Genomic DNA, 56,443 nt, shown 5'->3' on the forward strand with positions numbered 1-56,443 from the left:
TTCAGCCATGGCCGCTCAGAGCACTCTGGTTGCAGATCGCAGAGTGATGGAAAATGCGATCGCCGTGCTGCTGAATACAGCGCCTGCGGGTTTTCATATTGCGCCAGTTCGCGACGTGAAAATGCGGTTTGGTGTCGTGAAGGTAAATCCGGGCTTCCCGTCGTCCCTGCTGGAGCGGCGTCCGGATATTGCATCAGCTGAACGACATATGGCCGCAGCCTCCCGGGCAATAGGCATATCACGCGCAGCGTTCTATCCGCATATTACGTTGAGCGCGGATGGGGGCTTTGAGGATGGCGGGTTTGATCTTGCCAGTGTCTCCCGGGCATTCTGGAAAATTGCAGTTCAAGCTGTGGAGCCAGCATTTACGGGTGGATTAAGGCGTGCGGCCTTGCAGCGGGCCTGGTCTCAATATCGGGCTTCGGTTGATGACTATCGCGGCGTTGTCCTGTCTGCGTTTCAGGACGTGGAAAACGGTCTGACCCAGAGCGGGCAATACAAAATTGCTCAGGACCAGCAGCAGAAAGCTGTTGAGGCCGCACTGCGGACGCAGAGCATGACCATGGCGCTCTACACCGGTGGATTGTCGAATTACCTGGATGCTCTCGTAGCGCAGCAGGATGCGCTTCAGGCGCGGCTGGGGCTGGTTCAGACGCAGACTTCACAGATACAGGCGACAGTCCGTCTTGTGCGCTCTCTGGGCGGCGGATGGGATGCCAGTGAGCTTCCAGGCGTGAAGCAGATCGATCCGTTTGGTGCGTTCCAGTATGAAGGATTGCACAAGCCGGCACCTGTGGCGGGAATTGATGCCCATGAGTCTGCAGCTGACAACGATCTGAGCGGCGACAAAGGGACGAAAAATGTCGGCGGAGGGTTGACGCACTAGGCTAAACCAGTCTAGGGGACCGCCTCACTTCGAACGCGGGAGGGGGCGGCTGTGTCCGACTCCGTTGTCACCGCGGTTCGGGAACGACAAACAGGGGAGTCCCGGATATGGCCAAAAAAGTTGTTGGCTACATCAAGCTTCAGATCCCGGCTGGTAAAGCCAACCCGTCTCCGCCGGTAGGTCCGGCACTGGGTCAGCGCGGCCTGAACATCATGCAGTTCTGCAAAGAGTTCAACGCGAAGACGCAGCAGCTTGAACCAGGTATGCCGATCCCGGTGGTCATCACCGCGTATGCAGACCGTACGTTCTCCTTCATCACGAAGACCCCGCCGAACACGTACTTCCTTCTCAAGGCCGCCAAGATTTCTAAGGGCAGCCAGACGGTTGGTAAGGCTGCGGCTGTTGGTTCCGTGACGACGTCTCAGCTTCGCGAGATTGCTGAAACGAAGTTCAAGGACATGAACGCCAACGATCTCGATGGCGCTGTGCGTATGCTCGCAGGCTCCGCGAAGTCGATGGGCCTGAACGTGGTGGAGGGCTGATATCATGGCCAAGAACAAGCGTCTGAATGCTGCGCAGGCAACTGTCGAGCGCAACAAGCCATATGCCCTTTCCGAGGCTGTTGCTCTGGTGAAGAGCAACGCCAAGGCAAAGTTCGATGAGACCATCGAAATCTCCCTGAACCTTGGCATTGACCCGCGTCATGCTGATCAGATGGTTCGTGGTCTGATCTCCCTGCCGAACGGCACGGGCAAGACACTTCGCGTTGGCGTGTTCGCACGTGGTGCCAAGGCTGAAGAAGCTCTGGCAGCTGGTGCAGAAGTTGTTGGTGCAGAAGACCTGGCTGAAAAGATCCAGGCTGGCGAAATCGCTTTCGACCGCTGCATTGCAACGCCTGACATGATGGCTCTCGTTGGTCGTCTCGGTAAGGTTCTTGGTCCGCGTGGCCTGATGCCGAACCCGCGTCTCGGCACGGTAACGATGGACGTCAAGGGTGCGATCACGGCTGCCAAGTCCGGTCAGGTTGAGTATCGCGCTGAAAAAGCCGGTATCATCCATGCTGGCGTTGGTAAGGCTTCTTTCGATGAAGCCAAGCTGGTCGAGAACATCAAGGCTCTGGTCGATGCCGTTCAGAAGGCTCGTCCGTCTGGCGCCAAGGGTACCTACATGAAGAAGGCAGCGCTGTCTTCCACGATGGGTCCGGGCGTCCGCGTTGACGTATCCTCCTTCGAGGCTTGATTGAATTGAGGGCTTTCTGTAGAAAGCCCTCAACAAGGAATGACGCCATGTTTCGGCATGGTGGCGTAGGGGTAATTCGCTCGCGAATTGCTTCCAAACCTGTCCAAGACCGCACGTAGCGCCTCTGGTGCTTTAAATGCTCCTCTCATGGGGCGGCGAGCGTCAGGCGGGGCGCCAGTGTTTCAGTGGCTTTGCCAAGATGCACTGGGTTCGCTCACTTCTGTGGACAGGCGAGCGGGATATTTTCCGGAAACGGAGGTATCCCATGGGTAACTTGGTCCGGATCGTTCCGGACTGACGAGGAGACAGGTTTTGGACCGTACGGAAAAGCGGGCCTTTGTCGAGTTCCTCGCCGATGTGTTCAACAGCACGTCCATGGTTGTCGTCACCCAGAACAAGGGTCTGACGGTTGCTGATGTGACGGAGCTGCGTCGACGCATTCGTGCGGCAGGTGCGACATATAAGGTTGCGAAGAACCGGCTGGCCAGCCGCGCTCTGGATGGGACCCAATTCGACGGCATCGCGCCGCTGCTCAAGGGGCCAACGGCCCTGGCTTGGTCTGAAGACCCGGTTGCAGTTGCAAAGGTGATCGTCGAGTTCGCCAAGACGAATGACAAGCTTGTAGTGCTCGGTGGCTCTCTTGGTTCCCAGACGCTTGACGTCGCTGGAATCAAGACACTTGCCGAGCTGCCGTCTCTGGATGAACTGCGTGCGAAGCTGGTGGGTATGATTCAGACCCCCGCTACGCGTATCGCAGGTGTTGTTCAGGCTCCGGCAGGCCAGCTTGCTCGCGTCTTCGGCGCCTATGCCAAGACCGGCGAAGCCGCCTAAGAGTAAAATCAACGCTGCGGCGTAGATTTGAACCCAATCAAACAGTGCATCACGTAGGATAAGACCATGGCCGATCTGGCAAAGATTGTTGAAGAGCTATCCGCTCTTACCGTTCTCGAAGCTGCTGAGCTTTCCAAGCTTCTCGAAGAGAAGTGGGGCGTTTCCGCTGCTGCTCCAGTAGCTGTTGCTGCTGGCCCGGCTGCTGCTGCAGCTCCTGCTGAAGAGCAGACCGAATTTACCGTTGTTCTGGCCGCTGCTGGCGACAAGAAGATCAACGTGATTAAGGAAATCCGTGGCATCACGGGCCTGGGTCTGAAGGAAGCTAAGGATCTGGTTGAAGGCGCACCGAAGACCGTCAAGGAAGGCGTGTCCAAGGACGAAGCCGAGAAGATCAAGAAGACCCTGGAAGACAACGGCGCCAAGGTCGAAATCAAGTAATCAACTTGATCGGGTCGTTTCCTCTCTGAGGAGGCGGCCTCTGCGAAAGCAGACGGATAGGGCGGGGATCGCATGCGGTTCCCGCCCGATTTGCCGTTGGTGGAAATAAGAGTATAATACGCGGCTCGCTACGTATTGAAATTACTGAAAGCCGGTCGTTCCGGTCGTCCGTGTCGTGTCAGACGTTCGTCTGACAATGAAATCCCGGGCGACTCGAAGGTCTGGTGCAGAGGGCAAGATAGATGAACGCGATCACCAAATCGTTCACGGGACGCAAGAGGATCCGCAAAAGCTTCGGGCGCATTCCCGAAATTGCGCCGATGCCCAATCTGATCGATGTGCAGCGCGCGTCCTACGAAGCGTTCCTGCAAATGAACGTGAGTCCTGACAGTCGTCAGAGCTCCGGTCTGCAGGAAGTCTTCCGTTCGGTTTTTCCAATCAATGACTTTGCTGGTCGCGGTCGTCTGGACTTCGTGTCTTACGAGTTCGAAGAGCCGAAGTATGACGTTGAAGAGTGCATTCAGCGCGGTCTGACATTTGCAGCTCCGCTGAAGGTTATCCTCCGTCTTACGACATGGGATATCGATGAAGACACAGGTTCACGCTCCATTCATGATCTGAAGGAACAGCCGGTTTACATGGGCGACATGCCGCTCATGACCAATAACGGCACCTTTATTATCAATGGTACCGAGCGTGTCATCGTTTCTCAGATGCATCGTAGCCCGGGCGTCTTCTTCGATCATGATAAGGGCAAGACGCATTCTTCGGGCAAGTATCTTTTTGCTGCCCGTGTGATTCCGTATCGTGGTTCGTGGCTGGACTTCGAATTCGATGCAAAGGACCTGATTTACGTCCGCATCGATCGCAAGCGTAAGCTTCCAGTTACGACGCTGCTTTATGCTCTTGAGGGCGCGAACTATATCGCCCAGCGCGAAGAGAAGATTGCAGAAGGCGGCGATGTCGAAGGTCTAGACATCCGGGGTATGGATCAGGATGAAATCCTGTCCTACTTCTACGACATGGTCACCTTTACCCGCATGGGTGATGGCTGGGCACGTCCGTTCGAGCCTGATGCGTTCCGCGGCCAGAAGCTGCTGAGCCCGTTGGTTGACGCTGATACCGGTGAAGTCGTTGCTGAAGCCGATGCCAAGCTGACAGCGCGCATGGTTCGCAAGATTGCTGAAAAGACCCGTGTAGTTCAGGTCGGCCGTCTTGACGTTCTTGGCTGCTATCTTGCCCATGATCTCATCAATGAGAACACTGGCGAGATCTACGGTGAAGCTGGTGAAGAGCTGACGGAAGACCGTCTGGCAGCACTTGAAGAGCTGGGAATTACAGAGCTTCCAACGCTTTCCATCGATGGTTCGCACGGTCCTTGGATCCGCAACACGCTCTCAGTTGATAAGAACACGAGCCGTGACGAAGCACTGATCGATATCTATCGTATCATGCGTCCGGGCGAGCCGCCGACCAAGGAAACCGCTGAAGCGATGTTCCGCGGTCTGTTCTTTGACCAGGATCGCTACGACCTTTCGTCTGTTGGTCGTGTCAAGATGAACATGCGTCTTGATGTAGACGCTCCGGACACCCTGCGCGTTCTGCGCAAGGAAGATATCCTGCGTACCATCAAGATCATGTGCGATCTGAAGGATGGTCGTGGCCAGATCGACGATATCGATAACCTTGGTAACCGTCGCGTTCGCTCTGTCGGCGAGCTGATGGAAAACCAGTATCGCGTTGGCTTGCTTCGTATGGAGCGTGCCATCCGCGAACGCATGGGCTCCGTCGATATCGATACGGTCATGCCGCATGATCTGATTAACGCCAAGCCTGCGGCTGCGGCCGTACGTGAGTTCTTCGGGTCGTCGCAGCTGAGCCAGTTCATGGATCAGACAAACCCGCTTTCCGAAGTGACGCACAAGCGTCGTCTCTCGGCGCTTGGCCCGGGCGGTCTGACCCGTGAGCGCGCAGGCTTCGAAGTTCGTGACGTCCATCCGACGCATTACGGTCGTATCTGCCCAATTGAGACGCCTGAAGGCCCGAACATTGGTCTGATCAACTCGCTTTCGACCTATGCCAAGGTTAACAAGTACGGCTTCATTGAGACACCGTATCGCCTTGTGAAGGACGGCATTCTTCAGGATGGCTGGAAATATCTTTCCGCCATGGAAGAAGAGAAGCTTGTTGTTGCCCAGGCCGATGCGAAGCAGAGCGCCGATGGCCATCTGACGGACGAACTGGTCTCGGTTCGTAAGTCTGGTGACTTCCGAGTTGTTCCGCCTGAGCAGGTTACGGCTTGCGACGTATCACCGAAGCAGCTTGTGTCTGTTGCTGCGGCTCTCATTCCGTTCCTTGAGAACGATGACGCGAACCGCGCCCTGATGGGTGCGAACATGCAGCGTCAGGCCGTTCCGCTGGTGAAGGCTGATGCCCCACTGGTTGGTACGGGTATGGAAGCAGCCGTTGCACGTGACTCTGGCGCGACAATCGTTGCCAAGCGTGACGGTATTATCGACCAGATCGATGGTGCCCGTATCGTTGTCCGCGCGACCGACGATGCCGGTGCAACTCAGGGCGTCGATATTTATCGCCTTCGCAAGTACATGCGTTCGAACCAGTCGACCTGTATCAACCAGCGCCCGCTGGTGAAAGTTGGTGATACGGTTCATGCTGGCGACATCATTGCTGATGGTCCGTCCACGGAGCTGGGTGAACTGGCTCTGGGTCGTAACGTGCTCGTCGCGTTCATGCCTTGGAACGGTTACAACTTCGAAGACTCCATCCTGATTTCTGAGCGTATTGCTCGTGATGACGTGTTCACCTCGATTCATATCGAGGAATTCGAAGTCATGGCTCGTGATACGAAGCTGGGTCAGGAAGAAATTACGCGCGACATTCCTAATGTCGGCGAAGAAGCTCTTCGTAACCTTGACGAGGCTGGCATTGTTTATGTCGGTGCAGAGGTTAATCCGGGCGACATTCTTGTTGGTAAGGTGACACCAAAGGGCGAAAGCCCGATGACGCCAGAAGAGAAGCTTCTGCGTGCCATCTTTGGTGAAAAGGCTTCTGACGTTCGTGACACGTCTCTGAAGCTTCCACCCGGAACGACCGGAACGATCGTTGATGTTCGTGTCTTCTCGCGCCGGGGCGTGGACAAGGACGAACGCGCCATGGCCATCGAACGCGCTGAAATCGAACGTCTAACGAAGGACCGTGATGACGAGCGTTCCATTCAGGAGCGTAGCTTCCACAACCGTCTGCGCGAGCGTCTGGTTGGTGAAGTGGCAGGAGCAGGCTTCAAGGGAATCCGTGCAGGAACGCCGATCACAGTAGAGGTGCTTGATGAGCATCCTCGCGCTGCATGGCGGAACGTCACGGTTGCTTCTGACGAAGTCACCGCCGAGCTTGAGACCCTGCGTTCAGAGTTCGACGAAGCTGTTCGCCTCATTAACTCTCGCTTTGAGAACAAGGTCGAGAAGCTTCAGCGTGGTGATGAACTGCCGCCTGGCGTGATGAAGATGGTCAAGGTCTTTGTCGCTGTGAAGCGTAAGCTTCAGCCTGGTGATAAGATGGCCGGTCGTCATGGTAACAAGGGTGTTGTCTCCCGCGTTGTGCCAGTCGAGGACATGCCATTCCTGGAGAACGGTCAGGCGGTTGATATCGTTCTGAACCCGCTGGGTGTGCCGTCTCGTATGAACATCGGTCAGATCCTTGAAACCCATCTGGGTTGGGCATGTGCCAATATTGGCGCAAGCATCGGGGAAATGGTCGACGAGTATCAGCGGTCTGGCGAGCGTAAGCAGGAACTGCTTGATCGCCTGCGCGATGTCTATGGCGACGAAGTGTTCGAGACAGATGTGGCAACGCTTCCTAACGAGCAGCTTGTTGAGCTGGCCAATAACCTCCGCAAGGGCCTGCCAATTGCTACGCCTGTTTTCGATGGGGCTTCCATCCCTGATATCGAAAACATGCTGGAGAAGGCTGGCGTTGATAAGTCTGGCCAGTCCCAGCTGATCGATGGTCGTACAGGCGAGCTGTTCGAGCGTAAGACGACAGTTGGCTACATCTACATGCTGAAGCTGCATCACCTTGTCGACGACAAGATCCATGCACGTTCGATCGGTCCTTACTCGCTTGTTACGCAGCAGCCGCTGGGTGGTAAGGCGCAGTTTGGTGGTCAGCGCTTTGGTGAGATGGAAGTGTGGGCACTTGAGGCGTATGGCGCAGCATATACGCTGCAGGAAATGCTGACGGTGAAGTCGGATGACGTGTCCGGCCGTACCAAGGTTTATGAGGCGATCGTGCGTGAGCAGGATGACTTCGAGGCCGGTATTCCTGAGAGCTTCAACGTTCTGATCAAGGAACTGAAGTCGCTCGGTCTGAATGTCGAACTTGAGCAGGGCGCCGCTTAATTGGCGTCTCTGCTGCTCGCTTTACGGTTCAATTTTGACGCGCCCGCAGGACGCTGCGGCGCGCATTGGGGTTTCGGCGCATGAACGAACTCATGAAGATCCTGGGTCAGGCTGGCCAGTCGGTAGCCTTCGATCAGATCAAGATCCAGCTTGCTTCCAGCGAGCAGATCCGTTCCTGGTCTTACGGTGAAATCAAAAAGCCGGAGACCATTAATTACCGGACGTTCAAGCCTGAGCGTGACGGCCTTTTCTGTGCGCGTATTTTTGGTCCGATCAAGGACTACGAATGCCTGTGCGGAAAATACAAGCGGATGAAGTTCCGCGGCATCGTCTGTGAAAAATGCGGTGTTGAAGTTACGCTGGCGAAGGTTCGCCGTGAGCGTATGGGCCATATCGAGCTCGCTTCACCTGTTGCACATATCTGGTTCCTGAAGTCGCTTCCTAGCCGTATTGCTACGATGATGGATATGGCTCTCAAGGATGTTGAGCCAGTTCTGTACTTCGAAAAGTTCCTAGTGCTCGACAAGGGAGTCTGTGACTCCGATCAGATCGAGTCTTACAAGAACGGCAAGAAGCGCGACCAGTACCTTCTGGACGAAGTACGTTGTGAAGATCTTCTGGATGAATATCCGGATGCAGGCATCGACGTCGGTATCGGCGCTGAAGCCATCAAGCGTGCACTTTCCACGTATGACTGGGGTATTCCCAACGCTCAGGAGCGTGAACTGAGTCTTGCCGCTAAGGCAAAGGGCTTGGCGGATCCGTTTGACTATGACGCTGAAGTCATGGAAGGCGATTCCGAAAAGACGATGATGCGCAAGAAGCTGCGCAAGGCAACGTCCGAGGCTGCCCGTAAGAAGCTGGTCAAGCGCCTGAAGCTCGTTGAGGCATTCGTTGAGAGTGGTTCACGTCCGGACTGGATGATCATGGACATTATTCCGGTGATCCCACCGGAACTGCGTCCGCTGGTCCCGCTGGATGGCGGTCGTTTTGCCACGTCCGATTTGAATGATCTGTATCGTCGCGTTATCAACCGTAATAACCGTCTGAAGCGTCTGATCGAACTTCGTGCGCCGGACATTATTGTTCGCAACGAAAAGCGTATGCTTCAGGAATCTGTCGATGCGCTGTTCGATAACGGTCGTCGTGGACGTGCCATCACGGGTGCCAACAAGCGTCCGCTGAAGTCTCTGTCCGACATGCTCAAGGGCAAGCAGGGCCGTTTCCGTCAGAACCTTCTTGGTAAGCGCGTTGACTACTCTGGCCGTTCGGTCATCGTGGTTGGCCCGGAGCTGAAGCTGCACCAGTGTGGTCTTCCGAAGAAGATGGCGCTCGAGCTTTTCAAGCCGTTCATCTACTCGAAGCTTGAGAAATACGGTCACGCTACCACCATTAAAGCTGCAAAGCGCATGGTGGAGAAAGAGCGTCCGGAAGTTTGGGATATCCTCGAAGAGGTTATCCGCGAGCATCCTGTGATGCTGAACCGTGCGCCGACGCTTCACCGTCTTGGTATTCAGGCATTTGAGCCAACGCTGATCGAAGGGAAGGCTATCCAGCTTCACCCTCTGGTCTGCACCGCGTTCAATGCTGACTTTGACGGCGATCAGATGGCCGTGCACGTTCCGTTGTCGCTCGAGGCGCAGCTGGAAGCTCGCGTGCTGATGATGTCCACAAACAACATCCTCAGCCCGGCTAACGGTAAGCCGATTATCGTGCCGTCTCAGGATATTGTTCTGGGTCTTTATTACCTGAGCCTTGAAGTTCCTGAGTATCGCGCAACGCCAGACGAAGCTGTCATTGAAGGCGACAAGGTCGTTAAGGCCGCGCCGCCGGCTTACTCGGATGTTGCAGAAATCGAGAGCGCAATGCTGTCGGGTACTCTGCAACTGCACGACAAGATTCGTCTGCGTCTGCCGACCGTTGATGAGAACGGTAAGCCGATCCGCCAGATGATTGTGACGACGCCAGGGCGCGCGCTTATTGCGCAAATCCTGCCGAAGCACCCAGCGATTCCGTTCAGCCTGATCAATAAGCAGCTGACGAAGAAGAACGTGTCTGACGTGATTGACACGGTCTACCGTCACTGTGGTCAGAAGGAAGCAGTGATTTTCTGTGACCGTCTGATGGGTCTTGGCTTCCGTCATGCTGCCCGTGCCGGCATCTCCTTCGGTAAGGATGACATGATCATCCCGGCGGAGAAGGCGCCGCTGGTTGCCAAGACGTCGGAAGAGGTCAAGGAATTCGAACAGCAGTATCAGGATGGTCTGATCACCGCTGGCGAGCGCTATAACAAGGTGGTTGACGCATGGTCACGTTGCACGGACGAAGTCCAGGCAGCCATGCTGAAGGAAATCTCCAAGCAGGTTATCGGTAAGCCGACCAATTCTGTCTGGATGATGAGCCACTCCGGTGCTCGTGGGTCGCCAGCCCAGATGAAGCAGCTCGCTGGTATGCGCGGTCTGATGGTGAAGCCTTCGGGCGAAATTATCGAACAGCCGATTATCGCGAACTTCAAAGAAGGCCTGTCGGTTCTCGACTACTTCACGTCCAGCCATGGTGCTCGTAAGGGGCTCGCGGATACGGCTCTGAAGACTGCAAACTCGGGTTATCTGACGCGTCGTCTCGTTGACGTTGCCCAGGATTGCATCATCGTTGAGCCGGATTGCGGTACCGAACGCGGCCTGACGGTTCGTGCGGTTATGGATAGTGGTGAAGTCGTCGCTTCGCTGTCTGAGCGTATTCTGGGACGTACGACGTCCAAGGATGTGCTGCATCCGGTGACGCATGAAGTTCTGCTTCCGCGCAACACCCTGATCGAGGAGCCCGAAGCAGAGCTCATCGAGAAGGCCGGCGTCGAGAGCATGGAGATCCGCTCGGTTCTGACATGCGATAGCCGCGTTGGTATCTGTGCGCATTGCTATGGCCGTGATCTGGCTCGTGGTACGCCGGTGAACATCGGTGAAGCTGTTGGCGTTATTGCCGCTCAGTCCATCGGTGAGCCTGGTACACAGCTGACGATGCGTACCTTCCATATTGGTGGTGCAGCAACGCGTGGTGCTGAGCAGTCGATGGTCGAAGCCTCCCGTGATGGGCGTGTGACGATCAAGAACCGCAACGTCGTTGAGAATTCTCAGAAGGTTCTGGTGGTGATGTCGCGTAACTGCGAAATCCTGCTGACCGATGAGAACGGTGTCGAGCGTGCTCGTTACCGTGTTCCATACGGTGCACGCTTGATGGTGGGCGAGGGTGAGGCAGTCGCACGTGGTCAGAAGATGGCCGAGTGGGACCCATACACCCTTCCAATCATCACCGAGCAGGCTGGTACGGTTGAATACCTTGACCTGATCGACAGCATCACGCTTGTCGAACGTATGGATGAGGTCACCGGCCTTAGCTCCAAGGTTGTGGTTGACTACAAGCAGGCTTCCAAGGGCGTTGATCTTCGTCCACGTCTGCAGCTCAAGGATGCTGCGGGCAATGTGGTCAAGCTCGCCAATGGCAATGATGCTCGCTACTTCCTCTCACCAGACAGTATTCTGTCGATTGAGAATGGTGCCGAAGTTCATGCTGGTGACGTGCTGGCGCGTATTCCGCGTGAAGGTTCCAAGACCCGTGACATTACCGGTGGTCTGCCGCGTGTTGCCGAACTGTTCGAAGCCCGCCGTCCGAAAGATCATGCGATCATTGCCGAAGGCGATGGCCGTATTGAGTTCGGGAAGGATTACAAGTCGAAGCGTTGCGTGATCGTGAAAAACGACGAGACCAGCGAAGAGACGCAGTATCTTATCCCGAAGGGCAAGCACGTTTCCGTTCAGGAAGGTGACTTTGTTCAGAAGGGTGATCCGCTGGTCGATGGTCCGCGTGTGCCGCATGACATCCTGAAAGTTATGGGTGTCGAGGCGCTCTCGGATTATCTGGTCAACGAAATTCAGGACGTTTATCGACTGCAGGGCGTGAAGATCAATGACAAGCACATCGAGGTCATTGTTCGTCAGATGCTGCAGAAGGTTGAAATTCTGGAGCCAGGGGATTCTACCTATCTGATCGGCGAGACCGTGGATCGGATTGAGTACGAGATCGAGAACCAGCGTCTTCAGGAAAATGGTGATACCCCAGCAGTGGCTATGCCGGTGCTACAGGGCATTACGAAGGCTTCCCTGCAGACGCAGTCCTTTATCTCGGCCGCATCCTTCCAAGAGACGACGCGCGTACTTACGGACGCTGCGACGTCTGGTAAGGTCGACACACTGAACGGTCTCAAGGAGAACGTGATTGTGGGTCGTCTGATCCCGGCCGGTACGGGTAGCGTTATGAACCGTCTGCGCGGCATTGCTGCCAGCCAGGATCGTCATCGCGTTGGCCGTTCAGCGGCTGAAGTGAAAGACGCGGCAGAATAATGAGAAACCTCTCTGTTCCTCTTTTAGAAGAAGAGCAGGGGGGAAATTGCGGCGATTCTAAAAACTCTCTCTTTAGAATCGCCGCAATTTTAGCCGAAACACTTGACTCAACGCGGAACCCTTCGTAGGTTCCGCGCCCTCGGCTACTCCCGTCTAATTAGGCGAAAAAAAGCCGTCGAAGACAAAGAATCGCATGTGGTGCCGCTACCCCGGATTCGGGGGATGCCAAGGCCGCACGCTACAAAAGGAGGGAAATGGCTTTTGCTGTTTCTCTTTCCAAATGTGGGATAGGCAGGCGGTTCAGCCGCATGTCGATTTGAATAAAATGTCATGGCAGAAAGTCTGGTGCTTTCTGTCCGGAATAGGACAAGGATTGGGAAGGGCGCATGCCGACCATCAACCAGTTGATCGCGAACGGCCGTGAGCCGGCCGCAAAGCGGAATAAGGTCCCTGCACTACAGGGATGCCCCCAGAAGCGTGGCGTATGCACGCGCGTGTACACGGTAACGCCAAAGAAGCCGAACTCCGCTCTGCGTAAGGTCGCCAAGGTGCGTCTGACCAACGGGTACGAGGTCGTAAGCTACATTCCGGGTGAAGGTCATAACCTTCAGGAACACAGTGTTGTTCTTATCCGTGGTGGGCGAGTGAAGGATCTTCCTGGTGTGCGTTATCACATCCTGCGAGGCGTGCTTGACACGCAGGGCATCGCTAAGCGTCGTCAGCGTCGTTCGCTGTATGGCGCGAAGCGTCCGAAGTAAGAGGTATTTGGAATGAGTCGCCGTCACCGCGCTGTAAAGCGTGAGATCCTTCCCGATCCAAAATTCGGAGACATCGTCATTACGCGCTTCATGAATGCGCTGATGTACGATGGAAAGAAATCCACCGCCGAAGGCATCGTTTACGGTGCTCTCGAGGTTCTGCGTCACCGTGGTGGTGCAACTGCTGACCCGGTGGCTATGTTCCACTCGGCTCTGGACAACGTGAAGCCGGCTGTTGAAGTCCGTTCACGTCGTGTCGGTGGTGCTACCTATCAGGTGCCTGTCGAAGTGCGCACTGAGCGCCGTCAGGCTCTGGCGATCCGGTGGTTGATCGATGCCTCCCGCAAGCGCGGTGAGAACACGATGCAGGAGCGCTTGTCCAACGAACTGATGGACGCGGTTAACAATCGTGGCGCTGCTGTAAAGAAGCGCGAAGACACCCACCGTATGGCTGAAGCCAACAAGGCATTCAGTCACTATCGCTGGTAATCAGAACCCGCTAAAGGGCTTCCGGCAGTATCTGGGAATCTAACAGGTACTGACTGGATGAACTTTCAGTCTTATCTCTGCCTCGTGGAAGGCAGGGTTTTGGAGAAAGACGATGGCAAAGGCTAAATTCGAGCGGAACAAGCCGCACTGCAACATTGGTACGATCGGTCACGTCGATCACGGCAAGACCTCGCTGACTGCTGCAATCACCAAGGTGCTGGCAAAGACCGGTGGCGCAACGTTCAGTGCATATGACCAGATCGACAAGGCTCCTGAAGAGCGCGCTCGTGGTATCACCATCTCCACGGCTCACGTTGAGTATGAGACGAAGAACCGTCACTACGCTCACGTCGATTGCCCTGGCCATGCTGACTACGTCAAGAACATGATCACCGGTGCCGCTCAGATGGATGGCGCAATCCTGGTTGTGTCCGCTGCTGACGGCCCGATGCCACAGACGCGTGAGCACATCCTGCTTGCCCGTCAGGTCGGTGTTCCTGCTCTGGTCGTGTTCCTGAACAAGGTCGATCAGGTTGATGACGAAGAGCTGCTCGAGCTCGTGGAAATGGAAGTTCGTGAGCTTCTGTCTTCCTACCAGTTCCCAGGCGACGATATCCCCATCGTCAAGGGTTCTGCTCTTGTGACTCTTGAAGATGGTGATGCCACCATCGGTGAAGATCGCGTTCTTGAGCTGATGGAAGCTGTAGACACCTACATTCCGCAGCCTGAGCGTCCGGTCGATCGTCCGTTCCTGATGCCGATCGAAGACGTGTTCTCGATCTCTGGTCGTGGTACGGTTGTTACCGGCCGTGTCGAGCGTGGCGTTGTGAACGTTGGCGATGAAGTTGAAATCATCGGCCTGAAGGACACCATCAAGACAACCGTTACCGGTGTTGAGATGTTCCGCAAGCTGCTCGATCGCGGTGAAGCCGGTGACAACATCGGTGCACTGGTTCGTGGCACGAAGCGTGAAGACGTTGAGCGTGGTCAGGTTCTTGCAAAGCCAGGTTCCATTACGCCGCATAAGACGTTCAAGGCTGAGGCTTACATCCTCACGAAGGAAGAAGGTGGCCGTCATACGCCGTTCTTCACGAACTACCGCCCGCAGTTCTATTTCCGTACGACCGACGTCACTGGCGTCGTGACGCTGCCAGAAGGCACGGAAATGGTCATGCCGGGTGATAACGTAGCCATGGATGTCGAGCTGATTGCTCCGATCGCCATGGACGAAGGCCTCCGCTTCGCAATTCGCGAAGGTGGCCGCACCGTGGGTGCAGGCGTGGTTTCTTCAATCAGCGCCTAAGTCCTGCGTTTCGCCGTTGATATGGAAGCCCCGGCCAGATTTATTTCTGGCCGGGGTTCCCTTTCAGATGCAATGGCAGTAGGACGAGACCCGAATTTTTGAGTTGGACGAATTAAGACTATGGACAACCAGAACATCCGCATTCGCCTTAAGGCGTACGATCATCGAGTGCTGGACAACAGCACCAAAGAGATCGTAAACACGGCGAAGCGTACGGGTGCGCGGGTTCGGGGTCCGATCCCGCTGCCGACGCATATCGAACGTTTCACGGTGAACCGTTCGCCACACGTGGATAAGAAAAGCCGCGAGCAGTTCGAAATTCGGACTCACCGCCGGCTGCTCGACATTGTCGAGCCGACACCGCAGACCGTGGACGCCCTCATGAAGCTCGACCTCGCCGCTGGCGTTGATGTCGAGATCAAACTCTAAGGTCCAGACGATGCGTACCGGATTGATTGCAAAAAAGCTGGGGATGACCCGGCTGTTTAAAGAAGACGGCACTCATGTGCCTGTGACGGTCCTGCACCTTGACGAAGTTCAGGTTGTAGATACCCGCACGAATGAGCGTGATGGCTATACAGCCGTTCAGCTCGGTCTTGGTAATGCCAAGGTGAAGAATGTCACCAAGGCAAATCGTGGCCACTTTGCCCGTACCAAGGTTGAGCCGAAGAAGCACCTCGTAGAGTTCCGCGTTGCGGAAGATGCTCTGCTTGAGGCCGGCGCAAAGCTCTCCGCTAACCATTTCGTGGTTGGGCAGAAAGTTGATGTCACGGGCCAGAGTAAGGGTAAAGGTTTTGCGGGTGTTATGAAGCGTCATAACTTCGCTGGCCTTGAAGCCTCTCACGGCGTTTCCATTAGCCACCGTTCTCATGGTTCTACGGGCCAGCGCCAGGATCCTGGCAAGGTCTTCAAGGGCAAGAAGATGGCAGGTCATATGGGTGACGAGCGTGTTACAACGCTGAACCTGGAAGTGGCAGCCGTGGATGAAGAGCGTAACCTGATCATGGTCAGGGGTGCGATTCCTGGTGCGAAGAATAGCCTTGTGCTGATTCGCGATGCAATCAAGAAGGCTCGCCACGCCGATGCGCCGTACCCGGCTGCAGTCGTAGCGGCCGCCGGTTGAGGACGAGGGGCATGGAATACGATATCAAGACCCTCGATAATGGCAGCGCTGGCTCAGTCGCGCTTCCAGAAGAGATTTTCGCGGTTTCTCCGCGTGCCGACATCATGGCGCGAGTTGTTCACTGGCAGCTGGCTAAGCGCCGCGCTGGCACGCATCGCACCAAAGGCATGGGTGAAGTTTCTGGCACGACGAAGAAGCCGTTCCGCCAGAAGGGCACCGGTTCTGCACGTCAGGGCTCGCTGCGTGCGCCGCAGTTCCGTACGGGTGGCGTTGTTCATGGTCCGGTTGTCCGTGACCACGGATACGATCTGCCAAAGAAGGTTCGTCGTCTCGGCCTGATTTCTGCGCTGTCGCAGAAGGCTGCTGCTGGCAAGCTGGTTGTGCTCGATACCGCCAATGGCGTGAGCAAGACCCGTGAAGCTGCTGCTAAGCTCAAGGTTCTCGGCTGGTCCTCCGCGTTGATCGTGGATGGTGCGGTTGATGAGCAGTTTGCTCGTGCGGTTGCGAACCTGCCGAAGATTGACGTCCTGCCGACCATCGGCGCGAACGTCTATGACATCCTCAACCACGATGTACTGGTTATTACCCGTGCGGGTCTTGAGGGTCTTAAGGAGCGTCTGGCATGACCATCTCTATCGTCATGAACGCACGTAAGACAGCTGAGAACATGTCTCAGGAAGCTCTTTACGATGTGGTCCGTTCGCCGCTGATCACGGAAAAGGCTACGCTTCTTTCGGAGCGTAATCAGGTTGTTTTCAAGGTCTCCACGACTGCAACCAAGCCGCAGATCAAGGCCGCTGTCGAGAAGCTCTTCAACGTTAAGGTTTCTGGCGTGAACACGCTGGTCCAGAAGGGTAAGACGAAGCGCGTCAAGGGTCGTCCTGGTCGCCGCTCTGACATCAAGAAGGCGTATGTACAGCTTGCAGAAGGTCAGTCCATTGACCTTACAGCGAAGCTGGGCTGACGCGGGGTAATAACCATGGCACTAAAGCACTTTAATCCCACGACGCCGAGCACACGCGGCACCGTGCTGATTGATCGTAGCGAGCTCTGGAAGGGCAAGCCGGTCAAGCAGCTGACGGAAGGTAAGAACAAGTCTGGCGGTCGTAATAACCACGGCCGTACGACAGTTCGGTTCCGTGGCGGCGGGCACAAGCAGTCCTATCGTTACGTCGATTTCAAGCGTCGTAAGTTCGATGTGGGTGCAACAATTGAACGCCTTGAGTACGATCCAAATCGTACGGCGTTTATCGCACTCATCAAGTACGATGACGGCGAGCTTGCTTACATTCTGGCTCCGCAGCGCATCAAGGTTGGCGATCGCGTCATCTCTGGCGCCCATACGGACGTGAAGCCGGGCAATGCGATGTCTCTCGGTGCTATGCCGGTTGGTACGATTGTTCACAATATTGAACTGAAGCCAGGTGCTGGCGGCAAGATGGCACGTTCCGCTGGAACGTATGCTCAGCTCGTCGGTAAAGACGCGGGCTACGCCCAGATCAAGCTTCAGTCTGGTGAACTACGTCTTGTTCGCGGCGAATGCATGGCAACGGTTGGTGCTGTCTCTAACCCAGACAACATGAACCAGCACATGGGTAAAGCTGGACGTTCCCGTTGGCTCGGACGTCGTCCGCACAACCGTGGCGTTGTCATGAACCCGGTCGATCACCCACATGGTGGTGGTGAAGGTCGTACCTCGGGTGGCCGTCATCCGGTTACGCCGTGGGGCGTTCCGACGAAGGGTTACAAGACGCGTGTTAACAAAAAGACGGATAGCTTGATCATCCGTCGCCGTAAGTCCGGCAAGTAAGAGGGGGCAAACAGAGATGGCACGTTCCGTCTGGAAGGGCCCGTTCGTTGACGGGTATCTGTTCGGCAAAGCAGAAGCAGCTCGTGCTTCTGGTCGTAACGAAGTGATCAAGATCTGGTCACGTCGTTCCACGATTCTGCCGCAGTTCGTCGGGCTTACGTTCGGCGTCTATAATGGTCACAAGTTCCTGCCTGTGCAGGTCACGGAGAACATGGTCGGTCACAAGTTTGGTGAATTCTCACCGACACGGACCTACACCGGTCATGGCTCTGACAAGAAGTCGAAGCGGGGCTGAAAATGAGCAAGCCGAAGCACATCCGCACGCTTGCTGATACGGAAGCGCAAGCAATTACGCGTAACATCCGTGTTAGCCCGCGTAAGCTGAACCTGGTTGCGGCAATGATCCGTAACCAGCCAGCTGACAAGGCTATTGCCGCTCTGACCTTCTCGCGTCGTCGTATCGCGCAGCAGGTTAAGAAGACTCTTGAGAGCGCCGTGGCCAACGCTGAGAACAATCATCAGCTGGACGTTGATCGTCTGGTTGTGAAGACGGCTGAAGTCGGCAAGTCCATTGTCATGAAGCGTTTTCACGCTCGTGGCCGTGGTCGCTCGGCTCGCGTTGAAAAGTTCTTCAGCCACCTGAAGATTGTTGTGGCCGAAGCTGCAGAAGCGTCGGAAACCAGCGAAGAGCAGAAGGCAGCTTGATCCATGGGACATAAGGTCAATCCAATCGGGCTTCGGCTCGGTGTTAACCGTACCTGGGATAGCCGCTGGTACGCAGGTGCAGACTATGCACGTCTTCTTCATGAAGACCTTAAGCTGCGTGCATTCCTGCGTCGCAAGCTGTCTGGTGCTGGCGTCTCTCGTGTTGTTATCGAGCGTCCGGCAAAGAAGCCCCGCGTAACGATCTACGCTGCCCGTCCGGGTGTCGTGATTGGTAAGAAGGGTCAGGACATCGATGCACTGCGTAAGGAATTGAGCCGTATGGCGAAGACCGACGTGGCGCTTAACATCGTTGAGATCCGTAAGCCGGAAATCGACGCAACTCTGGTTGCTGAAAACATTGCTCAGCAGCTTGAGCGTCGCGTTGCTTTCCGCCGCGCCATGAAGCGCGCAATCCAGTCTGCAATGCGTCTGGGCGCCCAGGGCATCCGTATTACTTGCAGCGGACGTCTGGGTGGTGCCGAAATCGCACGTGACGAGAAGTATCGTGAGGGACGTGTGCCGTTGCATACGCTCCGCGCTGATATCGACTATGGCACGGCGACGGCCAAGACGACTTATGGAACCTGCGGTGTGAAGGTCTGGATCTTCAAGGGTGAGATCCTGGCTCATGACCCCCTGGCACAAGACCGTCGTGCCGCGGAGCAGGCTCCGCAACGTTGAATTGTAGGCGAAAGCCTACAGTTCCATTGCTGGTGCTGATTGAGGATTTAACAACATGCTTTCCCCAAAGCGGACAAAGTTTCGTAAAGCTCACAAAGGCCGTATCCACGGTCTTGCGAAAAGCGGAACGCAGCTGAACTTCGGTGCATATGGTCTGAAGGCTCTTGAGCCAGAGCGGATCACGGCCCGTCAGATCGAAGCGTCCCGTCGTGCTATTACTCGTGCGATGAAGCGTGCCGGTCGCGTCTGGATTCGTATTTTTCCTGACCTTCCGGTCTCGACAAAGCCTGCAGAAGTGCGTATGGGCTCGGGCAAGGGTTCCCCAGAGTACTGGGCAGCTCGTGTCAAGCCAGGTCGCATCCTGTTTGAGATCGAAGGCGTTCCGCCGGAAGTCGCTCGCTTGGCACTGAGCCTGGGAGCTGCAAAGCTTCCGATCAAGACCAAGTTCGTTCAGCGTATCGGAGACGCGTAAGATGGCCGACACGTACAAGCCTGCAGATCTGCGCGCGAAGAGCGAGGACGAGCTGAACGCTCTGCTCATCGATCTGAAGCGCGAACAGATCAATCACCGTTTTGCGGCTGCCACCGGGCAGTCGGAAAACACAAGCCGTGTTAAGGTCGTGCGTCGTGCTGTCGCGCGCATCAAGACACTGGCTCATCAATCGAAGAACCGTGCGGGCGCCCAAACGTCCGCCGCAAAGTCCTGAGAGGAGACGGACGATGCCAAGGCGCGTCCTGACAGGGCGAGTAACGAGCGACAAGATGGACAAGACGGTTACCGTTCTTGTTGATCGTCGTATCATGCACCCGCTCTATAAGAAATTCATCCGCCGCTCCAAAAAGTATGCGGCTCATGATGAAGCCAATGTCTGCCAAATTGGCGATCTGGTTCGCATTGAAGAATGTGCACCGATTTCCAAGCGCAAGACTTGGTCTGTCGTCGCACGCAACGGAGAGGACATGGCTTCGGCTTCCTCTTCCGTCAGCGCATAAGGGGGTAGGCACATGATTCATCCCGAGACCAACCTTGACGTCGCCGATAATTCCGGTGCGCGTCGGGTGCAGTGCATCAAGGTGCTGGGCGGCTCCAAGCGGAAGACTGCCTCGGTCGGCGACATCATTGTCGTATCCGTTAAGGAAGCCATTCCCCGCGGTAAGGTGAAGAAGGGTGACGTCCATCAGGCCGTTATCGTTCGTACATCTTATCCGGTACGTCGTGCAGACGGATCTGCGATCCGTTTTGACAAGAATGCTGCTGTACTGATTAACAAGCAGCAGGAGCCGATTGGCACGCGTATCTTTGGCCCGGTCGTTCGTGAACTGCGTGCTCGCAAGTTCATGAAGATTATCTCCCTGGCGCCGGAGGTGCTGTAATGGCTGCACGTATTAAAAAAGGCGATCAGGTCCTCGTTCTTTCCGGCAAGTCCCGGGGCGTTCGTGGCGAAGTCCTTTCAGTGATGCCGAAGGCTGAGAAAGCTGTCGTTCGCGGCGTAGCTATCGCTAAGCGTCACACGAAGCCCAACCGGGCAGGTGGAGAAGGTGGTATCATCGAGCAGGAAATGCCGATCCATCTGTCAAACCTGAAGCTGGTTGATCCCAAGAGCGGTAAGCCCACACGCGTTGGCTTTCGGGTTCTTGAAGACGGTCGCAAAGTGCGTGTTGCCAAGGCAACCGGCGAAGTGATCGAAGGCTGAGGAACGCAAAAATGAGCGATAACAACACCGCTTTGCCGCGTATGCAGCAGCGCTACGAAGAAATTCTTCGTAAGCAGCTTCTCGAGCAGTTCGGCTACGCAAACCCGATGCAGGTTCCTAAGCTCGAGAAGATCGTGCTGAACATGGGCGTCGGTGAAGCAGCTGGCGACCAGAAGAAGTTGGATGCAGCAGTTGCTGAAATGGCAGCGATCTCCGGTCAAAAGCCGGTTAAGACGCTGGCACGCAAGGCTATTGCTGGCTTTAAGATCCGTGAAGGTCTTCCGATCGGTTGTAAGGTTACTCTGCGTCGTCAGCGTATGTATGAGTTCCTCGACCGTCTCGTGACGATCGCAATGCCTCGCATTCGTGATTTCCGTGGTCTTCCGGCAAACAAGGGCTTTGATGGTCGTGGCAACTTCGCCATGGGCATCAAGGAACAGATTGTTTTCCCGGAAATCGAATATGACAAGATCGATGCCGTTCGCGGTATGGACATCATCTTCGTGACCACTGCAAAGACCGATGCCGAAGCAAAGGCTCTGCTGAAGGCCTTCGATCTGCCGTTCGCAGGTTGATCAGGTAATTTTTCAGACCGATCGCGACTAAAAATAAGGATTCGGCCTTCCATTGGAAGGCCGCTTTCCTTTATAGACACGCAGATTGGAAAACCGTCGGGATAGGCCTGACAGGTTCCGGGAGAAAATTCGAGATGGCGAAGATCTCAGCGGTTAACCGTAATAACCATCGCGCAGCTCTTGCGAAGCGCGATAAGGAAAAGCGGACCGCTCTTAAAAACATCATCAAGGATCGTTCCCTTTCGGTTGAAGACCGATTTGAAGCGACTCTTAAGCTGGCACAGATGCCACGTAACGGATCCGCAACGCGCGTCCGTCTTCGTTGCAAGCTGACCGGTCGTCCCCGTGCTAACTACCGTAAGTTCGAGCTTTGCCGTATCGCTCTGCGTGATCTTGCGTCCGCCGGCCAGATTCCTGGCATGGTCAAGTCGAGCTGGTAAGGGATAGATCGAATGTCGTTGTCTGATCCACTGGGTGATATGCTTACCCGGATCCGTAATGCTCAGCGTGCTCGTCATGCTGCCTGCGTTGCGCCCGCTTCCAAGCTTCGCACGAACGTGCTTGAGGCTCTGAAGCGTGAAGGTTACATCCGTGGTTTTTCCACGGAAGAAGTCCGTAAGGGCGTATCGCAGCTCCGTATTGAGCTGAAGTACGTTGAAGGGCAGCCGGTCATTAAGGAAATCCATAGGGTCTCCAAGCCTGGCCGTCGTGTCTATTCGAAGATCAAGGAACTTCCGCGCGTTTATGCCGGCCTTGGTGTGTCGATCCTGTCCACCCCGCGTGGCGTCCTTTCGGACGTCGAGGCCCGCGCTGCCAATGTTGGCGGCGAGGTTCTCTGCCGCGTCTTCTGAGGAGGGTCGCATGTCTCGCGTAGGTAAATATCCCGTAGAAGTTCCGGCAGGTGTGCAGGTCGCAGTTGCCAACGGTGTCTTCACGGCCAAAGGCAAGCTTGGTGAACTGAGCTTCCCGGTTTCTCGTCACGTGGACGTGAAAATCGAAGACAACTCAGTTGCAGTTGCTCCGATTGGTCGTCGCTCCCGTGAAAACTGGACGATGTGGGGAACGACGCGCGCTCTGATCGCAAATATGGTCAAGGGTGTGTCTGTTGGTTTCACCAAGGGTCTTGAAATTCAGGGTACGGGTTTCCGTGCTGCTGTTCAGGGATCCAATCTGGTGATGAACCTCGGCTTCTCGCACGATGTCGTTTATCCGATTCCGGCCGGTATCAAGATCACCACGCCGCGTCCGACCGCTATTGTTGTTGAAGGCAACGACAAGCAGCGCGTTGGTCAGGTCGCTCTCGATATTCGCAGCTTCCGCAAGCCTGAGCCATACAAGGGCAAGGGCGTTCGTTATGACACGGAAGTTCTGCGTCGCAAGGAAGGTAAGAAGAAGTAATGGCATCGCAGCAAGGATTGCAGGAACGTCGCCGTCAGCGGCTGCGTTTCCAGCTTCGTCGCAAGAGCGGCGGCCGGCCGCGTTTGTCGGTCTTCCGTTCCAGCAAGCACATTCACGCCCAGATCATCGACGATGCACAGGGTCGTACTCTTGCCAGCGCATCTACGCTGGAAAAAGAGCTCCGCGACAATGGCAACACCGGTGCTAACGTGGACGCAGCTTCGGCGATCGGCAAGCTGATCGCGGAACGTGGCTTGGCAGCTGGCGTGACGGCCGTCGTGTTTGATCGCGGCGCTTATGTCTATCATGGCCGGGTCAAGGCCCTGGCAGAGGCTGCCCGTGAGGGCGGACTCTCGTTCTAAGGAGGATCACACATGGCACGTGAGCCAAGAGAAGGCGGCCGTGGTGGTCGTGAGCGCGAGCAGGGCGACGATCTGGTCGACAAGCTCGTAACCATCAATCGTGTTGCCAAGGTTGTTAAGGGTGGCCGTCGCTTTGCTTTCGCAGCGCTGGTTGTCGTTGGCGATCAGAAGGGACGCGTTGGTTACGGTGCGGGTAAAGCTCGTGAAGTGCCCGAAGCTATCCGTAAGGCTACCGAGCGCGCCAAGCGTACGATGATCCGTGTACCAATGAAGGAGGGTCGTACCCTTCATCATGATACGTCAGGTCACTACGGCGCTGGTAAGGTTGTTGTTCGTGCGGCTGAGGCCGGTACGGGTATCATCGCCGGTGGTCCGATGCGTGCGGTTTTCGAGAGCCTGGGTGTTAACGACGTTGTCGCTAAGAGCCTCGGAACGCGTAACCCGCACAACATGATCAAGGCTACGTTCGCTGCCCTTGAAAAGGCAAGCAGCCCTCGCAACGTCGCTTCGCGTCGTGGCAAGAAGGCCGCTGAACTTTTCGGTAAGCGCGAGCAGGCTCAGACCGAGGAGACTGCAAATGTCTGAAAACGGTAAGACCGTTCAGGTAAAGCAGATCGCTTCTGTCATTGGTCGTAAACCGGGCCAGGCTGAGACCCTTGTTGGTCTTGGTCTGCGCGGTATCGGTTCCACCCGTACGCTGGAAGATACTCCGGCTGTGCGTGGGATGATCCGCAAGGTTGCCCACCTCATCCAGGTGGAGGGTTGAAATGAACCTCAACGAATTGCGCGATAACGAGGGCTCTCGTTATCGCAAGAAGCGCCTAGGACGTGGCATTGGTTCCGGTAAGGGTAAGACCTCCGGACGCGGTGTTAAGGGTCAGAAGGCTCGTGAAGGCGTCTCGCTGAATGGCTTTGAAGGTGGTCAGCTTCCGCTGTATCGCCGTATGCCTAAGCGTGGCTTCGTGAACATCTTCCGCAAGGAATATGCTCCGGTGAACCTTGGCGCGATTTCGAAGGCTATCGAAGCAGGCAAGCTGGATAAGTCGGCTCCTGTTACTGAAGCAACACTTCGCGCTGCTGGGCTTGTCAATGGCAAGACCCATGGTGTTCGTCTTCTTGCGAAGGGTGAACTTTCGCATGGCGTAACCATCGAAGTCGACGGCGCTTCCGCAGCAGCTCTTGCTGCTGTTGAGAAGGCTGGTGGCTCCGTTAAGGTGCTTGCACCGAAGAAGGAAGTTCAGGCTGAAGCCTGAGTTCTCCTCTCCCAGATTTATCTGGGGTATGGTTAGATAGTGAACAGCGTCCCGTGCAGATGTGCGGCGACGCTGTTTTCATGAAAGGACAGGTGGATGGCTTCCGCAGCAGAGCAGCTCGCCGCCAATCTCAATATGAGTTCCTTTGCCAAGGCGACTGAACTCAAGAAGCGTATCTGGTTTACGCTTTTGGCCCTTATCGTTTATCGCCTCGGAACATACATTCCTGTTCCTGGTGTTGATGCGACAGTCATGGGTCAGCTGCTGGCACAGCATCAGGGTGGCATTCTGGGCATGTTCGACATGTTCACGGGTGGTGCTCTCGGACGCATGACTGTGTTCGCCCTGAACATCATGCCGTACATCAGTGCATCGATTATCATTCAGCTTCTTTCAACTGCTCTTCCGTCTATGGAAGCAATGAAGAAAGAGGGTGAGGCGGGGCGCAAAAAGCTTAACCAGTATACCCGCTACCTCACTGTTTTCATCGCACTCTTCCAAGCATACGGCATCGCTGTTGGGCTGGAGAACATGACGTCTCATGGCGCAAGCGCGGTGGTGATGCCGGGTGTCTTCTTCCTCGCGTCGTGTGTCGTGACGCTGGTTGGTGGCACGATGTTCCTGATGTGGCTTGGCGAGCAGATCACATCACGGGGTGTCGGTAACGGTATTTCGCTGATTATCTTTGCAGGTATTGTCGCCAATCTTCCCCATGCGCTGGCTAGTTTGTTTGAACTGGGTCGCACTGGAGCTTTGTCGCCAATCTTCGTGATGATCTTTCTGGTTATGGCGATTGCCGTCATTGCCTTTATCGTCTTCATGGAGCAGGCGCAGCGTCGTGTTGTGATCCAGTATCCGAAGCGTCAGATTGGCAATCGCATGTTTGGTGGTGACTCCACTCACATGCCGCTGAAGGTGAATACGGCAGGTGTAATCCCTCCCATTTTTGCTTCTTCCGTGTTGCTGATTCCTGTGACGATTTCAGGGTTCATGAACGGGCATAATATGCCGGGTTGGCTTTCCGTTCTCGGGCAGCAGCTTGGTCAGGGACAGCCTCTCTACATGCTGTTCTATGCCGCAATGATCCTGTTTTTCTCATATTTCTACGCGGCTGTGACATTCAATCCTGAAGAAACGGCTGAGAACCTGCGGAAGCAGGGGGGCTTTATTCCGGGTATCCGTCCGGGGGCAAGCACGGCGGCGTATTTTGATCGCATCCTGTCGAGACTGACCACAATCGGTGCTCTGTATCTGGTTGTCGTTTGTCTTCTGCCGCAGATTTTGATCAGCAAGTACAACGTGCCATTTTATTTTGGCGGTACGAGCCTCATCATTATCGTTTCCGTAACGATCGATACCGTGACGCAGGTTCAGTCCCATCTTGTTGCACATCAGTATCAGGGGCTGATCCGCAAGCAGCGTAGCCGTGGTTCCAGGAATGGTGTTTCGGGAGGAAACAAGCGTCGATGAATATTATTCTTCTTGGCCCTCCTGGGGCAGGTAAGGGGACGCAGGCGAAGCGTCTTGAGCAGCTTTATGGTCTTAAGCAAATCTCCACTGGAGATATGCTGCGCGCTGAAGTTGCTGCTGGCACGCCTATCGGACAGGAGGCTAAGGCCATTATGGAAAGGGGAGAATTCCTTCCTGACCCTATCATGGTAAAGATGATTCAAGGGCGTATAGCGCAGCCCGACTGTGCTCAGGGGTTTATTCTGGACGGCTTCCCAAGAACGGAAAGCCAGGCGGAAGCACTTGATGCCATGTTGGGCACTGATGAGTTGAAGATTGACGCCGTCATTCTTCTGGACGTTGCCGAAGATCAGCTTGTCGAGCGTATTGCCAGTCGTACTGCGGAAGATGGTACACGGCGGCCAGATGACAATCCTGAGGTGGTGAGATCTCGTCTTGATATCTATCGCCGTCAGACTGCACCAATCCTTCCTTATTATGAGAAGGCTGGTCGTTTGAAGCATGTTGATGGAATGCTGGGCGTTGACGAAGTGGGTGCAGAGATTGATGCACTCATTGGAAAGACCGTAAAAAATTGAAGAAATGAGAATGATCACGGAGAAGTGATCATTCTCATTTGACTCAAGGGGGGTGCCCGGTATATTGCGCGCCCTCGACATATCTGTGGCGTGAAGGTGGCCCCGGGTTCCGGAATCGGACTGGGAGCTGACATGCCTGCGATGCAAACGATCCGGTTTCGACCGGACATGAAACAGGCTGACGCGGTCAATTGATCGCGTCGATGGGAGAATTGGCGTGGCACGTATTGCCGGCGTAAACATTCCGACCAACAAGCGGGTGGTCATCAGCCTGCGCTATGTCTACGGCATTGGCCCGTCGACCGCGCAGGCAATCTGCAGCAAGCTCGGTATCCCCGATGCGAAGCGCGTCAACGAACTGTCTGATGACGAGATCGTAAAGATCCGTGAACTGATCGACGGTGAGCACCGCGTTGAAGGCGACCTGCGTCGCGAAACCGCTATGAACATCAAGCGTCTGATGGATCTGGGCTGCTACCGCGGTCTGCGTCATCGTCGCGGCCTTCCGGTCCGCGGTCAGCGTACGCACACGAATGCACGTACCCGTAAGGGTAAGGCAGTGGCGATTGCTGGCAAGAAGAAGGTCACGCGCTAATTCGCGCCTGACTGCTTCACTCTGACGCTTCTCGCTAACTTTTAGGACGACCTCTATTATGGCCAAGGCCGCAGCACCGCGCATTCGTAAGAAAGAGCGCAAGAATATCATCTCTGGCGTTGCTCACGTGCTTTCCACGTTCAACAACACCATGATCACGATCTCCGATGCGCAGGGTAATGCAATTGCATGGTCCTCCTCGGGCGCACAGGGCTTCAAGGGCTCGCGTAAGTCCACACCGTACGCTGCACAGGTTGCTGCAGAAGACGCAGGCCGCAAGGCTCGCGAGCACGGCATGGAAACGCTTGAGATCGAAGTGTCCGGCCCGGGTTCGGGGCGTGAAAGCGCTCTTCGCGCGCTGCAGGCTGTTGGCTTCACGATTACGTCCATCCGTGACATGACGCCGGTGCCCCATAACGGCTGCCGTCCGCGCAAGCGTCGTCGCGTTTGAGTGATGCCATGCCGCGCGTTCGTGAGAATGCGCGGCATGTGTAGTGATTGCATCTCCCTCCGCACGATTTGTGCGGGCCAGGTGCCGCCAATTTTTGTTGGCGGGCTTCGTTGTTTGAAAGGCCACGACCTTGGTTCTCCAGAAAAACTGGCAGTCCCTCATCAAGCCGGAGAAGCTTGAAGTCGAGCCCGGCCCGGTTGCCTCGCGCATCGCCACAGTCGTGGCGGAGCCGCTGGAGCGCGGTTTCGGTATGACGCTCGGTAATGCGCTGCGTCGTATTCTTCTGTCCTCACTACAGGGCGCTGCAGTAACAGCCATTCAGATTGATGGCGTTCTGCATGAGTTCTCGGCTGTCCCAGGTGTGCGCGAAGACGTTACGGACATCGTCCTGAACGTTAAGCAGCTCGCTCTGCGTATGCACAGTGAGGGACCGAAGCGCATGATTCTCACGGCGACTGGTCCGGGAGAAGTGACGGCAGGACAGATTCAGGCTGGGCATGATATTGAAATCATGAACCCTGATCTCGTGATCTGCACTCTTGATGATGGTGTGAAGCTCGGAATGGAGTTCACCGTCAACATGGGCAAGGGTTACGTTGCTGCTGTTGCAAACCGTCCGGAAGATGCTCCGATTGGTATGATTCCGATCGATGCAATCTACTCGCCGGTTCGTCGCGTGTCTTACAAGGTCGAGCAGACCCGCGTTGGTCAGGTTACTGACTACGACAAGCTGCTGCTGACGGTTGAGACGAACGGTGCTGTGACGCCGGAAGACAGTCTGGCTCTTGCTGCGCGTATTCTTCAGGATCAGCTTCAGCTGTTCATCAACTTTGATGAGCCGCGTCCGGTCCAGCATGAAGAGCCGCAGGATGACCTGCCGTTCAACCGCAATCTTCTTCGCAAGGTTGACGAGCTCGAGCTTTCGGTGCGTAGCGCCAACTGCCTCAAGAACGACAACATTGTTTACATTGGCGATCTGGTGCAGAAGTCCGAACAGGAAATGCTCCGTACGCCAAACTTCGGGCGTAAATCGCTCAACGAGATCAAGGAAGTTCTCACCGGTATGGGGCTGTCGCTCGGCATGAGCGTCCCGGCCTGGCCGCCCGAGAACATCGAGGATCTGGCCAAGCGTCTCGACGAGACGTTTTGAGAACTTCTTAGGGTAAGGAAAACTAGCAATGCGTCATGGTGTGAGCGGGCGTAAGCTCAATGTCACCTCTTCTCACCGCGCTGCCATGTTCCGCAACATGGCCGTCGCACTCATCAAGCACGAGCAGATCACGACGACTCTGCCGAAGGCGAAAGAACTTCGCCCGGTTGTTGAGAAGCTGATCACTCTCGGTAAGCGCGGTGACCTGCACGCTCGTCGTCAGGCATTCGCTCAGCTGCGTGATGACACGGTTGTCAGCAAGCTCTTCAGCACGGTTGCAGAGCGCTACAAGGCTCGTGCCGGTGGCTACTCCCGCGTTCTGAAGGCTGGCGTACGCTACGGCGACAATGCCGACATGGCAGTCATCGAACTCGTAGAGCGCGATGTTGATGCCAAGGGCCAGGACAGCGGTCCGAAGCCAGTTGCAGAAGAGCAGGAAGCCGCCTGAGGCTTCTCGGTTTGAGACGAAAGAAAGGCCGGTGCAGCAATGCACCGGCCTTTTTTTTATTCTGCGGTTCACATTGCTGGGCAGAGTGTGTAGTTTTGCCACATCTCTTGCAGGACGATTCCCGTCTGGTTTTTAAACCGGCTGTTTTTCTCCCGCCCGTCAGGGCGGGGAGGGTGTCTCTTTTCCTGAAGGTCGACAATCTGTTGGCCTCGCTGTTCTGCATAATTTTGAGAAACGGGTCCGAGCACTCTCGTAGGGCCCGCAACGACGCCTCCCATATCTGTTTCGGCAATGAGGTCGAAGCAGGTTCGTGACGCGCCTATGCCTGGAGAGCATGAAAATGTCCGAAACAGCCGCACCTAAACGCGGACTAGCGGAAATTCTTGGCATCCCACGCGCCCTTTTCTGGGCTTTTGTTGGTCAGCTTTTATTCATGGTGGGAGACGGTGTCGAAGCCGGATATCTCGACACCTACATGCTGCACCACGGCCACTCCCAAGGGTTCGTCAACGAACTCTTCACTCTTTACGGCATCACGGTCATGATTGCCGCCTGGTTTTCCGGGCCTCTGTCTGATCTGATGGGCCCCAAAAAGGTCATGTGGATCGGCCTGATCCTGTGGGCTCTTCTGGAAGTCTGCTTCCTGACGTTCGGGCTGGGTCCGAATAGCGGGCCTATGATCCTTCTCTTTTATGCGCTGCGTGGATTTGCCTATCCGCTGTTCGCATACGGTTTCCTCGTATGGATCGCTGCCGCCACGCCGGCTGCCATGCTTGGATCGGCTGCTGGATGGTTCTGGTTCTCTTTCTCTGCGGGGCTGCCGACACTTGGCTCCCAGTTTGCACGCTATACGATCCCGTATCTTGGTGAACTCAAGACGTTCTGGTGTTCACTAGGTCTGGTGATTATCGGTGGCCTCGTCGCATTGCTGTTTACGCACGAGCCTACGGGCAAGAAACGTCTTCTGCCTGATCACGTACCCACCAAGGATATTTTCTTTGGCTCACTCAGCATCATGTGGCGTGAACCCAAAACGACGATTGCTGGCATTGTCCGTATTATCGATACGTCTTCGGAATACGCTTTCCTTGCCATCATGCCAGCGTTCTTTGTAGACCAGCTGCACTTTAGCCTCGAACAATGGCTCAACCTGCTGTCGCTGATTTTCCTCAGCAACATCCTGTTTAACCTTGTCTCCGGCATGATTGCTGACACTTTGGGGCATCGTTTCGTAGTGTCGGTCTTCGGTGGTATCGGCGGCTTCATTGCCATTCCGCTGTTTTACTATGTGCCTATCTGGTATCCGGGGAATTTCTGGGCGGTTGCCGCAGCGGGCATTTTCTATGGTGCAACGGTCGCTGCCTTCGTGCCGCTTTCAGGCCTGATGCCGCAGATTTGCCCACGTGAAAAAGCTGCAGCTCTGTCCATTCTGGGTCTCGGCGCAGGTGCCTCGACATGGGTTGGTCCGGCAATCGTCTCGTTCTGTGGAGCGGTTTTCGGTCCGGGCATGAGCTATGTGATCTGGACATTTGCTGTGATCTACCTTGCTTCTGCTGGTATGACGCTTGCCCTTAAGATTTCTCCTGAGGCTCGTCGTTACACAGAAGAAGCTACGGCCCGAGGCGAAGTGAGCACGACTGTCGGTCACTAAGAGCGATCTGTCACGTCTTCGTTGTTAAGCTGTTAAAAAGCAGGGGTGGTTCGTTATCGAGCTGCCCCTGTTTTCTTATGTCGTGGATGAAATGGTTTTGGAGTTGAAAACTATGGATGCGGATCTGGCGTCATATCTGGATGAGAGCGTGCCGTCCTTGCAGGATGGAGCTGGGCGAGTTGTCGATTGCACCCGTGCAAAGAAAAATATTTGCTCGTTCTTAAAAGAAAGTAGGGCAGTTGTCGCCGATCTGACGGTGGATCAGCCGTTGTTCTTACTGTTTTCCGCATTTCTCAGCGGTCTGTTGTTCGCACGTACTCTTTTTTCAGGAAAGAAACCTTCCTGAGGCGCATGACGTTACGACATGACCACGACCTATAATTCAAGGATCATGTCCCATGCTGCACTATGCTATCGTTTTCTTTATCATTTCCATCATTGCTGGCGTGTTCGGCTTCTCGGGCATTTCTGCCGCGACGGCAGGTATCGCCAAGCTGTTTTTCATTATCTTCCTGGTGCTGGCCGTTCTGGCGATCCTAGCTGGTGTTGCCGGGCTGCACGCTCTCTAAGAGCCGCATCTTCTGCCTGAAGAGGCCATAAAAAAGGGCGGGATCTTGATGATCCCGCCCTTTTTGTTTTTTAGCGCCCGTTCTTGTCTTTTTGGATAAATGACGGCAGCAATGGATTGTCTGTCTGAAGAGAGGCTTTTGTCGGCAGGTCTTTGGAATTCCAGCCGCCGCCAAGATCTGTCAGCAGAGCAACTTCCGCATTGAATTGCTGCTGACGGATGCTTAGCTGGCTCTCTTCATATTGAAGGGCAGTCTGCTGTGCCGTGATGACGGTTGTATAAATCTGCGTCCCCGCAAGATACTCGTTCATGGATACTCGGACGGCGGCCTCGGCACTCGCAACCGCCTGATTCTGAAGTCCTAGCTGCTGATCGAGATAGTGCAGGTTGGACATCTGGTCTTCCGTGTCCTGCATGGCGGCCAGAACGGTCTGTCGGTATGTGGCAACCGCATTATCGTAATCTGCCTCAGCTTCACGGACAGCCGCTGTTCGAGCTCCGCCCTGGAAGATCGTTTCCGTGGCAGCAGCACCCAGCCCCCAGGTGCGCGTGGCTGTCTGGATCAGCTGCTGGAGTGGGTTGCCGCTATATCCATACGATGCAGAGAGCGTGATTTCCGGGAAGAAGGCGCCAATCGCATATCCGATCTCTGCGTTATAGGCTTCCATGTTCCGTTCAGCCTGAGCGACGTCTGGCCGACGTTCAAGGATCATGGACGGAACGGCTACAGGCGCGGCTGGAATCTCCTTGGGCAGAAGGGCCGCAGCGATAGTGACATCTGCCGGTGCTCGACCGGTCAGCACTGCAATGGCATGCTCATACTGTGCGCGAGCGATATGAGCATTGGCAAGGCTGGCTTCGGTGGACTGCAGCAGATATCGAGCCTGAAGAACGCTTGTTGGATCTGCAACACCGGCCTCAAGCTGGTTCTCAAGGATTTTGAGATTATCTCGGTATAGACCCACGTTGCGCGTGTAGAGATCGATCAGGCTGTCCTGATAGCGCATGCTGAAATAGTCCTGCGCCAGTGTCAGCTGGTAGGACAAGCGCATACTGGCAACCAGTGCGGCGTCGCCCTGCGTCGCGGCGACCTGTTGCTGCACCTGTCGACGTATCTTTCCCCAGACGTCAACCGTCCAGCTGGCTGATGGGCCTGTTGCCCAGGTGTTGCTCGTGTAGGACTGCGACGATGTGTACGTGAAGCCGCCACTCGTGCTGGAGGCACTGCTGCCCTGTGAATTTCTGTTGAAGCTGAAATTCCCGCTCAGTGTGGGGTAGAGGCTTGCCTTGATGGAATCGATTGTCGCAGCGGCTTTGCGATATTGCGCTTCGTATTCCTTCAGGCTCTGATTGGACGTGGCGATCCGTTCTTCAAGATCATTGAGAAGCGGATCATTAAAGATGGTCCACCAGTCGCCTTTGGGCATCTGCACCAGATCCGGGCGTGCCTTGTTCCAGCCGGCTGGGGGAGGCACTTCCTTGAAATGCGGAGAAATGACTGCCGAAGGACGATGGTAATTCGGTCCGACCATGCACCCACTCAGGAAAGGCAGGGCTGCGGCTCCCAGCAGAAGAGTACGCAGGGAAGGCATACGAAGGACGGTCATCAGATTTCCGTTTCCCGGGGCGAGATGTGAAGCAGAATGGCAAAGTGATGTCGGGCGCGGCCGAGCATTTTTCCGAAACGATCGAGGTATAAAAACACGACGGGCGTGCTGTAGAGCGTAAGAAGCTGGCTAACCATCAGGCCACCGAGAATGGCGATGCCAAGCGGGCGGCGCAGTTCGCAGCCATATCCATTCCCGAAGACGAGAGGCACGGCACCAAAGGCTGCGGCCAGAGACGTCATGAGGATCGGGCGGAACCGCAGAACACTCGCCTGTTGGATAGCCTCAAAAGCTGTCGCGCCCTCACGCTGCGCCACGAGCGCAAAATCGATCAGCATGATGGCGTTCTTTTTGACGATGCCAATCAGAAGAATGACACCAATCATGGCCATGAGTGAGAACTCCTGCCCAAACAACTGAAGGGCGAGCAAGGCGCCGACGCCAGCGGAAGGGAGCGTGGACAGGATCGTCAGGGGATGAATGAGGCTCTCATAAAGCATACCCAGAACAATGTAGACCGCAGCAAGAGCCGCAAGGATCAGCAGAGGCTCATCACTGACAGATTTCTGAAAGGCCGCGGCGTTGCCAGCAAACCCACCATGGATGGTTGGTGGAACATGCAGTTTAACCATAGCGGCTTCAACGGCTTGCACAGCAGGCCCGAGGGACGCTCCTGGGGCAAGATTGAAAGACACGGTCGTTGCAACCGAGAGCCCATCATGGTTGACCGTCAGGGCCGTGTTTGTTGCGCGCTGGTATCCAAGCACCGATAGCGGCACCATATTGGAAACGCTTGTTGCCACGGCGGCACCACTGGACGCAGATTTCCCACCAGCCAGAGCATTGGCCACAGAGTTAATGTAGGACTGCTCGCTTTGCGAGAGCGTGCTGGTTGTGGTGTCGGCTCGAACACGCAGGTTATTCGAAGACGTGCCGCCTGCGGCTGTTCCGCCAGAGGCACTCACCCACATCTGTTTCAGCGTTTCGGGGCTTTCCCAGTATCGCGGAGCGACTTCCATCACCACATGATACTGGTTCAGATTTCCGTAAATGACGGAAGCTGAGCGCTGTCCGAACGCATCGTAAAGTGTGTTGGCAATGAGCTGGGGCGTGATGGAATACCGGGAGGACATATCGCGGTTGATCGCAATGGCAATAGCCTGACCGCCTTCTTCCACGTTGGATGAAACATCCATCAGCAGAGGAATTTTTGAGAGCGCCGAGACAATCTTCGGCGTCCATTCATAGAGATCTTCGGCCGACGGGCCTTCCAGCGAATACTGATAGGCCGCGTCACCTGAGCGCGCACCTATACGGACGGCGCCGGGGGCCATCAGACGGAGCTGCGCACCTGGAACATTCGAAAAGGCCCGGTTGATGCGTTGCACCGTGGCGGCCAGATCGTCCTTACGTTCCTCTTTAGACTTCAGAGCAACGAAAAGATTGGCAGAGTTGGCCGAACGCCCGCCGGCGCCGCCCATAACGCCTGCGACATCCCTGTCTGCGGCGACAACCTTCATGGCGTGAGCCGTAATGTCTTTCAGAGACTGAAAGGACACGGACTGGTCGGCGACCAGGCGCCCCATCAACTGACCGGTGTCTTCAGAGGGAAAGAAGCCCTTGGGCATTTTCACAAAGAGAACACCAGCCAAAATCAGTGTGGCTGGCAGAGACATGACGATCAGGAACGGATGTCGGAGGCTCCATCCTAGCGATTGCTCGTAGCCTTTCGCGACGCGGTCGATCATGCGTTCGAGCAGGGAACCAATTCTGCCCCAGAAACCCTGTGAGGCGGCTGGCGCAGAGGTGAGGATCAGTGCGCTGAGCATCGGGGTGAGGGAGAGGGACAGGACCATGGAGATGGTCAGGGTAATGACCATTACCATCGCGAATTCATGGAATAGCCGACCCGCAATGCCCCCCATGAACATGATGGGAGCGAAAACCACAATCAGGGACACGGTGATGGATAGAACCGTGAAGGCAACTTCGCTGGCCCCAAGGATGGCGGCTTCCATCCGCTCATGACCCATTTCCATGTAGCGGGTGATGTTCTCAAGAACGACGATGGCATCGTCCACAACGAAACCGGTGGAGATTGTCAGGGCCATCAGAGACATATTGTCGAGCTGATAACCCAGCAGCGACATCACCCCGAATGTTCCGATGATCGAGATGGGGACGACGATCGCTGGAATGAGAATGGCGGACAGGCTGCGCAGAAACAGCAGCACAACGACGACGACCAGCACCACGGCTATGATGAGGGTCTGTTTCGTATCATTCAGGGACGCGCGGATTGTCTTGGATCGGTCAATCAGGACGTTAATATGGGTGTTGCCCGGCATTGCCGACTGGAGAATGGGAAGGCGCTTGCGGATACCATCAACAGTCTTGATGACGTTGGCGCCGCCCTGTGTGAACACCGTACAGATGATGGCGCGTTGACCGTTGAGGAAGCCTGTCTGGCGTAGATCTTCAACGCTGTCATTGACTTCTGCGACGTCTGTCAGGCGAACAGGTTGGCTGTCACGATAGGCGACGACCAGCCCACGATAATCAACGGCTTTGCTGGCCTGATCGTTGGTGGACAGCATGAGACGCGTGCCATGGGAGTCAATGAAACCCTTCGGCGTATGAGCGTTGGCCGATGCAAGTGCCGCGCGAACATCTTCGAAACCAATGCCATAGCGGAACAGGCGGAGAGGATTTAGTTCTACGCGAACCGCAGGGAGGGAACTGCCGCGGATTTCGACTTCGCCCACGCCCTCAACCTGACTGAGCTGCTGAATCAGAACGTTGCTGGCAAACTCATAAAGCTCTTGCGGCGTCCGTGTGCTGGACGTCAGCGTTAGTGCAACAACCGGGGGGCCGTTGGAGTTGGCTTTGTCGTAAGTCGGGTTTGTGCGCAGAGTGGAGGGAAGATCCTGGCGTGCGCCCTGAAGTGCAGCTTCGACGTCTCGTGCGGCACCATTGATGTCGCGGGAGAGGTCAAACTGAAGAGTAATGCGCGTCTGATTGACCGTTGATTCAGACGTCATCTCCGTAACGCCCGAAATCGCGCCCAGATGCCGCTCCAGCGGTGCTGCGACTGTACTGGCGATCTCGGACGGAGAACCACCAGGCTGGTTCGCCATCACCATGATGACCGGGAAGTCCACGTTCGGCAGATCGGCGACGGGTAGGCTGAAATAGCCCAGGATGCCGCCGATCAGGAGCGCGACGGCCAGAAGGATCGTTCCAACTGGCCGCATGACGAAAAGGCGGATCAGCTTCACGGGTTGCTGTGCGTGCTTGGAGTTTGCGCCCGGCCTGCATGATAGCGCTGCATGAGCGTCCTTGTCTTACGACCGATGCCGTCCATGAACAGATAGATGACCGGAGTGGTGAACAGGGTCAGCATCTGTGACAGCATCAGTCCACACACAATCGCCACGCCGAGGGGGCGGCGCAGTTCGGAGCCGACGCCATGGCTCAGCATGAGAGGCAGGGCACCGAACAGGGCGGCCAGTGTCGTCATGAGGATTGGACGAAAACGCAGGAGGGCTGCCTGACGAATGGCTTCGAGCGGTGTGTGCCCTTCCAGTCGCTCGGCTTCGAGTGCGAAGTCGATCATCATGATGGCATTCTTTTTCACAATGCCGATCAGCAGCACGATGCCGATGATCCCCATGATGTCGAGGTCCATACCGAACAGGTACAGGCCAATCAGCGCGCCGATAGCAGCGGATGGCAGCGTGGACAGGATGGTGATGGGGTGGATGAAGCTCTCATAGAGAATACCCAGCACGATATAGACCGCGATGACCGCAGCCATAACAAGCCAGACTTCGTTCGTCAGAGACGAGCGGAAAGCTGCGGCTGTGCCCTGGAACGCAGTTTCAAATGCGGGAGGAAGGCCAAGCTGCTTCTCAACCCGTTCAATGGCACTTGTTGCCGCACCAAGCGAATACCCTTTCGAGACGTTGAAAGAGATCGTCGTGGCTGGGAACTGGCCGTAATGACTGATGAGGAGGGGGGCAAGGCTATGACTGATTGTCGTAACCTGCTTCAGCGGGACCAACCCGGACGTCGGCTGACGTGTCGGCCCTGAGGTGCTGCTGCCTGCTTCGGATGAAATCCCCGGCAGGTACAACTGGTTGAGGGACGTCAGGTCGTTCTGAAGGTCTGGAAGCGCTTCCAGAATAACGCGGTACTGGTTGGCCTGCGTGTAGATCGTTGAAATCTGACGCTGGCCATAACTGTCATACAGAAGGTTATCGACCGTCTGCGGTGTGATGGAATAACGCGCACCCGTTGCACGATCGAGCGAGAGCTGGGCAACCAGACCTTCAGCCTGCAAATCGGATGTGACATCCGACAGGGAAGGCTCCTGTTTCAGCGCGTCGACAATTTTTGGAACCCAGGTTTTGAAGGTGTCGTAATCCGGGTTCTCAAGCATGAACTGGTATTGTGTGGCCGAAATCGAGGAATCCAGAGACAGATCCTGAATCGGCTGAACAAACAGCTGCGTTCCGATAACATTCTGGCCGACCTGGCCCAGACGCTGAAGGATGGTCGACAGGTCGGAGGTGCGCTCGTCCCGCGCCTTGAGATTGATCAGGAAACGACCGACGTTCAGCGTCATGTTCTGACCGTCAATTCCCACAAAGGAGGAGATGCTGGCTACATCCGGATCCTTGAGGATCTCGGCGCCCAAAGCGGCCTGACGTTCTTTCATGCCATTGAAGGAAATGGCCTGCGACATGACGGAAATGCCCTGCACAACGCCAGTATCCTGCGTTGGGAAGAAGCCTTTTGGGATTGTGTAGGCCAGTGCGCCCGTCAGGATAATTGTTCCGAGCGTGACCAGAAGCGTCAGGCCACGGAACCGCAGAACCACGTCCAGCCAGCGGCCATACAAGGCAATCATGCCATTGATGCCACGCTCCGTGCCATCGGAGAGGCGGCCCCAGATTCCACGGCTCTTGGATGGAGCGTGCGTATCCGTCAGCATCCGCGCGCACATCATTGGAACCAGGGTGATGGACACGATGGCCGAGATCACGATCGTGATGGAGAGCGTCATGGCGAATTCGTGGAACAAGCGTCCCACGACATCCTTCATGAACAGCAGTGGGATGAGCACTGCGATCAGCGAAACTGTTAGCGAGATGATGGTAAAGCCGATTTCGCCGGCACCCTTTAGGGCAGCGGTGTAACGGTCTTCGCCAGCTTCCACGTAGCGGGCAATGTTCTCGATCACCACGATAGCGTCATCCACCACAAAGCCTGTGGCAATGGTGAGGGACATCAGCGACAGGTTATCGAGCGAGAACCCGAGCAGATACATTGCCGCCATGGTGCCCACTAGCGAAAGCGGGACCGACAGGCTGGGAATGATCGTGGCAGGAACATTGCGCAGGAAGACGAAGATGACGCCGACCACGAGCAGCATGGACAGACCCAGCTCGTATTCGACATCGTCAACAGAGGCACGGATGGTTGTTGTCCGGTCTGTCAGCGGTGTGATCTCGATGCCAGGGGGCAGGTCCTGTTTGAGCTGGGGCAGGATGCGCAGAACGTTGTCCACCACGCCAATCACGTTGGCGCCGGGCTGACGCTGAACATTCAGGATCAGGGCAGGGGTCTTGTTCGACCATGCCGCCAACTGAGTGTTCTCTGCGCCTTCGACGACCGTAGCCACATCGCGAACGCGGATCGGGCCGCTGTTCTGATAGGCAATGATTTGGTCCATCAACTGATCGACGGACTTGATCTGTCCATCAATGCGCAGGGACGTAGAGCGCTTGGGGCCGTCAAATGTGCCCGTTGGGGAATTGACGTTCACCGTTGTGATGATGGTCCGCAGCGTATCGATCGCGATGCCGTATGATGTCAGCTTCGGGATGTTGACCTGAATGCGGTACGCCTTGCGATTACCGCCAGACAGCGTGACAAGGCCCACGCCGGAGATCTGGCTGATCTTCTGCTCAAGACGCGTGTTGACGTAATCTTCCACTTCCGGAAGCGGCAGGGTTTTCGACGTGATACCCAGTGTCAGGACCGGAGTATCCGCCGGATTGACCTTCGCATAAATCGGAGGTGCTGGCAGATCCGTTGGCAGCAACGATGTCGCGTTGTTGATGGCGGCCTGAACTTCCTGCTCGGCCACGTCCATGGACATATCGAGGCCAAAGCGCAGAGTGATGACAGAGGCACCGCCAGAGGACTGAGACGTCATCTGGTCGAGGCCCGGCATCTGGCCCAGCTGCGTTTCGAGCGGAGCCGTAATGGACGTGCTCATCACGTCTGGTCCGGCGCCCGGGTAATAGGTCGAGACCGTAATGGTTGGATATTCAACCTGTGGCAGTGCTGAAACTGCCAGGAAGTGGTAGCCGAGCAGTCCGCTCAGCAGGATGGCGAACATCAGGAGGCTGGTGGCAACCGGACGCTCGATGAACAGGCGGGACGGATTCACGGTCTTGCTGTTCCCTGTGAGCGGTCAGTGATTGCCGGTGACATCGGCTGCGGACGGATCATTGCCACGCTTGGCGGCATCAGTGCTTTGCTGACCATTGCTATGGCGATGATGGGTCTCGGCCGTTTTGGCTTCAGCTGCAGCATTCTGTGTCGTGGGAGCGGAGGTGTCAGGGATCGAGATTTTCTGACCCGGGCGCAGATGGCTCACGCCATCAGTCACGACACGATCACCAGCTTTCACACCGGACAGAATGACGGCGTTGCTGTCGTCCGTCTCGCCAACCTTGACCGGAAGGTCCTTCACCGTCATGTCCGGCTGCACAACATAAAGAAACTGTCCGTCCGGGCCTGTCTGAAGCGCATTCCCTGGCACGATAAGAACATTGTGCAGTGTATTGACGAGCAGGCGGGCATTCACGAATTCATTCGGGAACAGCCGTTCGTCTTCATTGGCGAAAATGCCACGCATACGGACCGTGCCGGTGGACGTGTCGATTTGGCTGTCCAGTGCCTTCACGGTGCCGGTAGCGATTTTCTGGGTGTTATCGCTGTTCCAGGCTTCGACCGGGAGCTCCTGCACTTCACGCAGACGGTCAGCAACCGGGCCAATCTGATTCTGCGGCACAGTAAAGATAACGGAGATTGGCTCCATCTGTGTCAGGATTGTCAGGCCGCCGGACTGGCCGGCAGAGACATAGTTGCCCTTATCGAGCACACGGATACCGACGCGGCCATCAACCGGTGCAATGATGTGACAGTACATCACGTTCAGTTCGGCATTATGGACGTTGGCTTCGTCGAACTTCACAGTACCTTCAAGTTGCTGAACCGTGAATTCCTGATCCCGAGCTGTCATCGCTGATGTTGAATTCTGACGGATCAGCTTCTGGTAACGGGCATTGTCCACACGGGCTTTTTCAAGCTGGGCGCGGTCAGCTGCAAGTGTTCCTTTGTACTGGGCAAGAATTGCTTCGTACGGACGTGGATCAATCAATTCCAGTTCATCGCCCTTTTTAACGTGCTGGCCTTCCTGATAATAAACATCAAGAATATGGCCATCCACGCGGGGTGTAATCGTTACGTTCGTTACAGGAACGACGGTGCCGATCAGTTGCAGGATCACAGGCATGTCGCCTGTATGCACCGTGGCAACAGCAACAGGCTGCGTATCGCCCGCTGCGCGGTTTTTGCGCGATTTTTCGGAATGAGATCCATGCGTCCGCAGGACTGCAAAAAGGATCAGCAGAATCACCAGAACAATTGTGCCCCATAGCAGCCAGCGACGGCGGGGGCGTCGGGCTGGTGTGGGGGACTGGGCGTTGATGCTCTGGTGGCGGTCGCTGGGTCCGGCCGTCTGCTCGTCCATAGTGGTCCTGTCTTTCCCGTACAGCTTTTTGGCATGGATGCGCCTGAGAAACGGCATCCTTCCGTCAGTTGTTCTCTTATAGTGCAGCGAATGCAATGCTGCCATGACGGGACCTTAAATCCTGTTCAGGTTCAGCAACGAATTTGAAACATGGAAGGCTAAGAGATTGCTTTTCAAGGCAATCTCTCTCTTGCTTCATTTCACGCTCGCACCATATCCTTATGGAAACCCGATGGTCCGTGGGCCGTTTAAGGCAGGAACGGATCATATCCGGATAAGGAGATACAGACATGGCTGATACGACAGGTACAAAGGCCGAGGGCCTTCTTGATGAAGTCAAGGGCAAGGTCAAGGACGGCGTTGGTGGTCTGACGGGTGACACGGCCACGCAGGCTGAAGGCAAGTTTGACCAGCTTTCGGGCATGGCTCAGCAGGAATTTGCTGATCTTTATGACGAAGGCGAAACGAAGCTTGAGGCTGCTACGGCGTTCGTTCAGGACCGTCCGCTTATCTCCATCGTCATTGCCACCGTCGTTGGCATGATTGTTGGCGGCCTGCTGTTCGGTCGCAAGAGCAGCTGATTTCACACACGCATTACTTCGTGTGCTAGAAGCCTCCCGGAGTAATCCGGGAGGCTTTTTCTATGGAATGGTTTTACGAGAATAACGGGCAGCAGACAGGGCCCGTATCCCGTGAAGAAATTCTGCGTCTGATCATGCAGCAGCGGATTCGTCCGGAGACGCTGGTCTGGACGTCAACCTTTGGAGATTCCTGGCGTCCGGCGTCGTCCGCCGGGCTGGTATCGCCATTGACCGGACTTGTGCGTCCTTCCGCAGAAATTTCAGAGCACTGGGCCTGGGCGCTGCTTGTTGGTCCATGGATCATGGGACGTGTAACGCTCTACATCATGGACTGGCGGCATGTAGCAGAAGCCGACCGCATGAACACGATGTCCGTGGTTAGTCTTCTGGTGCTAGGTCTGTTTTTTACGGCGTTTTTTATGGATCGGAACTCGATCCGGGAAACGGGCGCCACACCGCCGGGGTTCTGGTGGTGGCTTTTCCTGCCTGGTTATTTCTGGCGCCGCCGTCAGATCACCGGGCGAGGCCGGTCGCTTCTTGTCGTGAGCCTTGTGCTGCTCGTGTTCAACATCGGTGACACCCTCAGCCGTTGGCCGGAAATACAGCAGCAGGTGAAGCATGGTCACCACGTGACCAGCGCTCCTCAGGACCCCGCGGAAGGCGACGGCGAGCAGGAAAACCTCTGAAAGGCACGAGAAAGAGTCTTTCGAGGCACACTTGACAACTTATTCTGAAAAATAACCCATTTTTGGGCTTCCCTTTCGAGTCGCCATGATTCAAAACCGATTCGGTAGTCAGTTGATTGACCGGATTGGTCGGGGAGAAGTTCAGGAATGCCAGATTACGCCCTTGAAGCGGCCCATGGCGGGCTGGTCGTCGGGATCGACGAAGTCGGGCGTGGTCCTCTGGCGGGACCTGTAGTCGCAGCAGCCGTTGCGTTCACCTCTCCCCCTGATGAAACGCTTTCGCGCCTTCTTGATGATTCCAAGAAACTGACAGCGAAGCGTCGTATGGTTGCCTATGACCTGCTGATGCGGGCGTCGAACATCCTGATTGGGGTGGGCGCAGCATCCGTCACGGAAATTGAACAGATCAACATTGCGCAGGCCTGCCACCTGGCCATGAGACGAGCGTTGGACCGGTTGGGTCGTATGCCGGATCTTGCGCTGGTTGATGGCAAGCACGCACCCAAGCTGCCCTGTCCCATTCAGATGGTGATTGGTGGAGATGGCATCAGCCTCTCCATCGCGGCAGCCTCTATTATCGCAAAAATTACACGAGACCGCCTGATGGCCCGTCTTGCCGTTCGGCATGATGCCTATGGATGGGAGCGCAATGCCGGATATGGCACCGCTGTTCATATGAGCGGCCTGAAAACACAGGGTGTGACGCCCCATCACAGGCGCGGATTTGCGCCTATTCGAAACATGATTGAAGCAGAGGCACACGCAGCATGACCGGCGAACTCCCAGTGGACCAGATCCTGCGTGGTGAATGCGTGGAGACGATGAAGACCCTGCCGGATGGCAGCGTGGACTGCATCTTTGCCGATCCGCCATATAATCTTCAGCTTCGTGGCGAACTGCGGCGCCCGGACGAAACCGTCGTTGATGGCGTCGATGATGCCTGGGACAAATTCGACGATTACTCGGCGTACGACAAATTCACGCGTGAGTGGCTGTCAGAAGCACATCGTATTCTGGACAAGGATGGCACGATCTGGGTGATCGGCTCCTATCATAACGTGTTTCGTCTCGGTGCCATTCTTCAGGATCTTGGGTTCTGGATCCTGAACGATATCATCTGGCGCAAATCCAACCCGATGCCGAATTTCCGTGGACGCCGGTTTACGAATGCTCATGAAACGATGATCTGGGCGGCCAAGAGCCCGCAGAGCCGTTATCGTTTCAATTATCAGGCCATGAAAGCGCTGAACGATGACCTTCAGATGCGATCGGACTGGTACTTGCCGTTGTGCACGGGGAACGAGCGCCTCAAGAACGAACACGGTTTGAAGCTGCATCCGACGCAGAAGCCGGAAAGCCTTCTGCATCGTGTGCTTGTGGCGTCAACGAATGTTGAAGATGTCGTGCTTGACCCATTCTGTGGCAGTGGCACGACACCTGCGGTGGCCAAGCGACTGGGGCGTCACTACGTCGGAATTGAGCGTCACCCGGATTATGTGAAGGCTGCGCGTGAGCGGGTTGCCCGCGAGGAACGTCTGACGTCAGAGCATGTTGCTGTCACGCCCGCCAAACGCGACATTCCACGGATTCCGTTCGGGAGCTTCGTGGAAACGGGTGTCTTGCCTGCGGGAACGGCGCTTTATGATCGTCAAAAGCGTCTGAAGGCAACGGTTACGCCGGATGGCACGCTGGTATCGGGCAATCAGCGGGGTTCCATTCACAAGTTGGGCGCAATGCTGACCAATGCGCCTTCCTGCAATGGATGGACGTTCTGGTTCTTTGAGCGGGACGGAGAAATGGTGCCAATTGATATTCTGCGCCAGGAAAGCGTTGCCCTGCGTAACGTCGGCTAAGCGCCCTTCCGCTCTGAAAAACAGATTATAAAAAAGGCCGGAAGGGGAATTCTCCTTCCGGCCTTTTCTGTTTCTAAAACGTTAGGAAATCAGCGTCCTGCAAATCCAAGGAAGCCGGATGCCGGATCTGCGGTACCGCCCTTTTCATCGAAATGAGGAGAAGGCACCGCACGCGTTGCTGTCGAGGCTTTGCCGCCAATTGTCAGGTGACCGCTGCCACCTTTCATCTGCACGCCGCTATCCTTAACACTTGTTTCCAGACGTCCATCCGGATTGTAGGTCCGCATGGAAAGCAGCAGGAACATGATGTCCTTGCGGTTCAGGTCAATCGCCATGTCCAGCGGGGTTTGATCAAGAATGTTGTGGCCATTCATGTCAGCACCGCGATTCAAGGCTTCCTTGGACGCATTCAGCGAGCCGCGATTGATGGCATCAAAGAGAGCTGTCGTCGGGTTCGTGTCCACACGCGCATGACCTGCGTCGTCATCTGCGGCCTCTGCACCTGGCAGGGCTGAAGGAGGGGCTGCACGTTTGGCAGCCTTGCGGGCTTCTGCCTTTTTGGCAGATTCTTCCGCATCCTGTTCAGCTTCCGCGTCATCGGCATCCTGCGCATGGGCAGAGTGCCAGGGCACGAAGATTGTCGGTGTGGCTGCCAAAGCGGCAATCAGCAGAAGGCGGGGCAGGGTGAGGGGCAGTCGCATAGGGTCAATATACTGCGATCTGAAGTCCTGTGCGAGTCTCCAGAATCGTCGTCCGCAACTTGTCACATGCTGCAATATCAACGTCCTTCCCGCCACCAGCCCACACCAAGGAATATCAGAGCCAGAACGAGCGCCAGCCATGCCGGAACAAGGTCCTGTGTACGTGTCTCTCCTGCTACCGCAGCCTGACTCACAGGTAGGCCGATCCACCCGGAGCCGGAGAGATCTTGACCAGCTGTGACCTGGCGCAGATGAGGAATACCGATTCCTGCCCAGTTCTGGCTTCCGCCCGATGCCTGGGCAGTTGCGCCCATGACTGTTGCGGTTGCGCGGAGGTCCTGCCGTTCAAGAATATCCTGTGCGGCAGGGCTGGCGAAGGCCACGAGGCCATCTTGCCGGATGGTCCAGATCCCGCTGCCTGTTACAGGCACGGTGCCATGCCAGAGGCCTTTCCCGCCCGTCATGGAGAGGGGCTGGGTGTGTCCGTCCGGAAAGGTGACCATGGCTTGCGGTGTTATTGTTGTCTGACCCAATGCGTGACGGTCCACCACGAGCTGACCATTTTCAATGCGGGCACTCAGTCGGTTTTCTTCGAGATCCGGCTCCTTCATGAGCCAGTGCGAAAGACGGCGCAGCAATTCAGCCTGTGGACCGCCTCCGCCCTCATTGCGGGACCAGAGCCAGAGCTGATCAGACAGCAGCATCGCCACGCGCCCTTGATCCACTCGGTCAAGCAGAAGGAGAGGCGAGCCATTGGGGCCGCTCATTAGATTCTGGCCGTGGGATTGATCCACCTTCGCTGAGCGGTACCAGGGGCCCCAGTCAGCGCTGTTTCCCAGTCCCGCAGTGACCGGATGAGCTTTGCCAAGGTCTGTCAGGGCCGGACGAAAAGCCTGCGTTACGAGACCATCGGTTGGGACATGTGCTGGAAAAATTTGAGCCAGTGTCGTGTCCTGCAACGAGCCATCCTGCACGAATTCCGGCCCCGCTGTGACAAGCAGGCCACCACCACGGCGAACATAATCCGCGATGTTTGTCAGATACTCTTCCGGCAGGATGTTGCTGTTGCGAAATCCATCCAGAATGATGAGATCAAAGCTGCGGATTTTTTCCTGAAACAGTTCCCTGATAGGGAAAGGTATCAGCGCCAGATCCGAAAGCGGTGTGCCATCATCTGTGCTCGGGGAGCGAAGAATGGTGAAGTGGACCAGATCGACCGACGGGTCCGCTTTCAGCAGGCGGCGCCAAACGCGCTCACTCTGGTTTGGGACGCCAGAAACCAGCAGAACGCGCAGCCGGTCCCGAACACCGCGAATGCGAATAACGTCGTTGTTGTTCAGCGTAGAGGCCTCGCCCGGGAGGGCTGAGACGGAGAGGCCAACCAATGTTTCACCAGGATGCTGGACAGGAACAGTAATATCCTGCGGCTGGCCTGTTTGGATCGTGCGAGTTGTTGCAGGAGCGTCTCCCGCACGGACAGTCAGGGTTGCTGTCGCCGGGGTGGGCGTTCCCAGATCGTCGACTTGAAGGCGAATGGTCGCGTTCTGGCCGACAATGGCATACGGCGGAGTGCTCAAAATTCGCAGACGACGGTCCGTTTCTTCTCCCTTCGCCGCCAGAACCAAGTGGAGCGGCAGTCTCTGTCCGTTCGAGCCCTGAAAGCGAGTTGGAAGCCGTGATGGGATGTCATGATCCATGCCATCCGTGACAACGATGGCTCCGGCAAAACGACCTTGCGGCAGATCCGCGTGATCCATCGCGTCAAACAGGCGCGTTCCGTGGCCTGAGCCTCCCGGCACATCAATGCGATGAAGTGTCAGGCCCGGCAGGTGCGTTGCATCCTGCGTGATCTGATTGGCTGTCTGATCTGCGAGAGACGCACGCTGCCCAACCTGCATGGACGGAGAATGATCCACGATCAGAAGGGCATCCTGTGGAACAGGCCGAAGAACAGGGTGCAGGGAGCGCGGTCCAGCCATCCAGCCCAGAAGCATCAGAACGGCGAGCGCACGCCAGACCATCCCGCGTGCACCACGCATCAGACCGTAAAGGGCGCCTAGAATAATGAGTGCGCCCACAGAAGCCAGAAGCCAAAGTGGAAGCATGGGGGCAAGGTCGAACGTCATGGTGCGTCCTCCTCGTCTTCGTCCGTGCCGACGGAGGGGCTTTGCGTGTCAGGATTGTCCTGCCCCAGACGATGGAGCATTTCCGGGTAATGGGCCTGATCGCTCTTGTAGTTTCCGGTCAGGGCGTAGAGCACCGTGTTGACACCAAAACGATAGGCTTGTGTGCGCTGATCATCCCCGCCGGGAAGAACGGCGTAAGGGTGGTTGCCGGACGCATCGACAGCCCATGCGTGGGCCCAGTCTCCGTTGCCGATGATGACGGGGCTGACATCATCGTTCGCTTCATCTCCGTTACGAGCCACATAAACGGGCTGCCCATTGACGCGCCCCGGGAAGCCGCTGTGGAGTAGATAGAACGTGTGCCCCAGAACGTGCTTGTCCGTGAGTTTGGCAAGAGGAGGAATGGTCAGTCCGTCCGTGACGCGCTTAAGAGCGGCTCTCACAGCGCCTCCTGATCCTGCATCCATATCCGTGCCGGCGCCCTGCTGATCAATGAGCAGAATCCCGCCGTGATCCATGAAGGCGTTGAGGGCTTTGGTGCGAGCGGCATCCGGTTGTGCGTCTGCTGTAATGGGCCAGTAGATGAGCGGATAGAAGGCCAGATCATCTTTCCCGGGAACAACACCGTCAGGGTGCCCAAGAAGGGCAGAGCTTCGGGCACTTGTATAGTCGGACAATCCCTGAAGTCCCTCCCGGGAGGCTGTATCCACATCGTCATTGCCTGTGACGACGTAAGCCAGCCGGGTCTCCAATGCGGCCTGCGGGACCGTGGTCGGGAGTGCAGAGGGGACTGGTTGCTGAGCCTGGGCCTGTTGGAACGAAAGTACCAGAAGTGCACCACAAAGAGGGCCAAGCAGGCCACGCCGTCGCAAAGACAATGCAAAATCCACAAGCAGGACCAGCAGCCCGGTGGCCAGAAGCCATGGGCCAAGCGGCCGGTCTGGTGACGCGCCTTCGGGCGTAAGCTGCGTTCCCATGAGCGCCTCTTCATGAAGCGGAGGTGCATGGTCTGACAGGTTCAGTGGGCGTGTCCCATGGGCCGGGCCATAGAGCCCTGCTGGGTGTGTGACGCTAACTTCTGTGGTGGCAAGAGCATTGGCTTTGACGGATCTGGCCGCTGCGGGAGGCATCGTGAGGCCGCCGGTACTGTCCAGCGTGCGCCAAGGGGCGAGATCAGTGGGGCTCGTGCCAGTCACGCCCGCGGAGCGCTCGATCAGACGCTCAAGCATCTGTGGGAATAGACCGGAAATGGGAAGATTGGACCAGTCAGGAGAGGCTGTGATGTGGAACAGGACAATTTCTCCATTGCCTTCCGACCGTGCCGTGACCAGCGGCGTCCCGTCTGCCAAGGCAGCCCAGACGTGATCCTGCAAACCCGTTTCCGGCTTCGCAAGAACCTGTCGTGAGACTGTCACGTCTGGCGGAATGGCGAGGTCAGCAAAAGGCGACGTGGCGGGGAAAGTTTCCAGAGCCTGAGGCTTGCCCCAGGACATCGGCCCTCCAAGCTGGCGCATACCGCTCATCAGGGGAACGGGCAGCAGAGCATCCGGGGCGTCGTCGGTCGCGTTATCCTGTTGCGAAGACTGAGCGGCTGCAAGGCCCGGGCCAGCAAAGCGGATAAGCATTCCACCATGGCGGACCCACTCCAGAACGCGGTTGCGGGTCTGGTCGCCAGAGAGCGAACCATCGGTAGCCACCAAGACGGAAAGTGACGAACCGAGCAGAGCGCTCGCGTCACCGGTTCGGCGTTCCGAGAGTGTATCGAGCGCATGGTTAAGGAAGAATGCTGAACCAATGAGCGGTGTGTTGTCGCCGGGCGTCTGAAGGAGACCAACAGGGCGACGATGCCCGGCGTCTCCTCTCAGCACTGTCGTCGCTGGGCCTGCCAGGCCTTCTACAGCGAAATGATCCAGCTGGTTACGAAGCAGCGCAGGTAGCGAAAGTATTTTGTCTTCGCCAACCTGAACCGGATATGCTGCCAAGGTCCCGCCATTCCCTGCAACGGCACGAACCGTAACTGTCCGGCTGGGGCAGGAAAACCCTTCGACCTTCGCATGAAGAGTGCCATTTGCTTCCTGATTGGCACTCAGGCGTAGAACATCGCAGGGGTTCCATCGCATATCCTGCACGGCTTCTGCTTTGCTAAGGGCGTTTTGCAGAGCTTCGTCATGAGGGGCGGCAACCCCGTCAGACAGCAGAGTAATATGTTGGTTCGACAGATCCATATGGCCAAGCTCGTCAGCCAGCCCTGCGCGATCAACCGGCCAAGGCTGAGGGCGCATGTGCTCAAGACGTTCCGAAAGAGCGTGGCTGTCTCTCGTAACGAAAGGCTCCGGCATTGCGCCATCGGGGGAGCGGGCTGCACGAACAAGTGTTACCGGGTTTCCGCTGCGGAGAGCCGATTGTCCAAGGGAAAGAGCCGCTGCAACGCGTTCATTCCAGTGCGGGATTGCGGCCCATCCGTCATCCATAACAATGAGGACGGGACCGTTAGTCTTCCCAGAACTGTGTGGAATGAGGACGGGACGGGAAAGGCCGAAAATAACCAGTGCAACTGCGGCAATCCGGAGAATCAGGAGCCAAAGAGGCGAACGGGCTGCATCCTCTCGCTGCGCCGTCAGGCGGCGGAGCAACAGCAGTGATGGAAAGGACTTTTCCTGCGGGGCAGGAGGTGTCGCGCGGACAAGCCACCACAGCGCTGGAAGTGCCAGTAGACCAAGCAGAAGAAGAGGCGAAAGAAAAATCATCGTCCGCCTCCCATGGCAAGGTGGAGTGCCAGCAGCGCAGGGAGTGGGTCCTGCGATGTTTCATGCACAATGCAGTCGGCATGCAGGTTTGCTGCACTTGCTTTCAACGCATCCAGATGCGCTGCGACTGCGTGTTCATAGGCTGAATTGAGACTTTCCACGGCGGGAAGGGTCAGAACACCGCCTTCCAGACCGGAAAAGCGGATTCGTCCTGTCTGGTTAAGGGAACGCTCGCCGGGATCCAGAATGCAGAGCAGATGGACGCGGACAGGCCGACTGGCACAATGCTTGAGAACGGCTTCGATCCGATCTTCTTCCCAAAGAAAGTCACTGATGAGAACCAGATCTGTCTGAGGTGACAGCGCATTCAGGGGAGGAAGTTCTGGTTCATCCGTCGAAGAGTGAAGGAGAGCTTCGCCAAACCGGCTGAGCACCTGAGCTCCACCAAAAACGCGGCCAGCTTCTGGCCCTGTCAGAAGGCCAGCCCGTTCACCGCCGCGGAGAGCCGCACCGGCCAGTGCCAGTGTACAGAGCTGAGCACGCTCCCGTTTGGTGGGGAACTGGTTGGAAGACCGCCAGTCCATGGATGCAGAAGGATCGCACCACACGAGCAGAGACTGGGCGTTTTCCCGCTCCCGTTCCCGCACCCAGAAGCTATTTTCGATGGGAGAGCGTGCGGACTGCCGCCAGTCAATGGCCGTTGCCGGTTCCCCAGAATGATAGAGGCGGAACTGCCAGAAGTCTTCTCCACTCCCGGAACGTCTGCGGCCATGTGTGCCAGCCTGAAGGCTGGCTGCAATCTTTTCGGCCTGAAGCAGCAGAGCCGGCAGAGCGAGCCGCTCGGCTGGTGCCGTGAGAGAGGCGGGAGAGTGCCTGTTCTGGGAGGAGAACAGGCCCCGGAGCGTTTCAATCGGACTTTTCACAGGTTTCAGAGAATCGTTTGAGCCTGTGCGCGGATCAGGGCTTCGACTGTTACGCCGGAGGCCCGCGCACCGAAGCCAAGACCGATACGGTGTGAGAGGACGGGTTCTGCGAGCGCGATGACATCGTCCAGGCTGGGGGCAAGACGGCCGTTCAGCAGGGCGCGGGCACGGGTCGCAATCATCAGGGCCTGCGCGGCGCGAGGACCTGGGCCGAAAGAAACGGCATCCCGCACTTCGGAAGAAGCAGACGGGTCTTCTGGGCGAAGGGCACGCGTCAGGCTCAGGATTGCGTCAACGATTTTATCGCCAACAGGAAGCCGACGAACGAGGGCCTGCGCTGCCAGAAGGGATTTGGCATTTAGAAGCGTCGGCGCCTGTGCCGTTATGGCGCCCGTGGTTTGCAGGAGCATCTGGCGCTCGGCGTCCCGGTTGGGGAAATCCAGCGGAATGCGAAGCATGAATCGATCGAGCTGTGCTTCTGGCAGCGGGTAGGTGCCCTCCTGCTCGATCGGGTTTTGTGTTGCGAGAACGTGGAAGGGGCTTGGAAGGACGTAATCCTTGCCACCCTGCGTTACGCGGTGTTCTGCCATGGCCTGCAACAGGGCGGACTGCGTGCGTGGGCTTGCGCGGTTGATTTCATCCGCCAGTACAAGCTGTCCGAAGATCGGGCCAGGAAGGAATCGGAACGCCCGCTGTCCGTTAACGTCCTGATCCAGGATTTCAGCACCCGTGATGTCTGATGGCATCAGATCAGGCGTAAACTGGATACGCGTGGCATCCAGTCCCAGCACGCGCGAGGCCGTGTTGACGAGAAGGGTTTTGCCGAGGCCCGGCGCGCCCATCAGAAGTGCGTGACCGCCAGACAGGATCGTGACGAGAACCTGCTCGATCACTCGGTCTTGTCCCAGCACGATACTGCCGATAGCTGTGTGGACATCGCGGAGAACAGGGGCCAGACGATCGGCCTCGGCCACATCTGCTTCGCCCCGGAGGGTTCCGGCGGAGGCGCCGGTAGAATAATGCTGCTCGCTCATATCACCAGTCTGACAGGTGTGGGGGTTTCATCAAGGCTCGATTGCACCCAACTTGGTGTGAGAAGAGAAGTTTTCATTTTAACCGGAGGGAAAATTGAGCGCTCATGATTGTCGGGATGTCTCCCCATCTGACGTTTTCCCCGCGACGGGATCTGCTGATGCGGCTCCAGCACCGGCTACCGGTGTCCGGAAAATTCCATTTCTGATTCGTCGGGATGGCACCTGGCTGTATCGGGGGTCTCCCGTGACGCGCAAGGCGATGCTTTGCATGTTTTCGTCCATGCTGACACGCGATAGCGAAGGCACGTACTGGCTGAAAACGCCCATGGAAAGCGGGGTTATTCAGGTCGAGGACGTTCCCTACATCGCCGTTGAAATGGACTTTCGGGGAAGTTGTGGGCGCCACCAGACGCTCTGTTTCCGCACCAATATGGACGAACTCGTTTGCGTGGGGCCGGAACACCCTATCGCGTGTGACTGGGACCGTCCGCTCGATGAGTGTGGCGCCATTCCTTACGTTCATTTGAGAAACGGGGAAGGTGATTTCCCGATCCAGGCGCGAATCAGCCGATCCGTCCATTTTGAGCTCGCGGCTCTTGCCGTGCAGGGTCATGTTGAGGGCAAGCCATGTCTGGGCGTCTGGAGTCAGGACTGTTTCTTCCCGTTATCCCGCCAACCATGACGGATACATCCGGACTTCTGGCCCGTCTGGACGACCGGAGTGGTCTGGATGTGTTGTGGAGGCTCCTGCCAGACGCACGTTTGGTTGGCGGGTCCGTCAGAGATCTGCTGCGGGGCGTCTCCGTGCACGATCTGGATATGGCAACGCCTGAGCCTCCCGAAATTGTACAGGACATTCTCAAAGCCAACGGAGTCCGGGTTATTCCGACTGGATTATCCCATGGCACTGTGACGGCTGTGATTCGGGGGGTGCCGTACGAAATTACAACCCTACGGCGTGACGAGCAGACAGATGGTCGGCATGCTGTTGTTGCCTGGACAGAGAGCTGGGAAGAGGACGCTGCACGTCGCGATTTTACCATCAACGCGATGTCTCTGGATCGGCATGATCGGCTGCATGACTATTTCCAGGGCAGCCAGGATCTTGAAGCCCATCACGTTCGATTTGTTGGAAATGCCGGGCGCCGCATTGAGGAAGATGCTCTGCGGGCGCTCAGATTTTTTCGCTTCGATGCGCGCTATGGCAGGGGAACACCGGATCATGAGGCCTGCACGGCGATTGCGGAACGGCTTGATCTGATTGATGGCTTGTCTGCCGAACGGATTGCTTCAGAGCTGCTGCGGATTCTGACGGGGCCAAGGTTGCAGGAAACGTTGCAGGCTATGCAGGACGTCGGCCTTTTGGCTCGGATTGTCCCTGCACCCAATCTGGTCTTCTTAGAGCGGCTTCTGATGTGTGAAGCGCCAGAAGATCCAGTGTTGCGGCTATCGGCTCTCGGTCATGCGCAAGGTGAATTGTTGGCAGAGCGTCTAAGGCTCTCCAATGCGGATCGTGACCGGCTGCGTTTGTTTGATTCTGGTCAGCCAGATCTGGCACCCGCAATGTCTGCCGACGATATCCGGCGGGCACGTGTAGAACAAAATCTTTGTGTTTTGCTGGACAGAAGCTGGCTGTTGCAGGCTGCTCTCATTGGTGCCCCGAGCATTGAATGGAACACTCTGCGAGATCGTCTGAAGCAGGAACCGCAACCTGTGTTCCCGCTTGGAGGCAAAGAGGCCAGAGACGCCGGGATTATGCCGGGCCCAGGTATGGGGCAGTGGTTGGCAAAGGGGCGTATGTGGTGGATGAACCACGGGTGCCTTCCGGGCCGAGACGCATGCATGGCGTATCTTCTGGATGAGATGGGCGACGCGTCAGAGTAGGCACATGGTGTCGTCGCGGTTTCGTGCTTTTGCAGAGGCCTGCTAAACCCCCTCGAATGAGCAGAAAGACAGCCCTTGATACAGACAGCCAGATTCTGATTCGACGGATCTGGCGTGATGAAATGCGTCATCACGTGCGCCAGATTGTGAGCGTGGTTGTGCTGACGGTTCTGATGGCAGGACTGACGGCGCTCTATCCAGTGGTGATCAAACGCGCTGTAGACATGTTTGCGGCTCAGGACCCGCGCATTCTCTACCAGGTGCCGGCACTCGTTGTGATTGTGACGACCCTCAAGGCTGCCTCCCAGTACGGGCAGACAATTGCCGTTCAGGGGCTGGTACTGACTGTTATCCGTGGGCTTCAGTCGCGGATGTTCGCACATGCCCTGCAAACAGACATTTCGCGCATTGAGCGCGAAGCGCCTGCTCAGTGGGCCGCACGTTTCACGACAGACGCTGTTTCGATCCGTGAAGCCATGGTCCGGGTCGTGAATGCGCTGGGCGACGCTGTTACTGTGGTCGGGCTTGTAGCAGCCATGATCTGGGCTGACTGGGAACTCAGCCTGATTGCTCTGGTGCTTTATCCCGTCGCAGCAGTGCCGATTCAGAAGCTTGGCAAGAAGGTTCGTCGGGCTTCGGGAGGAATGCAGGAGCAGATTGGCGAGACTTCTGCGCTTCTTAATGAGAGCTTTGCCCTGGCGCGTCAGGTGCGCATTTACCGGATGGAAAGCCGAGAAAGCGAGCGCGTCGATCATTCTCTGGATCTGTTGCACACTGCTTTTCTGCGGATTGCGAAGGGACGTGCACGCGTCGATCCCGTTCTGGAAGTTCTGGGAGGTACAGCGGTTGCCGTTGTACTGGGCTTCGCTGGGTGGCGTGCCGCCATGGGAGGTGCCACGCTTGGTGATTTTACAGCTTTTATTACAGCGCTGCTGACCGCGGCGCGCCCAATTCGGGCTCTGGGCTCTCTCAATACGGCGATGCAGGAAGGATTGGCCGGGCTGTCTCGTGTCTTTGCAGTGATTGATGAGCCTCCTGCCGTTGTCGAACGGACGGACGCGCTGGCGGTCCCAACTGGGACAGGGCATCTGGTTTTTGAAGATGCGTCTTACGAATACGAAGATGGGCGTGTCGGATTGGCCGGTCTGACCTTGGATGTTCAACCGGGGCAAACAGTCGCGCTGGTGGGCCCTAGTGGTGCGGGAAAATCGACTGCACTCTCCCTTATCCCACGTCTGCATGACGTGACGGCAGGGCGTATTCTGCTGGAGGGCGTAGATATCCGGGATGTGCGTGTATCGTCCCTGCGTGATGCGATTGCGTATGTCAGTCAGGACACGACGCTTTTCGATATGTCTCTCATGGAGAATATCTGGATCGGCCGCCCGGATGCGAGCAGGGAAGAAGTCGAGAACGCCTGTCGGATGGCGGCTGTCGATTTTCTCGGTAATCTTCCACACGGACTGGAAACGCGTGTTGGGCCGGGGGGACGGCGCCTTTCAGGGGGACAGCGACAGCGTGTTGCTCTCGCGCGGGCTCTTCTGCGTAACCCGCGCGTACTGTTGCTGGACGAAGCAACAAGTGCGCTGGATTCCGAGAGTGAATCTCGTGTTCAGGAAGCTCTCGGTACGCTTCGCACCGGTCGCACCACTGTTATTGTGGCGCACCGACTTTCAACCGTGCAGGCTGCCGACGTTATCGTTGTGATGGATGGAGGCAAGGCCGTTGAATCTGGGTCTCATGCTGAGCTGCTCAAAAAGAACGGTCTCTACGCCCGATTGGTCCGAAGCCAGTCTCTTGAAGCGGCCTGATAGAGATTTTTGAGTTCAGGAAGGAGCTTTTCATAAAGCTCTCGTTTGAACCCCAGATTGCGCTGAAGAAGATCCTCAGGGGCAATCCATTCCCATATATCGAACTCGGGCGGGAGATGAAGATCCAGACGGATATCCCCGTCCTCCCCATCAAATCCGAGAACGAACCATTTCTGTGTCTGGCCTCTGAATTTTCCGCCTAGCGCGCGACCAATCAGGGCAGCAGGAAGATCATAGGACAGCCAGTCCGGCCGTTCTGCGAGCAGTGTCGCCTTCGTGCACCCAGTTTCTTCTTCAAGTTCACGGAAGGCCGCAGTTCGCGGGTCTTCTCCGTCATCGATACCGCCCTGGGGGCATTGCCAGATGTCTCCAGGAAGATCGGCGCGACGGGCGACGAAGAGCTCTCCATGACGATTGAACAACGCCACGCCAACATTTGGGCGGTAGGGCAGGTCTGAAAAATCGGTCATAGGGGTGCCGCCTGGATGTTTGTTGACTGGATGGATGCCTGATGATCCGTCGTGCCGTTGTCGGCAAGTGCGGAGGGCGGGACCAGAATGAAACGCTCTGCCGCCGGGCTTTTCAACCATGCTTCAAGGCGGTCGATTGCGACAGGTGTTAGCGGCCCCATCATCAACAGAACATGGGTGGGATTGGTCCCGTCCGGGACTATGGCTGCAAACTCTGCGTCAAGCGTTTTGGCATCTGTGTCACCATTGATCCACGTGGACGCTGTCATACCCCGGATACGACGGTCTTCCTGCGAAGACCTGCTGATATACAGAAAGCCACGGCTGGAAATCGTATCTGCCAGAGATTGAAATGCAGACGTAGTTGCGTAGCCATCTGCCGGCTGGCTGTCTCCGGCCTCGGAGGCATCGGTTAGACCTGTGGCCCCTTTAGCCTGCGAGAGGCACCAGTCCAGTTCCTGTCGGTCTTCCGCTTCCGAATTTCCATAGCCTAACGCATGAGGGCCTTCGTCAACCTGCTCCGGATGAGCGCTTTGCATGGGGAGTGTGACGTAAGTTTCGCGATGGGCAGCGTGTGCTCGGGACAGGACGTCCGTCAGGTTGCCAAGATAGGGCGAGACACCGACAGCAACGGGCTCGGGGATGCGGGAAAGGACGTCATATGTCATGGCGTCTGAATACCCGAAACCTTCGAGCACGATGGCCACAACGCTTTTGCCTGAAGCTGTAATTGTTGCCAGATCAGTATGGGTTGTCTGCGCAATTGGGGGCGGCATTTCCGGCGTTTTTATCGCTGACGCAGGTTGCGCTGGTGAGACCGATGAATTTGCGTTGAGAGCAGCTTTGGAACTCTGATTTACTGGCGTCGCCGGGGGGGATGTCTTTTCACCGGAAGCAGTCTTTTCTGGCGGGTGTGACGGTATC

General features: G+C 56.5%; 58 protein-coding genes (2 of these 58 running past the window's edge). 47 read left to right on the plus strand and 11 right to left on the minus strand.

The genetic code is table 11. The annotated features are described in order from the left end of the window. The 40 genes from HK24_RS00855 to HK24_RS01055 form a co-directional block, all read left to right on the plus strand. Window positions 1-886, plus strand: the 3' portion of a protein-coding gene (locus HK24_RS00855; protein ID WP_198942029.1) for an efflux transporter outer membrane subunit. 743 nt of this gene lie to the left of the window's left edge; only the last 886 of its 1,629 coding nucleotides appear in the window; its start codon lies off the left edge, out of view; it ends in the stop codon at window positions 884-886. Window positions 887-993: 107 nt separating this feature from the next. Next, entirely contained in the window at window positions 994-1,428 is a 435-nt protein-coding gene (rplK, locus tag HK24_RS00860; RefSeq protein WP_046901169.1) for a 50S ribosomal protein L11, read from the plus strand. Window positions 1,429-1,432: 4 nt separating this feature from the next. Next, the gene (gene rplA, locus HK24_RS00865) at window positions 1,433-2,125 is read left to right on the plus strand and encodes a 50S ribosomal protein L1 (protein ID WP_046901170.1); all 693 of its coding nucleotides are present in this window, start codon (window positions 1,433-1,435) and stop codon (window positions 2,123-2,125) included. Between the two features lie 312 nt (window positions 2,126-2,437). After that, window positions 2,438-2,956: a 50S ribosomal protein L10 gene (rplJ, locus tag HK24_RS00870; RefSeq protein ID WP_046901171.1), complete on the plus strand. Its 519-nt coding sequence runs from the start codon at window positions 2,438-2,440 to the stop codon at window positions 2,954-2,956. 66 nt (window positions 2,957-3,022) lie between these two features. Further along, window positions 3,023-3,394 (plus strand): 50S ribosomal protein L7/L12, encoded by a 372-nt coding sequence (gene rplL / locus HK24_RS00875; RefSeq protein WP_064275059.1) that lies wholly within the window; start codon window positions 3,023-3,025, stop codon window positions 3,392-3,394. Between the two features lie 242 nt (window positions 3,395-3,636). Then, window positions 3,637-7,809 (plus strand): DNA-directed RNA polymerase subunit beta, encoded by a 4,173-nt coding sequence (gene rpoB, locus HK24_RS00880; protein WP_086632947.1) that lies wholly within the window; start codon window positions 3,637-3,639, stop codon window positions 7,807-7,809. Window positions 7,810-7,889: 80 nt separating this feature from the next. After that, the gene (rpoC, locus tag HK24_RS00885) at window positions 7,890-12,206 is read left to right on the plus strand and encodes a DNA-directed RNA polymerase subunit beta' (protein ID WP_086632948.1); all 4,317 of its coding nucleotides are present in this window, start codon (window positions 7,890-7,892) and stop codon (window positions 12,204-12,206) included. Window positions 12,207-12,592: 386 nt separating this feature from the next. Further along, window positions 12,593-12,964, plus strand: coding sequence for a 30S ribosomal protein S12 (gene rpsL, locus HK24_RS00890; protein ID WP_010502158.1), 372 nt, complete (start codon window positions 12,593-12,595; stop codon window positions 12,962-12,964). 12 nt (window positions 12,965-12,976) lie between these two features. Continuing rightward, entirely contained in the window at window positions 12,977-13,453 is a 477-nt protein-coding gene (gene rpsG / locus HK24_RS00895) for a 30S ribosomal protein S7 (protein WP_046901175.1), read from the plus strand. A gap of 112 nt (window positions 13,454-13,565) precedes the next feature. Continuing rightward, complete coding sequence (tuf, locus tag HK24_RS00900) at window positions 13,566-14,756, plus strand: elongation factor Tu (RefSeq protein WP_086632949.1); 1,191 nt, start codon at window positions 13,566-13,568, stop codon at window positions 14,754-14,756. A 120-nt stretch (window positions 14,757-14,876) separates the two neighbouring features. After that, window positions 14,877-15,185 carry a 30S ribosomal protein S10 gene (rpsJ, locus tag HK24_RS00905; protein ID WP_007282720.1) on the plus strand — a complete coding sequence of 103 codons (309 nt, stop codon included), beginning with the start codon at window positions 14,877-14,879 and terminating at the stop codon, window positions 15,183-15,185. Between the two features lie 10 nt (window positions 15,186-15,195). Continuing rightward, window positions 15,196-15,879 (plus strand): 50S ribosomal protein L3, encoded by a 684-nt coding sequence (gene rplC / locus HK24_RS00910; RefSeq protein ID WP_046901177.1) that lies wholly within the window; start codon window positions 15,196-15,198, stop codon window positions 15,877-15,879. A gap of 11 nt (window positions 15,880-15,890) precedes the next feature. Beyond that, window positions 15,891-16,505 carry a 50S ribosomal protein L4 gene (gene rplD, locus HK24_RS00915; protein WP_046901178.1) on the plus strand — a complete coding sequence of 205 codons (615 nt, stop codon included), beginning with the start codon at window positions 15,891-15,893 and terminating at the stop codon, window positions 16,503-16,505. 41 nt (window positions 16,506-16,546) lie between these two features. Beyond that, window positions 16,547-16,843, plus strand: a complete 297-nt coding sequence (locus tag HK24_RS00920; protein ID WP_174694852.1) for a 50S ribosomal protein L23 — start codon at window positions 16,547-16,549, stop codon at window positions 16,841-16,843. Window positions 16,844-16,858: 15 nt separating this feature from the next. After that, window positions 16,859-17,689 (plus strand): 50S ribosomal protein L2, encoded by an 831-nt coding sequence (rplB, locus tag HK24_RS00925; protein WP_046901180.1) that lies wholly within the window; start codon window positions 16,859-16,861, stop codon window positions 17,687-17,689. A gap of 16 nt (window positions 17,690-17,705) precedes the next feature. Then, window positions 17,706-17,984 (plus strand): 30S ribosomal protein S19, encoded by a 279-nt coding sequence (gene rpsS / locus HK24_RS00930; protein WP_007282725.1) that lies wholly within the window; start codon window positions 17,706-17,708, stop codon window positions 17,982-17,984. Between the two features lie 2 nt (window positions 17,985-17,986). After that, window positions 17,987-18,394: a 50S ribosomal protein L22 gene (gene rplV, locus HK24_RS00935; protein WP_046901181.1), complete on the plus strand. Its 408-nt coding sequence runs from the start codon at window positions 17,987-17,989 to the stop codon at window positions 18,392-18,394. 3 nt (window positions 18,395-18,397) lie between these two features. Next, window positions 18,398-19,075 (plus strand): 30S ribosomal protein S3, encoded by a 678-nt coding sequence (gene rpsC / locus HK24_RS00940; RefSeq protein ID WP_046901182.1) that lies wholly within the window; start codon window positions 18,398-18,400, stop codon window positions 19,073-19,075. Between the two features lie 55 nt (window positions 19,076-19,130). Beyond that, window positions 19,131-19,547: a 50S ribosomal protein L16 gene (rplP, locus tag HK24_RS00945; RefSeq protein WP_007282728.1), complete on the plus strand. Its 417-nt coding sequence runs from the start codon at window positions 19,131-19,133 to the stop codon at window positions 19,545-19,547. Between the two features lies 1 nt (window position 19,548). Then, window positions 19,549-19,782 carry a 50S ribosomal protein L29 gene (rpmC, locus tag HK24_RS00950; RefSeq protein WP_010502114.1) on the plus strand — a complete coding sequence of 78 codons (234 nt, stop codon included), beginning with the start codon at window positions 19,549-19,551 and terminating at the stop codon, window positions 19,780-19,782. A 13-nt stretch (window positions 19,783-19,795) separates the two neighbouring features. Then, the gene (rpsQ, locus tag HK24_RS00955; RefSeq protein WP_010502113.1) at window positions 19,796-20,068 is read left to right on the plus strand and encodes a 30S ribosomal protein S17; all 273 of its coding nucleotides are present in this window, start codon (window positions 19,796-19,798) and stop codon (window positions 20,066-20,068) included. Between the two features lie 12 nt (window positions 20,069-20,080). After that, window positions 20,081-20,449, plus strand: coding sequence for a 50S ribosomal protein L14 (gene rplN / locus HK24_RS00960; protein WP_007282731.1), 369 nt, complete (start codon window positions 20,081-20,083; stop codon window positions 20,447-20,449). Beyond that, window positions 20,449-20,769 carry a 50S ribosomal protein L24 gene (rplX, locus tag HK24_RS00965; protein WP_046901183.1) on the plus strand — a complete coding sequence of 107 codons (321 nt, stop codon included), beginning with the start codon at window positions 20,449-20,451 and terminating at the stop codon, window positions 20,767-20,769. Before rplN ends, rplX begins: the two co-directional genes overlap by 1 nt. Before the next feature lie 11 nt (window positions 20,770-20,780). Further along, the gene (gene rplE, locus HK24_RS00970; RefSeq protein ID WP_046901184.1) at window positions 20,781-21,344 is read left to right on the plus strand and encodes a 50S ribosomal protein L5; all 564 of its coding nucleotides are present in this window, start codon (window positions 20,781-20,783) and stop codon (window positions 21,342-21,344) included. A gap of 134 nt (window positions 21,345-21,478) precedes the next feature. Then, window positions 21,479-21,784, plus strand: coding sequence for a 30S ribosomal protein S14 (rpsN, locus tag HK24_RS00975; RefSeq protein WP_007282734.1), 306 nt, complete (start codon window positions 21,479-21,481; stop codon window positions 21,782-21,784). Between the two features lie 12 nt (window positions 21,785-21,796). After that, window positions 21,797-22,195, plus strand: coding sequence for a 30S ribosomal protein S8 (rpsH, locus tag HK24_RS00980; RefSeq protein ID WP_010502111.1), 399 nt, complete (start codon window positions 21,797-21,799; stop codon window positions 22,193-22,195). Between the two features lie 10 nt (window positions 22,196-22,205). Beyond that, window positions 22,206-22,742 (plus strand): 50S ribosomal protein L6, encoded by a 537-nt coding sequence (rplF, locus tag HK24_RS00985; protein ID WP_046901185.1) that lies wholly within the window; start codon window positions 22,206-22,208, stop codon window positions 22,740-22,742. After that, window positions 22,742-23,104: a 50S ribosomal protein L18 gene (gene rplR / locus HK24_RS00990; protein WP_046901186.1), complete on the plus strand. Its 363-nt coding sequence runs from the start codon at window positions 22,742-22,744 to the stop codon at window positions 23,102-23,104. The genes rplF and rplR overlap by 1 nt, the downstream gene beginning before the upstream one ends. A gap of 12 nt (window positions 23,105-23,116) precedes the next feature. After that, a complete protein-coding gene (rpsE, locus tag HK24_RS00995) occupies window positions 23,117-23,689 on the plus strand; it encodes a 30S ribosomal protein S5 (RefSeq protein ID WP_046901187.1) in 573 nt (190 codons plus the stop codon). After that, window positions 23,682-23,870, plus strand: a complete 189-nt coding sequence (gene rpmD, locus HK24_RS01000) for a 50S ribosomal protein L30 (RefSeq protein ID WP_046901188.1) — start codon at window positions 23,682-23,684, stop codon at window positions 23,868-23,870. The genes rpsE and rpmD overlap by 8 nt, the downstream gene beginning before the upstream one ends. Before the next feature lies 1 nt (window position 23,871). Beyond that, window positions 23,872-24,357, plus strand: coding sequence for a 50S ribosomal protein L15 (gene rplO, locus HK24_RS01005; RefSeq protein WP_046901189.1), 486 nt, complete (start codon window positions 23,872-23,874; stop codon window positions 24,355-24,357). Between the two features lie 96 nt (window positions 24,358-24,453). After that, window positions 24,454-25,827, plus strand: coding sequence for a preprotein translocase subunit SecY (gene secY, locus HK24_RS01010; RefSeq protein WP_086632950.1), 1,374 nt, complete (start codon window positions 24,454-24,456; stop codon window positions 25,825-25,827). Beyond that, window positions 25,824-26,405, plus strand: coding sequence for an adenylate kinase (locus HK24_RS01015; RefSeq protein WP_086632951.1), 582 nt, complete (start codon window positions 25,824-25,826; stop codon window positions 26,403-26,405). The genes secY and HK24_RS01015 overlap by 4 nt, the downstream gene beginning before the upstream one ends. A gap of 217 nt (window positions 26,406-26,622) precedes the next feature. Continuing rightward, the gene (rpsM, locus tag HK24_RS01020; RefSeq protein WP_046901192.1) at window positions 26,623-27,000 is read left to right on the plus strand and encodes a 30S ribosomal protein S13; all 378 of its coding nucleotides are present in this window, start codon (window positions 26,623-26,625) and stop codon (window positions 26,998-27,000) included. Between the two features lie 58 nt (window positions 27,001-27,058). Continuing rightward, window positions 27,059-27,451, plus strand: coding sequence for a 30S ribosomal protein S11 (rpsK, locus tag HK24_RS01025; protein WP_007282744.1), 393 nt, complete (start codon window positions 27,059-27,061; stop codon window positions 27,449-27,451). Window positions 27,452-27,581: 130 nt separating this feature from the next. Beyond that, window positions 27,582-28,601 (plus strand): DNA-directed RNA polymerase subunit alpha, encoded by a 1,020-nt coding sequence (locus HK24_RS01030; protein WP_046901193.1) that lies wholly within the window; start codon window positions 27,582-27,584, stop codon window positions 28,599-28,601. A gap of 28 nt (window positions 28,602-28,629) precedes the next feature. After that, window positions 28,630-29,049 (plus strand): 50S ribosomal protein L17, encoded by a 420-nt coding sequence (gene rplQ, locus HK24_RS01035; RefSeq protein ID WP_046901194.1) that lies wholly within the window; start codon window positions 28,630-28,632, stop codon window positions 29,047-29,049. 334 nt (window positions 29,050-29,383) lie between these two features. Then, window positions 29,384-30,700, plus strand: a complete 1,317-nt coding sequence (locus tag HK24_RS01045; protein ID WP_174694847.1) for an MFS transporter — start codon at window positions 29,384-29,386, stop codon at window positions 30,698-30,700. A 112-nt stretch (window positions 30,701-30,812) separates the two neighbouring features. Continuing rightward, window positions 30,813-31,046, plus strand: coding sequence for a hypothetical protein (locus tag HK24_RS01050; RefSeq protein ID WP_086632954.1), 234 nt, complete (start codon window positions 30,813-30,815; stop codon window positions 31,044-31,046). Between the two features lie 52 nt (window positions 31,047-31,098). Then, window positions 31,099-31,269 (plus strand): DUF1328 domain-containing protein, encoded by a 171-nt coding sequence (locus HK24_RS01055; protein WP_007282750.1) that lies wholly within the window; start codon window positions 31,099-31,101, stop codon window positions 31,267-31,269. 70 nt (window positions 31,270-31,339) lie between these two features. Here HK24_RS01055 and HK24_RS01060 read toward each other — a convergent pair whose 3' ends face one another. The 4 genes from HK24_RS01060 to HK24_RS01075 are packed head-to-tail and all read right to left on the minus strand — an operon-like array spanning window position 31,340 to window position 40,703. Next, window positions 31,340-32,875, minus strand: a complete 1,536-nt coding sequence (locus tag HK24_RS01060) for an efflux transporter outer membrane subunit (protein WP_086632955.1) — start codon at window positions 32,873-32,875, stop codon at window positions 31,340-31,342. Continuing rightward, window positions 32,875-36,153: an efflux RND transporter permease subunit gene (locus tag HK24_RS01065; RefSeq protein ID WP_086632956.1), complete on the minus strand. Its 3,279-nt coding sequence runs from the start codon at window positions 36,151-36,153 to the stop codon at window positions 32,875-32,877. The genes HK24_RS01060 and HK24_RS01065 overlap by 1 nt, the downstream gene beginning before the upstream one ends. After that, window positions 36,150-39,335, minus strand: coding sequence for an efflux RND transporter permease subunit (locus HK24_RS01070; RefSeq protein WP_064275032.1), 3,186 nt, complete (start codon window positions 39,333-39,335; stop codon window positions 36,150-36,152). Before HK24_RS01070 ends, HK24_RS01065 begins: the two co-directional genes overlap by 4 nt. Before the next feature lie 24 nt (window positions 39,336-39,359). Then, on the minus strand, window positions 39,360-40,703 hold the full coding sequence (locus tag HK24_RS01075) for an efflux RND transporter periplasmic adaptor subunit (RefSeq protein WP_086632957.1): 1,344 nt from the start codon (window positions 40,701-40,703) through the stop codon (window positions 39,360-39,362). 290 nt (window positions 40,704-40,993) lie between these two features. Between HK24_RS01075 and HK24_RS01080 the strand changes: the two genes are divergently transcribed. From HK24_RS01080 to HK24_RS01095, 4 genes are all read left to right on the plus strand, one after another. Continuing rightward, window positions 40,994-41,284, plus strand: a complete 291-nt coding sequence (locus HK24_RS01080; protein ID WP_046901199.1) for a CsbD family protein — start codon at window positions 40,994-40,996, stop codon at window positions 41,282-41,284. Window positions 41,285-41,346: 62 nt separating this feature from the next. Then, window positions 41,347-41,970 (plus strand): DUF4339 domain-containing protein, encoded by a 624-nt coding sequence (locus HK24_RS01085; RefSeq protein ID WP_086632958.1) that lies wholly within the window; start codon window positions 41,347-41,349, stop codon window positions 41,968-41,970. Window positions 41,971-42,117: 147 nt separating this feature from the next. Next, window positions 42,118-42,741, plus strand: coding sequence for a ribonuclease HII (locus tag HK24_RS01090; RefSeq protein ID WP_046901201.1), 624 nt, complete (start codon window positions 42,118-42,120; stop codon window positions 42,739-42,741). Continuing rightward, the gene (locus HK24_RS01095; protein ID WP_046901202.1) at window positions 42,738-43,823 is read left to right on the plus strand and encodes a DNA methyltransferase; all 1,086 of its coding nucleotides are present in this window, start codon (window positions 42,738-42,740) and stop codon (window positions 43,821-43,823) included. The genes HK24_RS01090 and HK24_RS01095 overlap by 4 nt, the downstream gene beginning before the upstream one ends. An 89-nt stretch (window positions 43,824-43,912) precedes the next feature. On the opposite strand, the gene HK24_RS01100 is transcribed toward HK24_RS01095, so the two are convergent. The 5 genes from HK24_RS01100 to HK24_RS01120 form a co-directional block, all read right to left on the minus strand. Continuing rightward, window positions 43,913-44,524, minus strand: coding sequence for an ankyrin repeat domain-containing protein (locus tag HK24_RS01100; protein WP_086632959.1), 612 nt, complete (start codon window positions 44,522-44,524; stop codon window positions 43,913-43,915). Window positions 44,525-44,601: 77 nt separating this feature from the next. After that, complete coding sequence (locus tag HK24_RS01105; protein WP_086632960.1) at window positions 44,602-46,650, minus strand: hypothetical protein; 2,049 nt, start codon at window positions 46,648-46,650, stop codon at window positions 44,602-44,604. Continuing rightward, window positions 46,647-49,397, minus strand: coding sequence for a DUF4159 domain-containing protein (locus HK24_RS01110; RefSeq protein WP_086632961.1), 2,751 nt, complete (start codon window positions 49,395-49,397; stop codon window positions 46,647-46,649). Before HK24_RS01110 ends, HK24_RS01105 begins: the two co-directional genes overlap by 4 nt. Further along, a complete protein-coding gene (locus HK24_RS01115; protein WP_086632962.1) occupies window positions 49,394-50,320 on the minus strand; it encodes a DUF58 domain-containing protein in 927 nt (308 codons plus the stop codon). Before HK24_RS01115 ends, HK24_RS01110 begins: the two co-directional genes overlap by 4 nt. 5 nt (window positions 50,321-50,325) lie before the next feature. Beyond that, window positions 50,326-51,354 (minus strand): MoxR family ATPase, encoded by a 1,029-nt coding sequence (locus HK24_RS01120; RefSeq protein WP_086632963.1) that lies wholly within the window; start codon window positions 51,352-51,354, stop codon window positions 50,326-50,328. A gap of 94 nt (window positions 51,355-51,448) precedes the next feature. Between HK24_RS01120 and HK24_RS01125 the strand changes: the two genes are divergently transcribed. From HK24_RS01125 to HK24_RS01135, 3 genes are read left to right on the plus strand one after another with little or no spacing between them, the layout of a single operon-like run. Further along, window positions 51,449-52,036 (plus strand): DUF1285 domain-containing protein, encoded by a 588-nt coding sequence (locus HK24_RS01125; RefSeq protein ID WP_086632964.1) that lies wholly within the window; start codon window positions 51,449-51,451, stop codon window positions 52,034-52,036. Further along, a complete protein-coding gene (locus HK24_RS01130; protein ID WP_086632965.1) occupies window positions 52,033-53,238 on the plus strand; it encodes a CCA tRNA nucleotidyltransferase in 1,206 nt (401 codons plus the stop codon). Before HK24_RS01125 ends, HK24_RS01130 begins: the two co-directional genes overlap by 4 nt. Window positions 53,239-53,294: 56 nt before the next feature. Continuing rightward, window positions 53,295-55,049, plus strand: coding sequence for an ABC transporter ATP-binding protein (locus HK24_RS01135; RefSeq protein WP_086632966.1), 1,755 nt, complete (start codon window positions 53,295-53,297; stop codon window positions 55,047-55,049). Here HK24_RS01135 and HK24_RS01140 read toward each other — a convergent pair. Both HK24_RS01140 and HK24_RS01145 read right to left on the minus strand, forming a co-directional pair. After that, the gene (locus HK24_RS01140; RefSeq protein WP_086632967.1) at window positions 55,007-55,519 is read right to left on the minus strand and encodes an RNA pyrophosphohydrolase; all 513 of its coding nucleotides are present in this window, start codon (window positions 55,517-55,519) and stop codon (window positions 55,007-55,009) included. The two genes, HK24_RS01135 and HK24_RS01140, sit on opposite strands and share 43 nt — an antisense overlap. Continuing rightward, window positions 55,516-56,443 carry the 3' portion of a divergent polysaccharide deacetylase family protein gene (locus HK24_RS01145; RefSeq protein WP_086632968.1) on the minus strand. Its footprint extends 176 nt past the window's final position, so the window shows 928 of its 1,104 coding nt (coding positions 177-1,104); the start codon falls outside the window, past its right edge; the stop codon is at window positions 55,516-55,518. Before HK24_RS01145 ends, HK24_RS01140 begins: the two co-directional genes overlap by 4 nt.

Origin of the sequence: Gluconobacter sp. DsW_058 (assembly GCF_002153615.1) — a bacterium.
In the GTDB taxonomy this organism is placed as follows: Bacteria; Pseudomonadota; Alphaproteobacteria; order Acetobacterales; family Acetobacteraceae; genus Gluconobacter; species Gluconobacter cerinus.

Excerpts from the sequence above, each read along its gene's own strand:
- rplN (WP_007282731.1), top strand. The coding sequence starts at position 20,081 with ATGATTCATCCCGAGACCAACCTTGACGTCGCCGATAATTCCGGTGCG.
- rplQ (WP_046901194.1), top strand. The coding sequence starts at position 28,630 with ATGCGTCATGGTGTGAGCGGGCGTAAGCTCAATGTCACCTCTTCTCAC.
- HK24_RS01095 (WP_046901202.1), top strand. The coding sequence starts at position 42,738 with ATGACCGGCGAACTCCCAGTGGACCAGATCCTGCGTGGTGAATGCGTG.
- HK24_RS01110 (WP_086632961.1), bottom strand. The coding sequence starts at position 49,397 with ATGATTTTTCTTTCGCCTCTTCTTCTGCTTGGTCTACTGGCACTTCCA.
- HK24_RS01060 (WP_086632955.1), bottom strand. The coding sequence starts at position 32,875 with ATGACCGTCCTTCGTATGCCTTCCCTGCGTACTCTTCTGCTGGGAGCC.
- HK24_RS01120 (WP_086632963.1), bottom strand. The coding sequence starts at position 51,354 with ATGAGCGAGCAGCATTATTCTACCGGCGCCTCCGCCGGAACCCTCCGG.
- rpsK (WP_007282744.1), top strand. The coding sequence starts at position 27,059 with ATGGCCAAGGCCGCAGCACCGCGCATTCGTAAGAAAGAGCGCAAGAAT.
- HK24_RS01045 (WP_174694847.1), top strand. The coding sequence starts at position 29,384 with ATGAAAATGTCCGAAACAGCCGCACCTAAACGCGGACTAGCGGAAATT.
- HK24_RS01050 (WP_086632954.1), top strand. The coding sequence starts at position 30,813 with ATGGATGCGGATCTGGCGTCATATCTGGATGAGAGCGTGCCGTCCTTG.
- HK24_RS01015 (WP_086632951.1), top strand. The coding sequence starts at position 25,824 with ATGAATATTATTCTTCTTGGCCCTCCTGGGGCAGGTAAGGGGACGCAG.
- tuf (WP_086632949.1), top strand. The coding sequence starts at position 13,566 with ATGGCAAAGGCTAAATTCGAGCGGAACAAGCCGCACTGCAACATTGGT.
- HK24_RS01085 (WP_086632958.1), top strand. The coding sequence starts at position 41,347 with ATGGAATGGTTTTACGAGAATAACGGGCAGCAGACAGGGCCCGTATCC.
- HK24_RS01140 (WP_086632967.1), bottom strand. The coding sequence starts at position 55,519 with ATGACCGATTTTTCAGACCTGCCCTACCGCCCAAATGTTGGCGTGGCG.
- rplF (WP_046901185.1), top strand. The coding sequence starts at position 22,206 with ATGTCTCGCGTAGGTAAATATCCCGTAGAAGTTCCGGCAGGTGTGCAG.
- rpsJ (WP_007282720.1), top strand. The coding sequence starts at position 14,877 with ATGGACAACCAGAACATCCGCATTCGCCTTAAGGCGTACGATCATCGA.
- rplB (WP_046901180.1), top strand. The coding sequence starts at position 16,859 with ATGGCACTAAAGCACTTTAATCCCACGACGCCGAGCACACGCGGCACC.
- HK24_RS01105 (WP_086632960.1), bottom strand. The coding sequence starts at position 46,650 with ATGACGTTCGACCTTGCCCCCATGCTTCCACTTTGGCTTCTGGCTTCT.
- rplC (WP_046901177.1), top strand. The coding sequence starts at position 15,196 with ATGCGTACCGGATTGATTGCAAAAAAGCTGGGGATGACCCGGCTGTTT.
- rpsS (WP_007282725.1), top strand. The coding sequence starts at position 17,706 with ATGGCACGTTCCGTCTGGAAGGGCCCGTTCGTTGACGGGTATCTGTTC.
- rpsQ (WP_010502113.1), top strand. The coding sequence starts at position 19,796 with ATGCCAAGGCGCGTCCTGACAGGGCGAGTAACGAGCGACAAGATGGAC.
- rplD (WP_046901178.1), top strand. The coding sequence starts at position 15,891 with ATGGAATACGATATCAAGACCCTCGATAATGGCAGCGCTGGCTCAGTC.
- rplK (WP_046901169.1), top strand. The coding sequence starts at position 994 with ATGGCCAAAAAAGTTGTTGGCTACATCAAGCTTCAGATCCCGGCTGGT.
- HK24_RS01100 (WP_086632959.1), bottom strand. The coding sequence starts at position 44,524 with ATGCGACTGCCCCTCACCCTGCCCCGCCTTCTGCTGATTGCCGCTTTG.
- HK24_RS01080 (WP_046901199.1), top strand. The coding sequence starts at position 40,994 with ATGGCTGATACGACAGGTACAAAGGCCGAGGGCCTTCTTGATGAAGTC.
- rplP (WP_007282728.1), top strand. The coding sequence starts at position 19,131 with ATGCTTTCCCCAAAGCGGACAAAGTTTCGTAAAGCTCACAAAGGCCGT.
- rplL (WP_064275059.1), top strand. The coding sequence starts at position 3,023 with ATGGCCGATCTGGCAAAGATTGTTGAAGAGCTATCCGCTCTTACCGTT.
- HK24_RS01075 (WP_086632957.1), bottom strand. The coding sequence starts at position 40,703 with ATGGACGAGCAGACGGCCGGACCCAGCGACCGCCACCAGAGCATCAAC.
- rpsN (WP_007282734.1), top strand. The coding sequence starts at position 21,479 with ATGGCGAAGATCTCAGCGGTTAACCGTAATAACCATCGCGCAGCTCTT.
- secY (WP_086632950.1), top strand. The coding sequence starts at position 24,454 with ATGGCTTCCGCAGCAGAGCAGCTCGCCGCCAATCTCAATATGAGTTCC.
- HK24_RS01135 (WP_086632966.1), top strand. The coding sequence starts at position 53,295 with ATGAGCAGAAAGACAGCCCTTGATACAGACAGCCAGATTCTGATTCGA.
- HK24_RS01055 (WP_007282750.1), top strand. The coding sequence starts at position 31,099 with ATGCTGCACTATGCTATCGTTTTCTTTATCATTTCCATCATTGCTGGC.
- rpsH (WP_010502111.1), top strand. The coding sequence starts at position 21,797 with ATGTCGTTGTCTGATCCACTGGGTGATATGCTTACCCGGATCCGTAAT.
- HK24_RS01130 (WP_086632965.1), top strand. The coding sequence starts at position 52,033 with ATGACGGATACATCCGGACTTCTGGCCCGTCTGGACGACCGGAGTGGT.
- rpsE (WP_046901187.1), top strand. The coding sequence starts at position 23,117 with ATGGCACGTGAGCCAAGAGAAGGCGGCCGTGGTGGTCGTGAGCGCGAG.
- rplR (WP_046901186.1), top strand. The coding sequence starts at position 22,742 with ATGGCATCGCAGCAAGGATTGCAGGAACGTCGCCGTCAGCGGCTGCGT.
- rpmD (WP_046901188.1), top strand. The coding sequence starts at position 23,682 with ATGTCTGAAAACGGTAAGACCGTTCAGGTAAAGCAGATCGCTTCTGTC.
- rpoB (WP_086632947.1), top strand. The coding sequence starts at position 3,637 with ATGAACGCGATCACCAAATCGTTCACGGGACGCAAGAGGATCCGCAAA.
- rpsC (WP_046901182.1), top strand. The coding sequence starts at position 18,398 with ATGGGACATAAGGTCAATCCAATCGGGCTTCGGCTCGGTGTTAACCGT.
- rpsL (WP_010502158.1), top strand. The coding sequence starts at position 12,593 with ATGCCGACCATCAACCAGTTGATCGCGAACGGCCGTGAGCCGGCCGCA.
- rplV (WP_046901181.1), top strand. The coding sequence starts at position 17,987 with ATGAGCAAGCCGAAGCACATCCGCACGCTTGCTGATACGGAAGCGCAA.
- HK24_RS01090 (WP_046901201.1), top strand. The coding sequence starts at position 42,118 with ATGCCAGATTACGCCCTTGAAGCGGCCCATGGCGGGCTGGTCGTCGGG.
- rplO (WP_046901189.1), top strand. The coding sequence starts at position 23,872 with ATGAACCTCAACGAATTGCGCGATAACGAGGGCTCTCGTTATCGCAAG.
- rpmC (WP_010502114.1), top strand. The coding sequence starts at position 19,549 with ATGGCCGACACGTACAAGCCTGCAGATCTGCGCGCGAAGAGCGAGGAC.
- rplA (WP_046901170.1), top strand. The coding sequence starts at position 1,433 with ATGGCCAAGAACAAGCGTCTGAATGCTGCGCAGGCAACTGTCGAGCGC.
- rplX (WP_046901183.1), top strand. The coding sequence starts at position 20,449 with ATGGCTGCACGTATTAAAAAAGGCGATCAGGTCCTCGTTCTTTCCGGC.
- rpsG (WP_046901175.1), top strand. The coding sequence starts at position 12,977 with ATGAGTCGCCGTCACCGCGCTGTAAAGCGTGAGATCCTTCCCGATCCA.
- HK24_RS00920 (WP_174694852.1), top strand. The coding sequence starts at position 16,547 with ATGTCTCAGGAAGCTCTTTACGATGTGGTCCGTTCGCCGCTGATCACG.
- rpoC (WP_086632948.1), top strand. The coding sequence starts at position 7,890 with ATGAACGAACTCATGAAGATCCTGGGTCAGGCTGGCCAGTCGGTAGCC.
- rplE (WP_046901184.1), top strand. The coding sequence starts at position 20,781 with ATGAGCGATAACAACACCGCTTTGCCGCGTATGCAGCAGCGCTACGAA.